The 55,636-nt window shown below is 66.0% G+C and carries 58 protein-coding genes (2 of these 58 only partly in view); 31 read left to right on the top strand and 27 right to left on the bottom strand.

Annotated features, from left to right (window positions below; genetic code table 11):
* Both han and MUH00_RS17915 read left to right on the top strand, forming a co-directional pair.
* On the top strand, positions 1-1,393 hold the 3' portion of the coding sequence (gene han / locus MUH00_RS17920; protein WP_247000923.1) for a Hef-associated nuclease. 512 nt of this gene lie to the left of the window's left edge; 1,393 of the gene's 1,905 nt are visible here — the last part of the coding sequence; its start codon lies beyond the left edge, outside the window; it ends in the stop codon at positions 1,391-1,393.
* A 123-nt stretch (positions 1,394-1,516) separates the two neighbouring features.
* Entirely contained in the window at positions 1,517-2,026 is a 510-nt protein-coding gene (locus MUH00_RS17915; protein ID WP_247000921.1) for a response regulator, read from the top strand.
* On the opposite strand, the gene MUH00_RS17910 is transcribed toward MUH00_RS17915, so the two are convergent.
* The gene (locus MUH00_RS17910) at positions 2,023-2,346 is read right to left on the bottom strand and encodes a ribbon-helix-helix protein (protein ID WP_247000919.1); all 324 of its coding nucleotides are present in this window, start codon (positions 2,344-2,346) and stop codon (positions 2,023-2,025) included. The two genes, MUH00_RS17915 and MUH00_RS17910, sit on opposite strands and share 4 nt — an antisense overlap.
* 157 nt (positions 2,347-2,503) lie before the next feature.
* Between MUH00_RS17910 and MUH00_RS17905 the strand changes: the two genes are divergently transcribed.
* The 4 genes from MUH00_RS17905 to MUH00_RS17890 all read left to right on the top strand — a co-directional run bounded on the left by MUH00_RS17905 (position 2,504) and on the right by MUH00_RS17890 (position 6,125).
* Entirely contained in the window at positions 2,504-3,478 is a 975-nt protein-coding gene (locus MUH00_RS17905) for an HhH-GPD family protein (protein ID WP_247000917.1), read from the top strand.
* A 97-nt stretch (positions 3,479-3,575) separates the two neighbouring features.
* Positions 3,576-3,815 carry a glycine zipper 2TM domain-containing protein gene (locus MUH00_RS17900; RefSeq protein WP_247000915.1) on the top strand — a complete coding sequence of 80 codons (240 nt, stop codon included), beginning with the start codon at positions 3,576-3,578 and terminating at the stop codon, positions 3,813-3,815.
* 90 nt (positions 3,816-3,905) lie between these two features.
* Entirely contained in the window at positions 3,906-4,814 is a 909-nt protein-coding gene (locus MUH00_RS17895; RefSeq protein ID WP_247000913.1) for an AEC family transporter, read from the top strand.
* Positions 4,815-4,952: 138 nt separating this feature from the next.
* A complete protein-coding gene (locus tag MUH00_RS17890; protein ID WP_247000911.1) occupies positions 4,953-6,125 on the top strand; it encodes an SPFH domain-containing protein in 1,173 nt (390 codons plus the stop codon).
* Positions 6,126-6,157: 32 nt separating this feature from the next.
* On the opposite strand, the gene MUH00_RS17885 is transcribed toward MUH00_RS17890, so the two are convergent.
* Complete coding sequence (locus MUH00_RS17885) at positions 6,158-6,487, bottom strand: cupin domain-containing protein (RefSeq protein ID WP_247000910.1); 330 nt, start codon at positions 6,485-6,487, stop codon at positions 6,158-6,160.
* Positions 6,488-6,640: 153 nt separating this feature from the next.
* Positions 6,641-7,300, bottom strand: a complete 660-nt coding sequence (locus MUH00_RS17880; protein WP_247000909.1) for a phosphate ABC transporter permease — start codon at positions 7,298-7,300, stop codon at positions 6,641-6,643.
* A 419-nt stretch (positions 7,301-7,719) separates the two neighbouring features.
* Between MUH00_RS17880 and wecB the strand changes: the two genes are divergently transcribed.
* Entirely contained in the window at positions 7,720-8,835 is a 1,116-nt protein-coding gene (wecB, locus tag MUH00_RS17875) for a non-hydrolyzing UDP-N-acetylglucosamine 2-epimerase (protein ID WP_247000908.1), read from the top strand.
* 291 nt (positions 8,836-9,126) lie between these two features.
* Positions 9,127-10,098, top strand: a complete 972-nt coding sequence (locus MUH00_RS17870) for a phosphoadenosine phosphosulfate reductase family protein (protein ID WP_247000907.1) — start codon at positions 9,127-9,129, stop codon at positions 10,096-10,098.
* Between the two features lie 157 nt (positions 10,099-10,255).
* On the opposite strand, the gene MUH00_RS17865 is transcribed toward MUH00_RS17870, so the two are convergent.
* From MUH00_RS17865 to MUH00_RS17840, 6 genes are all read right to left on the bottom strand, one after another.
* A complete protein-coding gene (locus tag MUH00_RS17865) occupies positions 10,256-11,668 on the bottom strand; it encodes an FAD-binding oxidoreductase (protein WP_247000906.1) in 1,413 nt (470 codons plus the stop codon).
* A 153-nt stretch (positions 11,669-11,821) separates the two neighbouring features.
* Positions 11,822-12,013 (bottom strand): DUF7333 family protein, encoded by a 192-nt coding sequence (locus tag MUH00_RS17860; protein WP_247000905.1) that lies wholly within the window; start codon positions 12,011-12,013, stop codon positions 11,822-11,824.
* A gap of 91 nt (positions 12,014-12,104) precedes the next feature.
* On the bottom strand, positions 12,105-12,875 hold the full coding sequence (locus MUH00_RS17855) for a hypothetical protein (protein WP_247000904.1): 771 nt from the start codon (positions 12,873-12,875) through the stop codon (positions 12,105-12,107).
* Between the two features lie 114 nt (positions 12,876-12,989).
* Positions 12,990-13,820: an aldo/keto reductase gene (locus MUH00_RS17850; protein WP_247000902.1), complete on the bottom strand. Its 831-nt coding sequence runs from the start codon at positions 13,818-13,820 to the stop codon at positions 12,990-12,992.
* A 102-nt stretch (positions 13,821-13,922) separates the two neighbouring features.
* Positions 13,923-14,405 carry a hypothetical protein gene (locus MUH00_RS17845; protein WP_247000900.1) on the bottom strand — a complete coding sequence of 161 codons (483 nt, stop codon included), beginning with the start codon at positions 14,403-14,405 and terminating at the stop codon, positions 13,923-13,925.
* Positions 14,406-14,523: 118 nt separating this feature from the next.
* Positions 14,524-15,264: a proteasome assembly chaperone family protein gene (locus tag MUH00_RS17840; protein WP_247000898.1), complete on the bottom strand. Its 741-nt coding sequence runs from the start codon at positions 15,262-15,264 to the stop codon at positions 14,524-14,526.
* Positions 15,265-15,386: 122 nt separating this feature from the next.
* Between MUH00_RS17840 and MUH00_RS17835 the strand changes: the two genes are divergently transcribed.
* From MUH00_RS17835 to MUH00_RS17825, 3 genes are all read left to right on the top strand, one after another.
* Positions 15,387-16,295: an RsmB/NOP family class I SAM-dependent RNA methyltransferase gene (locus MUH00_RS17835; protein WP_247000896.1), complete on the top strand. Its 909-nt coding sequence runs from the start codon at positions 15,387-15,389 to the stop codon at positions 16,293-16,295.
* Positions 16,295-16,858 carry a DUF7122 family protein gene (locus MUH00_RS17830; RefSeq protein WP_247000894.1) on the top strand — a complete coding sequence of 188 codons (564 nt, stop codon included), beginning with the start codon at positions 16,295-16,297 and terminating at the stop codon, positions 16,856-16,858. Before MUH00_RS17835 ends, MUH00_RS17830 begins: the two co-directional genes overlap by 1 nt.
* Before the next feature lie 77 nt (positions 16,859-16,935).
* Positions 16,936-17,862: a ketopantoate reductase family protein gene (locus MUH00_RS17825; protein WP_247000892.1), complete on the top strand. Its 927-nt coding sequence runs from the start codon at positions 16,936-16,938 to the stop codon at positions 17,860-17,862.
* 148 nt (positions 17,863-18,010) lie between these two features.
* Here MUH00_RS17825 and MUH00_RS17820 read toward each other — a convergent pair whose 3' ends face one another.
* From MUH00_RS17820 to MUH00_RS17800, 5 genes are all read right to left on the bottom strand, one after another.
* The gene (locus MUH00_RS17820; protein ID WP_247000890.1) at positions 18,011-18,625 is read right to left on the bottom strand and encodes a hypothetical protein; all 615 of its coding nucleotides are present in this window, start codon (positions 18,623-18,625) and stop codon (positions 18,011-18,013) included.
* A 154-nt stretch (positions 18,626-18,779) separates the two neighbouring features.
* Entirely contained in the window at positions 18,780-19,112 is a 333-nt protein-coding gene (locus MUH00_RS17815; RefSeq protein WP_247000888.1) for a hypothetical protein, read from the bottom strand.
* Positions 19,112-19,642, bottom strand: coding sequence for a calcium-binding protein (locus MUH00_RS17810; RefSeq protein WP_247000886.1), 531 nt, complete (start codon positions 19,640-19,642; stop codon positions 19,112-19,114). Before MUH00_RS17810 ends, MUH00_RS17815 begins: the two co-directional genes overlap by 1 nt.
* Positions 19,643-20,536: 894 nt before the next feature.
* On the bottom strand, positions 20,537-21,466 hold the full coding sequence (locus MUH00_RS17805) for a VOC family protein (RefSeq protein ID WP_247000884.1): 930 nt from the start codon (positions 21,464-21,466) through the stop codon (positions 20,537-20,539).
* An 81-nt stretch (positions 21,467-21,547) separates the two neighbouring features.
* A complete protein-coding gene (locus tag MUH00_RS17800) occupies positions 21,548-23,077 on the bottom strand; it encodes a DUF790 family protein (RefSeq protein WP_247000882.1) in 1,530 nt (509 codons plus the stop codon).
* A 151-nt stretch (positions 23,078-23,228) separates the two neighbouring features.
* Between MUH00_RS17800 and MUH00_RS17795 the strand changes: the two genes are divergently transcribed.
* Positions 23,229-23,807 (top strand): diadenylate cyclase, encoded by a 579-nt coding sequence (locus MUH00_RS17795; RefSeq protein WP_247000880.1) that lies wholly within the window; start codon positions 23,229-23,231, stop codon positions 23,805-23,807.
* Between the two features lie 62 nt (positions 23,808-23,869).
* On the opposite strand, the gene MUH00_RS17790 is transcribed toward MUH00_RS17795, so the two are convergent.
* Together MUH00_RS17790 and MUH00_RS17785 are read right to left on the bottom strand one after the other, a co-directional pair.
* Complete coding sequence (locus MUH00_RS17790) at positions 23,870-26,128, bottom strand: catalase (RefSeq protein ID WP_247000878.1); 2,259 nt, start codon at positions 26,126-26,128, stop codon at positions 23,870-23,872.
* 401 nt (positions 26,129-26,529) lie between these two features.
* The gene (locus MUH00_RS17785) at positions 26,530-27,996 is read right to left on the bottom strand and encodes a DEAD/DEAH box helicase family protein (protein WP_425603057.1); all 1,467 of its coding nucleotides are present in this window, start codon (positions 27,994-27,996) and stop codon (positions 26,530-26,532) included.
* Between the two features lie 147 nt (positions 27,997-28,143).
* Here MUH00_RS17785 and MUH00_RS17780 point away from each other — a divergent pair, with 147 nt between their 5' ends.
* The 7 genes from MUH00_RS17780 to MUH00_RS17750 all read left to right on the top strand — a co-directional run bounded on the left by MUH00_RS17780 (position 28,144) and on the right by MUH00_RS17750 (position 35,506).
* The gene (locus MUH00_RS17780; protein ID WP_247000874.1) at positions 28,144-29,262 is read left to right on the top strand and encodes a nucleotide exchange factor GrpE; all 1,119 of its coding nucleotides are present in this window, start codon (positions 28,144-28,146) and stop codon (positions 29,260-29,262) included.
* A 247-nt stretch (positions 29,263-29,509) separates the two neighbouring features.
* Positions 29,510-29,983 (top strand): Lrp/AsnC family transcriptional regulator, encoded by a 474-nt coding sequence (locus tag MUH00_RS17775; RefSeq protein WP_247000873.1) that lies wholly within the window; start codon positions 29,510-29,512, stop codon positions 29,981-29,983.
* 104 nt (positions 29,984-30,087) lie between these two features.
* A complete protein-coding gene (locus MUH00_RS17770; protein ID WP_247000871.1) occupies positions 30,088-30,384 on the top strand; it encodes a HalOD1 output domain-containing protein in 297 nt (98 codons plus the stop codon).
* A gap of 128 nt (positions 30,385-30,512) precedes the next feature.
* Entirely contained in the window at positions 30,513-30,866 is a 354-nt protein-coding gene (locus MUH00_RS17765; protein WP_247000869.1) for a DUF7344 domain-containing protein, read from the top strand.
* A 408-nt stretch (positions 30,867-31,274) separates the two neighbouring features.
* Complete coding sequence (dnaK, locus tag MUH00_RS17760; protein ID WP_247000867.1) at positions 31,275-33,191, top strand: molecular chaperone DnaK; 1,917 nt, start codon at positions 31,275-31,277, stop codon at positions 33,189-33,191.
* Between the two features lie 197 nt (positions 33,192-33,388).
* Positions 33,389-34,543, top strand: a complete 1,155-nt coding sequence (gene dnaJ / locus MUH00_RS17755; RefSeq protein WP_247000866.1) for a molecular chaperone DnaJ — start codon at positions 33,389-33,391, stop codon at positions 34,541-34,543.
* Positions 34,544-34,750: 207 nt separating this feature from the next.
* The gene (locus MUH00_RS17750) at positions 34,751-35,506 is read left to right on the top strand and encodes a hypothetical protein (RefSeq protein WP_247000865.1); all 756 of its coding nucleotides are present in this window, start codon (positions 34,751-34,753) and stop codon (positions 35,504-35,506) included.
* A gap of 43 nt (positions 35,507-35,549) precedes the next feature.
* Here the strand turns inward: MUH00_RS17750 and MUH00_RS17745 are convergent, their stop codons facing one another.
* The 4 genes from MUH00_RS17745 to pdhA all read right to left on the bottom strand — a co-directional run bounded on the left by MUH00_RS17745 (position 35,550) and on the right by pdhA (position 39,265).
* Positions 35,550-36,068, bottom strand: coding sequence for a YciE/YciF ferroxidase family protein (locus MUH00_RS17745; RefSeq protein WP_247004008.1), 519 nt, complete (start codon positions 36,066-36,068; stop codon positions 35,550-35,552).
* Between the two features lie 106 nt (positions 36,069-36,174).
* On the bottom strand, positions 36,175-37,074 hold the full coding sequence (locus MUH00_RS17740) for an SDR family oxidoreductase (protein WP_345780934.1): 900 nt from the start codon (positions 37,072-37,074) through the stop codon (positions 36,175-36,177).
* 108 nt (positions 37,075-37,182) lie between these two features.
* Entirely contained in the window at positions 37,183-38,145 is a 963-nt protein-coding gene (locus MUH00_RS17735) for an alpha-ketoacid dehydrogenase subunit beta (protein ID WP_247000863.1), read from the bottom strand.
* Positions 38,138-39,265, bottom strand: coding sequence for a pyruvate dehydrogenase (acetyl-transferring) E1 component subunit alpha (pdhA, locus tag MUH00_RS17730; RefSeq protein WP_247000862.1), 1,128 nt, complete (start codon positions 39,263-39,265; stop codon positions 38,138-38,140). The genes MUH00_RS17735 and pdhA overlap by 8 nt, the downstream gene beginning before the upstream one ends.
* A gap of 200 nt (positions 39,266-39,465) precedes the next feature.
* Between pdhA and hpt the strand changes: the two genes are divergently transcribed.
* From hpt to MUH00_RS17715, 3 genes are all read left to right on the top strand, one after another.
* Entirely contained in the window at positions 39,466-40,011 is a 546-nt protein-coding gene (hpt, locus tag MUH00_RS17725; protein WP_247000861.1) for a hypoxanthine/guanine phosphoribosyltransferase, read from the top strand.
* Positions 40,012-40,177: 166 nt separating this feature from the next.
* Complete coding sequence (locus tag MUH00_RS17720) at positions 40,178-41,599, top strand: uracil-xanthine permease family protein (protein WP_247000859.1); 1,422 nt, start codon at positions 40,178-40,180, stop codon at positions 41,597-41,599.
* A gap of 253 nt (positions 41,600-41,852) precedes the next feature.
* Positions 41,853-43,223, top strand: a complete 1,371-nt coding sequence (locus MUH00_RS17715; protein WP_247000857.1) for a sodium:calcium antiporter — start codon at positions 41,853-41,855, stop codon at positions 43,221-43,223.
* A gap of 4 nt (positions 43,224-43,227) precedes the next feature.
* On the opposite strand, the gene MUH00_RS17710 is transcribed toward MUH00_RS17715, so the two are convergent.
* Positions 43,228-44,055: a phosphosulfolactate synthase gene (locus MUH00_RS17710; RefSeq protein WP_247000855.1), complete on the bottom strand. Its 828-nt coding sequence runs from the start codon at positions 44,053-44,055 to the stop codon at positions 43,228-43,230.
* 169 nt (positions 44,056-44,224) lie between these two features.
* Between MUH00_RS17710 and MUH00_RS17705 the strand changes: the two genes are divergently transcribed.
* The 3 genes from MUH00_RS17705 to MUH00_RS17695 all read left to right on the top strand — a co-directional run bounded on the left by MUH00_RS17705 (position 44,225) and on the right by MUH00_RS17695 (position 46,306).
* Positions 44,225-44,782: an NAD(P)/FAD-dependent oxidoreductase gene (locus MUH00_RS17705; protein WP_247000852.1), complete on the top strand. Its 558-nt coding sequence runs from the start codon at positions 44,225-44,227 to the stop codon at positions 44,780-44,782.
* A 134-nt stretch (positions 44,783-44,916) separates the two neighbouring features.
* Entirely contained in the window at positions 44,917-45,426 is a 510-nt protein-coding gene (locus MUH00_RS17700; protein WP_247000850.1) for a YciE/YciF ferroxidase family protein, read from the top strand.
* A 4-nt stretch (positions 45,427-45,430) separates the two neighbouring features.
* A complete protein-coding gene (locus tag MUH00_RS17695; protein ID WP_247000848.1) occupies positions 45,431-46,306 on the top strand; it encodes an alpha/beta fold hydrolase in 876 nt (291 codons plus the stop codon).
* A gap of 38 nt (positions 46,307-46,344) precedes the next feature.
* On the opposite strand, the gene MUH00_RS17690 is transcribed toward MUH00_RS17695, so the two are convergent.
* Entirely contained in the window at positions 46,345-46,482 is a 138-nt protein-coding gene (locus tag MUH00_RS17690; RefSeq protein ID WP_247000846.1) for a hypothetical protein, read from the bottom strand.
* A gap of 111 nt (positions 46,483-46,593) precedes the next feature.
* Between MUH00_RS17690 and MUH00_RS17685 the strand changes: the two genes are divergently transcribed.
* The 3 genes from MUH00_RS17685 to MUH00_RS17675 all read left to right on the top strand — a co-directional run bounded on the left by MUH00_RS17685 (position 46,594) and on the right by MUH00_RS17675 (position 48,254).
* Entirely contained in the window at positions 46,594-46,875 is a 282-nt protein-coding gene (locus MUH00_RS17685) for a MoaD/ThiS family protein (RefSeq protein WP_247000844.1), read from the top strand.
* Positions 46,876-46,980: 105 nt separating this feature from the next.
* Positions 46,981-47,643, top strand: coding sequence for an HAD family hydrolase (locus MUH00_RS17680; protein WP_247000842.1), 663 nt, complete (start codon positions 46,981-46,983; stop codon positions 47,641-47,643).
* Between the two features lie 47 nt (positions 47,644-47,690).
* On the top strand, positions 47,691-48,254 hold the full coding sequence (locus MUH00_RS17675) for a M48 family metalloprotease (RefSeq protein WP_247000841.1): 564 nt from the start codon (positions 47,691-47,693) through the stop codon (positions 48,252-48,254).
* A 34-nt stretch (positions 48,255-48,288) separates the two neighbouring features.
* Here the strand turns inward: MUH00_RS17675 and MUH00_RS17670 are convergent, their stop codons facing one another.
* Complete coding sequence (locus tag MUH00_RS17670) at positions 48,289-49,998, bottom strand: aldehyde ferredoxin oxidoreductase C-terminal domain-containing protein (protein WP_247000840.1); 1,710 nt, start codon at positions 49,996-49,998, stop codon at positions 48,289-48,291.
* A gap of 171 nt (positions 49,999-50,169) precedes the next feature.
* Between MUH00_RS17670 and MUH00_RS17665 the strand changes: the two genes are divergently transcribed.
* Positions 50,170-50,769, top strand: a complete 600-nt coding sequence (locus MUH00_RS17665; protein ID WP_247000839.1) for a GNAT family N-acetyltransferase — start codon at positions 50,170-50,172, stop codon at positions 50,767-50,769.
* A gap of 78 nt (positions 50,770-50,847) precedes the next feature.
* On the opposite strand, the gene MUH00_RS17660 is transcribed toward MUH00_RS17665, so the two are convergent.
* Entirely contained in the window at positions 50,848-51,087 is a 240-nt protein-coding gene (locus MUH00_RS17660) for a DUF8142 family protein (protein ID WP_247000838.1), read from the bottom strand.
* 164 nt (positions 51,088-51,251) lie between these two features.
* Here MUH00_RS17660 and MUH00_RS17655 point away from each other — a divergent pair, with 164 nt between their 5' ends.
* A complete protein-coding gene (locus tag MUH00_RS17655) occupies positions 51,252-52,934 on the top strand; it encodes an acyl-CoA mutase large subunit family protein (RefSeq protein WP_247000837.1) in 1,683 nt (560 codons plus the stop codon).
* 43 nt (positions 52,935-52,977) lie between these two features.
* Here MUH00_RS17655 and MUH00_RS17650 read toward each other — a convergent pair whose 3' ends face one another.
* From MUH00_RS17650 to MUH00_RS17640, 3 genes are all read right to left on the bottom strand, one after another.
* Complete coding sequence (locus tag MUH00_RS17650) at positions 52,978-53,433, bottom strand: NUDIX hydrolase (RefSeq protein ID WP_247000836.1); 456 nt, start codon at positions 53,431-53,433, stop codon at positions 52,978-52,980.
* Between the two features lie 70 nt (positions 53,434-53,503).
* Positions 53,504-53,851 carry a hypothetical protein gene (locus MUH00_RS17645; protein ID WP_247000835.1) on the bottom strand — a complete coding sequence of 116 codons (348 nt, stop codon included), beginning with the start codon at positions 53,849-53,851 and terminating at the stop codon, positions 53,504-53,506.
* Between the two features lie 333 nt (positions 53,852-54,184).
* Complete coding sequence (locus tag MUH00_RS17640; RefSeq protein WP_247000834.1) at positions 54,185-55,138, bottom strand: NAD-dependent epimerase/dehydratase family protein; 954 nt, start codon at positions 55,136-55,138, stop codon at positions 54,185-54,187.
* Positions 55,139-55,490: 352 nt separating this feature from the next.
* On the opposite strand from MUH00_RS17640, the gene MUH00_RS17635 reads away from it, so the two are divergent.
* A protein-coding gene (locus MUH00_RS17635; RefSeq protein WP_247000833.1) for a DUF1616 domain-containing protein crosses the window boundary here: on the top strand, positions 55,491-55,636 show its start. 829 nt of this gene lie beyond the right edge of the window; the window shows 146 of its 975 coding nt (coding positions 1-146); it begins with the start codon at positions 55,491-55,493; the stop codon falls past the right edge of the window.

Genomic DNA, 55,636 nt, shown 5'->3' with positions numbered 1-55,636 from the left:
CGTCCGCGTCACCGGGGTGCCCGAACACCGCGAGAACACGCTGCAGATCGAGGTCGACGGGCTCTCGAAGTTCGAGGGTGAAGACGCGGAAGACGCCCGTGAACGACTCGAGATCGCGCTCGAAGAGCGCGCCGAACCCCACGACGTCGAGCCGCTGATCGACTGGCCGGCGTTTGAGAAGCTCCGCCCCGACCTCCGCGAGGTCGCGAAACTGCTCCGGCGGACGGTCCTCGACGGCCGTCCGATCCGCGTGCGCCACCACGCCGACGGCGACGGGATGTGCGCCGCCGTCCCGGTCCAGATCGCCCTCGAACGGTTCATCGCCGACGTCCACGAGGACGCCGACGCGGCGCGTCACCTCATCAAGCGCCTGCCCGCCAAGGCGCCGTTCTACGAGATGGAAGATGCCACGCGCGACCTGAACTTCGCGCTCGAGGACCGCGAGAAACACGGCCAGCAGCTTCCCCTCCTGCTCATGCTCGACAACGGCTCGACGGCCGAGGACGTCCCGGCCTACGAGACGCTGGCCCACTACGACATCCCGATCGCGGTCGTCGACCACCACCACCCCGACCCCGAGGCCGTCGAGGATCTGCTCGACGCTCACGTCAATCCGTACCTCCACGACGAAGACTACCGGATCACGACGGGGATGTGCTGCGTCGAGCTCGCGCGGATGATCTACCCGGAGATCACCGACGAGCTCCGGCACGTCCCGGCCGTCGCCGGGCTCTCGGACCGATCGAAGGCCGACGCGATGGACGACTACCTCGCGCTCGCCGCCGAGGAGGGGTACGACGAGGAGCGGCTCCAGGACGTCAGCGAGGCGCTCGACTACGCGGCCTTCTGGCTGCGGTACAACGCCGGCGACCAGCTGATCCGGGATCTGCTCCAGCTCGACTCGGACGACGAGGGGCACCACCGCGACCTCGTTTCTTTCTTCGCGGATCGGGCCCGCGAGGAGGTCGACGAGCAACTCGACGCCGCGATGGCCCACCTCGAACACGAGGAACTGGACAACGGCGCCCACCTCTACCGGATCGACGTCGAGAACTTCGCCCACCGCTTTACCTACCCCGCGCCGGGTAAAACGACGGGCGAGATCCACGATCGCAAGATCGAGGAGACCGGCGACCCCGTGATCACGGTCGGCTACGGACCCGACTTCGCGGTGCTTCGGTCCGACGGCGTCCGACTCGACATCCCGCGGATGGTCTCCGAACTCGAAGCGGAGGTCCCCGGCGGCGGCGTCTCCGGCGGCGGCCACCTCGTCGTCGGCTCGATCAAATTCGTCAAGGGTCGCCGCGAGGAGGTCATCGACGCCCTGGTCGAGAAGATGGCCGAGGCGGACATCGACGAGGACCTCTCGAGCGCGGCGCCGATCGACGACTGAGCTGCGACCGATCGCGAACCAGCAGCCGCGGCGGGAGACGGACGCTCGGCGGGAGAACGACGGCGGAGACGAGACTCGACGCCGACGCGTCCCGGCACCACAGATGAATCCGACCAGATGGCAATGTTCGATCGACACAGCACCTTCGAACGGACGACCGTACTGCTGATCTCGCGGTCGTCCGAGCTGGTTCGAATCACGACCGCGACCGTCGAGGCCGACGACCGCGACGTCGACCTCCACGCGGTCGAGGAACCCGCCGAGGCGCTCGCGTTCCTCGGCGATCGTGAGTCCGACGCCGGCATCCCGCAGGCGAGTCTCGTGTTGCTCGACGTCAGGGACGGTATAGGCGGCCACGAATTCCTCGAAGCGATCGCCAACGACCGGCGGCTCGCCCGCATTCCCGTCGTCGTTTTCGGCGCCCCGGTCGAGTCGCGCCGCCCGGACGGCGACGAGAACCGAACCGGATCGGCGGCGACGGCGTCCGAGGTGCGAGCCTACTACGATCGGCACGCGAACGCGTACGTTCCGGTCCCCGCCGATCGCGAGGCGTTCGACGACGTGCTCGCTCGCCTCGTCCTGTTTTGGGTGTCGACCGCCCGACTCCCGAACCGGGACGATCGCGTCCGCTAGAACTGGTAGCGCCGCTCGTCGTCCATCGTCGGATACTGATCCGCGCCGGTCATCTCATCGAAGGTCATCCCCGAGAGGTACTCGTCGTAGGTGACGTCGTAGGCCGATCGAAGCTGGAAGTCGAGCTTTCCGGTGTCGACGGTCGTCTGGAACAGCAGGTGGATCGCCCGACGAACGAGTTCGTCGGTATCCTCGGGCTCGAGCGCGGCCTCGAGCAGGGCGAGTTCGTTTCGGGTCTCCCGATCGAGCGAGACGGACAGTTCCTCCTCGATGCCGGCGTACGACTGCTCTACGTCCTCGGTGAGATCGTCGAGGCTCATACGAGAGCGGAGTTCAGCCGGGCGGATAGTCCTTTCGTGCTCCGTCCGACGTCGAATTACCGACGCCGTCGTTCCCGGCCGCACAGCGCAGCACCGATCGGTCGAGAGCGCGATCGGGACCAGTACACGTAAGCCGTCCCGTTGGCTAGCACGACCGATGAGCGACGCGGAGTCAGAGCGGGGGCCGGACGACGATGACGGCACCGGCGAGGCGAACGAGACCGGTGAGTGGACGCTCCCGGACGACCTCGACGCGGTTCGGGAGGCGCTGATCGCGTGGTACGAAGCCGACCACCGATCGTTCCCGTGGCGGGAGACCGACGATCCCTACGAGATCCTCGTCAGCGAGGTGATGAGCCAGCAGACCCAGCTCGATCGGGTCGTCGCGGCCTGGGAGGACTTTCTCGATCGGTGGCCGACGACCGCGGAGCTGGCGGCGGCCGATCGGGCGGACGTCGTCGGCTTCTGGACGGGCCACAGTCTCGGCTACAACAACCGGGCGAAGTACCTCCACGAGGCGGCCGGACAGGTGGAACGGGAGTTCGACGGCGAGTTCCCGACGACGCCCGAGGGCTTACAGGAGCTGATGGGCGTCGGTCCCTACACCGCGAACGCGGTGGCGAGTTTCGCGTTCGACAACGGCGACGCCGTCGTCGACACGAACGTCAAGCGGGTCACCTACCGCGCCTTCGATATCCCGGACGACGATCGGGCCTTCGAGGCGGCTGCGAACGAACTCATGCCCGAGGGCGAGTCCCGCGTCTGGAACAACGCGATCATGGAACTCGGCGGGGTCGCCTGCACGCAGACGCCGCGCTGCGACGAGGTCGGCTGCCCGTGGCGCGAGTGGTGTGGCGCCTACGCCAGCGGCGACTTTACGGCGCCCGACGTCCCCACGCAGCCCTCCTTCGAGGGGAGCCGTCGCCAGTTCCGGGGCCGCGTGGTCGGGACGCTCCGGGAGTACGACGAACTCGGGATCGATACGCTCGGCCACCGGATCCGGATCGATTACACCCCCGACGGCGAGTACGGACGGGAGTGGCTCCGCGGCCTGCTCTCGGATCTCGAAGACGACGGGCTAGTCGAGGTCGACGACCGGGGCGGGGAGCCCGTCGCCAGACTTCGGCGGTGACGGCGGGCCGAGCGCCCCCGTTCGACCGTCGGAGACGGCCCGCCGATCCTCGATTCGAGGTCGTACATTTATAACCGACAGTCGCGAAGTTCGATACATGCTCGACCACGTGACGCGCGTTCTGAACCGGGCGCGATACGCAGCGACCGGCGCCGCGATCGGCGCCTTCGTCGGCGGACTGGTCAGTCGAAACGCCGCGAGCACCGGGGCCGCCCTCGGCGCCCTCGTCGGAGCGACGATCGGCGAGCGACGCCAGGACGTCGACGCGATCCGCGAACACGTAGACGACCTGACCGATCGCGGGCTCCGCTCCGAATCCGAGTCCGACGCGCGGTAATCGAACCGCATCCGATCCCGGCCGTCGCACCCCCTCGCGTTTTCGGCCGGAATCCGAACCGTCAAACCCGCGAGTCGACTGGCCGGATACATGGAGGTTCTCGTTCGACTGGCTGCGCTGCTCGTCGTGTTGTTGCTCGGAACGGGGCTGCGCGCGATCGGCGTCCTCGACGCCGGGCGGACCGCGCGGCTCAACGCGACCGCCTACTACGTCGCGCTCCCGGCGCTCATCTTCGTCTCGACGTTCGACCAGGCGATCGGCGACCTCCTCTCGCCGGCGCTGTTCGCAGGCCTCTCGATCGTCCTGTTCGCCACCGCGGGCGCGGCGTGGATCGTCCACCGCGGGCGGGGTTCGCGGCCGCGACAGAGCGTCGCGATCATCCAGTCGTATCACTCGAACCTCGGCTACCTCGGGCTGCCGCTCGTCGCCGCGACGTTCGACGCCGCGGTGACGGCCGCCGCGAGCGTCATCCTCGGCATCGTTTCCCTGATGCAGGTGCCGCTGACGATCGTGGTGCTGTCGTCGTTCAACGGGTCCGACGCCGCGATCGCCGACGAACTCCGGTCGCTCCTGACGAACCCGGTGCTGTCCGTGCTGGTCCTCGGCCTCGCGGTCGGCTCGATCGGCCTCTCGATCCCCGGCCCCGTCGTCACCGGCCTGGACGCGATCGGGTCGCTCGCGCTGCCGCTCGCGTTGCTCTGCGTCGGCGCGTCGCTCCGGGTCGATCTCCCGGACGTCGACGTCGGGACGACGGCCGCCGTTGCTGCGCTCAAGATCGGGTGGATGCCGGTCCTCGCGTGGCTCGTCTTCTCGACGCTCGCGGTCGACTCCGCCACGTTCGCCGCCAGCGTCGTGATGCTCGGGACGCCGACGGCGGTCTCGACGTACGTCTTCGCGAACGAACTCGGCGGCGACGCGTCGTTCGCCTCGCTCAACGTCTTCGTCACCACCGTCGCGTCGATCGGGTCGCTGTTCGTGCTGATCGAATTGGTCGGCTGACGACGGAGGCGTAGATCGTCCACTACCCGCGCGAACGGCGGAAGGCTCGCCGTGCTCGTCTTCCGTAACGAGGCTAGACCGGACGTAATTACTAATGCCGGGTAAACTGTTTTTCGGCTGGAGACCGATGTGTAGATGATGATCCCCTCGTCCGTCTTCCCCCTGCAAGTCGGCGATCCGACGCTGCTGGTTGGCGGCCTCGTACTCGTGGTCGCGGCCGTCACCGTCGTCTCGATGATCGAGATCGTCGACGCGTACGACAGGGGTGCGCTGACGATCTTCGGCGAGTACCGCGGCCTCCTCGAACCGGGGTTGAACGTCGTGCCGCCGTTCGTTTCCCGGGTGTACACGTTCGATATGCGAACCCAGACGATCGACGTGCCGTCCCAGGAGGCGATCACGCGGGACAACTCGCCCGTCACCGCCGACGCCGTCGTCTACATCAGGGTGATGGACGCCGAACGCGCGTTCCTCGAGGTCGACGATTACCGGCGGGCGGTCTCGAACCTCGCGCAGACGACCCTCCGCGCCGTGATCGGCGACATGGAACTCGACGACACCCTGAGCAGGCGCGAGATGATCAACGAGCGCATCCGGACGGAACTCGACGAACCCACCGACGAGTGGGGGATCCGCGTCGAGAGCGTCGAGGTCCGGGAAGTGACGCCGTCGCAGGGCGTCAAAGGGGCGATGGAACAGCAAACCTCCGCCGAGCGCAGACGGCGGGCGATGATCCTCGAAGCGCAGGGTGAACGCCGCAGCGCCGTCGAGAAGGCCGAGGGCGACAAGCAGTCGAACATCATCCGCGCCCAGGGGGAGAAACAGAGCCAGATCCTCGAAGCGCAGGGTGACGCCATCTCGACCGTGCTTCGCGCGCGATCGGCGGAGTCGATGGGCGAACGCGCGGTGATCGACAAGGGGATGGACGCGCTGACCGAGATCGGCGAGAGCGAGTCGACGACGTTCGTGCTCCCGCAGGAGCTGTCCTCGATGATCGGCCGCTACGGCAGACACCTCACCGGCAGCGACGTCGCGGACGGCGACGGCCAACTCGAGAGCCTCGAGTTCGACGAGGAGACCCGCGAACTGATCGGCCTCGACGACATCGCCGAGATGATCGGCGAGATCGACGAGGAGGCGACTCTGGACGTCGAGGCGATGGAACAGGAGGCCCAGGCCATCAAGGAGGGAGACGTTTCGAGCGAACCCGACGAGATCGATAGCATTTCGGAGACGTCGACCGGTCCCCGACCCGAACCCGATCGGGGGGCAGAATCCGACTCCGAGGGCTCGAACCCCGATCGGAGCTGAAACGGCGAAGGGAGTGCGAAACGCGAACTCGCTTACGACGGGAGGGGACAGAGGCTCGCCGTAAACACGACCGTCTCGTCGGTTTCGTTCCGCGCTCCGTGGACGGCGCCCCGTTCGTGGAGTACGACACCGGGGGCCGCGACTCGTTCGCTCTCGTCGTCTCGGACGACCGTGACCGCCCCTTCGAGCACGTGGAAGACGTTCGTGCTGTCGGGGTGATCGTGAGGGTCGAGTTCCGCGTTCGGTCCGAGGGCGAACGCCTTGACGAGTACGTCGTCCGTAACGGCCAGTTCGGCCGTCTCAACTTCGCCGTCGGCCGGGTCGAGGTCGGTTCGTTCCTCGGAGTATCGATCGAGCACCATACCCGGCGTTCGTGACGAACCCTCATAAACGACCGATCGGGCTCGATCGAGACCGATCTCTCTTTCTCTTGTAGTTTTGCTAATTCTACGCGCACGCGTGTAGCCGCCGTCGAACTGAACAACACGAACGCTACGAGCGGTCCTCGAACGCGTTCAGGTCGGTTTGGAGTCGTCGCGGCGCCGACGTCCGGGGATGGCTTTCGAACCGGGAAGCAGGCGGGCGATCCGCGTCACGTAGCCGAACTTGAAGAGGCCGACCTGCGAGCAGATGCCGAGCGCGACGAGCGCGAGAAACGCCGGCGCGGTGACGTCGAACAGCAGGGGCTCGGGGTGGAACGCCTCCCGCGCGGCGACGAAGTGATCGATCGTGATCGATCGGGACGCGAACGCGGCGCCGACGAACGCCGTGAGCAGGCCCATCATCCGCTTCGTCAGGAGCGCCCCGAGGACCGCCGCGACGAGACCGAGTGCGATCGCCGCGCCGGCCTCGACGTACCACGGTCCGTCGACGAGCACCGGGGCGAGCGTCGTCAGTCCGAGGAACGTGCCGACGACGAAGCTCATCGCGGCCACGGCGGCCGAAAGGAGCACGTACCCGAGAACGCCGCCGGCCACGGCTCCGAGAACGATCGATCCGGCGACGGCGACGATCCCCTCGAACCCGATCGCGGCAGCGACAGTCGGACCGGCGAGGTAACCACCGCTGCCACCCAGGAGGGCGCCGAGGAGCACGACGCCGTACACCGAGAGCGCGGCACCGCCGAACAGGAGGACTACACCGCCCAGCACGAGCGCGATACTGCCGAGATCCATCGTGACGACGGGGTACGTATCACTATCGGATAAATAATTGGATCTGAGACTATCATGATAATGTTGTGATTACTTCGGACGAAACGAGTGATGACGATATTGTGCCGGGTACCGGGCCCGTGGTACCCGTTCGGTACGGGAGTGGGATCGCAACCTGCACCGATCTGTCAAGGGCGTGCTACTGCCGAATACCTCGCTACTAACTATACAGCGAGTGCTGGAAGAGGTCCCTACACGGTGTTTCACATGAAACGTTTCTTCTCTCCCAGGACGGAACCCGTCGCGAACGGCCGGAAACACCCCCTCGCTGCGCTCGGGACGGACGGCCGAACCGAGCCCGTCGACGGAACCGCGACACGGCTCGCCGGCGAGTCGATCGGGTCCGTACGAACCGGCGCGGTGGGAACGGAGGTGAGCTAATGCGGGTCTGCTCGATCGTCGGCGCGCGCCCGCAGTTCATCAAGGCGGCCGTCGTCTCCAGGGAACTCGAGTCGGCGGGCGAAGAGGTCCTCGTTCACACGGGTCAACACTACGACGAGGAGCTCTCGGACGTGTTCTTCGAGGAACTGGACATCCCCGAGCCGGAGCACAACCTCGGCGTCAGATCGGGGCCACACGGCGAGCAGACGGGGAAGATGATCGCGGCGATCGAACCGGTCGTCGAGGAGGTCGACCCCGACGCCCTCCTGCTGTACGGTGACACGAACTCGACGCTGGCGGGCGCGATCGTCGGCTCGAAACGCGACGTGACCGTTGCACACGTCGAGGCCGGCCTCCGCAGCGAGAACCGCGACATGCCCGAGGAGATTAACCGGATCCTGACGGATCACGCCGCAGACTGCTGTTTCGCCCCGAGCAAACGCGCCGTCGAGAACCTTGCCGAGGAGGGGATCGACGACGGCGTCCACTGGACGGGGGACGTGATGTACGACGCGATCCTCGACGCGCGCGAACGGGCGACGAATCGGTCGACGATTCTCGAGGATCTGGGGCTGGAACCGGGCGAGTACGTGCTGGCGACCGTCCACCGGGAGAGCAACACGGACGTGCGATCGAACCTCGAAGCGATTCTCGACGGCTTCGCGGACTCCCCGCTGCCGGTCGTGTTTCCGGCGCACCCGCGGACGGTCGATCGCCTCGAACGGCACGGGCTGTGGGAGCGCGCGACGGCGGTGTGCGACCTGATCGAGCCGCAGGGGTACCTCGATTTCGTCCGCCTGCTCGACGCGGCCGAGCGCGTCGCGACGGATTCCGGCGGCGTCCAGAAGGAAGCGTTCTTCCTCGAGACGCCCTGCGTGACGCTGCGAAACGAAACCGAGTGGACGGAAACCGTCGACAGTGGCTTGAACGTCCTCGTCGGCCCGAACGCCGATCGGATTCGACGGGCGCTCCGGACCGATCGGAACCCGGTGACGAACGCCCAACCGTACGGCGACGGCCTCGCCGGACAGCGGATCGTCGGACTCCTAGAGCGGCAACTCGAGAGCGGCGAACCGGAGACTGAGATCGATCCCGAACCGTCGCCGCTGTCGTGAAGCCGTGACTGGATGTCGGCGATGAAGGTTCCGAAGACGCGGAGACGATGTCCGGTTTTCGGGACGACCCCGAGAGGCGTCCGATCGCGGCCGGTAAGCGCGACCACCGCTCACGGGATCGGTTCGGGCCGTCGGTTCGACGGTGAAGCTGCGGACCGATCGACGACACCGAGCGAGGGCGGGCGCCGGTCGATCGTCGTTCGGTCCGACCGTTCGGCGGTCCCAAGTTCCGTCAGAGGTTTCCGCTCCCCCAAACGGTTTAACCGTCCTAATTATATCTAATTACACCAGATGACAGCGAACTTCCCCGACTACGTAGACGTCGATTACACCGACGGCGAAGGCGAAAATCCGGAAGACTACCCGCACATCAACGACAAGATCGAGAAGGCGGTCGAAGTCACCCGCCAGGGGCTCGAACAGTACGAGAACCCCGCGGTCATGTGGACCGGCGGGAAGGACTCGACGCTGGTGCTCTACTTCGTCAAAGAGGTCGCCGACCGGTACGATCTCGAGGTGCCGCCGGCGATCTTCATCGACCACTACCAGCACTTCGACGAGATCCACGACTTCGTCGATCGCTGGGCCGGCGAGTGGGGTCTCGAGGTCATCTACGCGCGCAACGAGGACATCGGCCAGTACGTCGAGGAGAACGACCTCGAACCCGGCGACGACATCCCCGTCGACGAACTCTCCGAGCACAACCGACACCACGTCGACAACATCCTCGAGTACGAGGAGGACACGTTCCCGTTCCTGCTCGACACCTACGCCGGCAACCACCTGCTGAAGACGGTCGCGCTCAACGACGCACTCGAGGAGTACGACGTCGACGGCATCCTCTCTGGCGTTCGCTGGGACGAACAGGAAGCCCGCGCCGACGAGACGTTCTTCTCGCCGCGCCACGACCCGGACATCTACCCGCCCCACGACCGCGTCCAGCCCATCCTCCAGTTCGACGAGGCCGCGGTCTGGGAGGCCTTCTGGAACTTCGTCGTCCCGGACACCGTCGAGGCGTTCCCGGACGAGGGCTACGTCCCCGAAGGCAAGGACGACCTGCCGAACGACCTCGCGCCCGAGGACACCCCCGTCTCGCCCAAGTACTGGGAGGGCTTCCGATCGCTCGGCAGCGAGATCAGCACGGAGAAGACCGAGGACGACCCCGCCTGGCTGCAGGACCTCGAAGGAACGACCGAGCGCGCGGGCCGCGCCCAGGACAAGGAGGACCTGATGGAGCGCCTGCGCGACCTCGGCTACATGTAACCGACCCCCGAGTTCGAACTCGCAGCCGCGGCGGCCTCGTCGATGCCTCATTTTTCGAACGCGGGTTGTAACGACGCGTTCGGGACCGACATCGTCCACCGCTGAACGCGAATCTCGCCCGCGAAATCGGAAGCGAGCCGTTCGGGTTCGCGATCGGTTACTCCGACGACGGTTCGGCGGTCGGGGATAGCCCAAAACAGCCGTCCGGGTCGTACTCGGCCGCGATCGCGGCCAGCCGATCGTAGTTGTCGCCGTACGCCATCCGAGCCCGTTCCTCACCCTCGACGAACCCGGGGAAGCCCGGATAGAATCCGTCGACGGTCGCGGAGCGCTCTCGAAGCGCGTCCCAGGCGCGGCGAGCCCAGGCGACGTTTTCCGTGTCCGCCTCGGCGTCCTCCCAGGCGGCCGAGACGCACAGCAGATAGTCGGCGTCGCGGAAGCCGAAGGCGCTCGCATCGGGTTCGACGTCGGCGATCGACCCGCCCATGTGGTAGATGGAGAGGTCGCTCTCGTCCGACGGCGACGTCGCCAGCGACTCGATCAGCGTCTCGATCACGTCGTTGCTCAACTCGTCGGCGTACAGCGAGTGCCAGGAGTAGCGCCGATCGTCGGGAAACAGGAGCCGAGCCACCTCGTGAACCTCGGCGAGTGGCTGTGCGCCGCTGGCGTCCATCAGGGACTCGCCGAGTTCCCGTAGCGGAGCCATGGCCGTCCGGCCCGCTTCGACCCGCCCGGCGTACACGCCGTAGACCATGACTACCGGGGCGCCGACGGCCTCCGGCGGGACTTCGGGGAGCGGCGGAACCCGCGTCACCGCGACCAGCGTCGTCACTTCGTCCGGCGCGTTCGCGGCGTACTCGCGGTACGCGTCGAGAACGTCGCGGGCGGCTTCGATCGGATAGACGGTCTGGGCGACGGCGACGTCGGGGCCGACCTCGACGAGTTCCAGCTCGAACCCCGTGATCGCGCCGACGGTCGAGCCGCCGCCGCGAACCGCCCAGAACAGCTCCGCATTCTCGGACTCGCTGGCAGTCAGGACGGCGCCGTCGGCGGTGACGAGTTCGACGGAGCGGAGGGCGTCGATACCGAGCCCGAACTTGCGGCGGAGCCAGCCGATGCCGCCGGCCAGCGTCGAACCGGCGACGCCGTTTTGCGCCGCCGATCCGACGATCGGCGCGAGGCCGTGCTCCTGGGCGGGGTCGAGCACGTCGGATACTCGCGACCCGGGACCGACTCTCGCCGTTCGAGTCTCCGGATCGATTACGACCTCGTTCATCGCGCCCAGGTCGATCACGAGCCCGTCCTCGACGAGGGCCGACCCCGTGACGTGGTGTCCGCCGCCCCGGACCGACAGCGGAAGGTCGTACTCGCGGGCCATCGCGATTCCCGCGGCGACGTCCTCGCTCGACGCGGCACGAACGAAGACGGCCGGACGGCGGTCGATTCGGCCGTTCCAGAGGCGTCGGGCCGCGGTATAGTTCGGATCGGCGCGGGCGATCACGTCGCCGTCGACGGCGGTTCTGAGTTCGGAAACGACGGCTTCCTCGCGGATGGATGGGTCACTGCTCATCGGAACGCACCTCCTTACAGAAGGGTGAGACGCGTACGACGGGAGAGAGGATAAAGTAGTCTCGCACCTCGTCGCGACTGTCATCCGGGTCGACTCGAGGACGGCTCTCCGTTCCTCGCTACGACTCGCCGAACGCCGTCGACGCCGATCGCGTCAGTTCGTCGTGCGATACTCGCCGTGTTTGACGCCGATCAGGAGCATGAGCAGGCCGAAGATCGCCATGGAGGGCGCCACCATCATCAGAACCGTGTCGGTCGGCATCATATCGGCGCCGATCATTCCGACGACGCCGAGGGCGATCAGCGCGATGAAGGCCGCGGCCGTGGTCGGCAGGTCGAATTCCATACGTGGCGATTCGAAGCCCGACACCAAATGGTACCGGGAATCGGCAGTCCGTTCGAAACCGTCGAATCGATATCCGACCGGCGGTGCGCTGTCACTCCGACGGCCGCACCACGTTCGCGAGCGCGACGACGATCCCGAGGAACCACCCGATCGGGACCGACAGCCCGAACCACATCGCCGCGTACGCGGCGCCTTCGAGCTGGTAGTTCGATCGCAGGTACTCGTTTACGCCGCCGACGACGAGGACGTTGTCGAGCGCCCAGGCGGCGAAGTCGTAGCTCGGCTCGAGGATGTAGGGTTCGAGCGCGGGCGTCACGAGCGCGGCGACGACCGGCGGGAGAAACAGCGCCGTCATCGCGAACGGGTATGCGAGGACGACCGTCACGCCGCGGCCGCCGACCTTCGAGAAGGTCGCGGCGAGCGCGGTCGAGACCGTCGCGACCGCACTCGCCGCCGCGACCGCGAGCACGGCGTCGGTGGGGATGTTGACCTGGTCCGTGTACGACATCGCTCCCCAGGCGAGCGTCAGCAGCCCCCAGCCGAGCAACGCGACGCCCGTGACGCCGACGATTCCGAACCTGGTCCGGGTCGAGTCGAGTTTCGCCGCGTAGAAGCGGGTCGCGAGGCCGATGACGGTGAACGGATAGAGGAGCAGGAGCCCGATCGTGCCGAGAACGCTCCAGCCGTGATAGCCGAGCTTCTGCGGGAGCGTCTCCGGTTTCCACTTCCCCATAACTGAGTGGCCGCGGCCACGCTGTCGCGGAAAGGCAAGTTCCATCCACGCACCGTGTAACCGCTCTAAGTCGGTCCGGATCGCACCGACGACGCCACCACCGCCACCGCGTCGTGAGCGGGTAGACATACGCGAGGCAAAAAGCCCGCGTACCGTAAACTTTCCTGCTTTTTCTCCGGGAACGTCAGGTCGAACGGGGCGTCACGTACCGAGCGCCGTCGGGCGGTCAGTTCCGGAACGGCGTCAGTTCCACGGCGCGAACCCGGGATCGACCTCGCGGTTCGTCTCCTCGATCGCGTCGATCGCGGCCACGTCCTCGTCGTCGAGGTCGACGAACAGCGACTCCCAGTTATCTCGGATGTGGGCCTCGCCCGTGGCCTTCGGAATCGCGGTGACGCCCTTCTCGCGCAGCCAGGCGAGGCTGACCTGCGCCTCGCTCGCATCGTGTTTCGCCGCGATGTCCTGGATCGCGGGCCGGTCGAAAACGGCGCCGCGGGCCAGCGGCGAGTACGCGACCACCTCGACGTCGCGCTCGTCGCAGGCCGCTCGCAGTTCCAATTGCGGAAGCAGCGGGTGAAGTTCGACCTGGTTCGCCAGGATCGGCGCGTCGCAACGATCGACTGCGTCGGCCACCTGCTCCGGGAGGAAGTTGCTGACACCCGCGTTCTCGATCAGCCCTTCGTCGTACAGTTCGTCGAGGGCGGCGAGCGTCTCTTCGGGGTCGTAGGTCCGCGCGGGCCAGTGGACGTACAGCAGGTCGACGTAGTCGACGCCGAGGCGATCGAGGCTCTCTCGAGCCGTCTCGAGGACGTCCTCGTAGGCGAGGTTCGAGATCCAGACCTTCGTCGCGAGGAAGACATCCTCGCGATCGACGTCGGCCCGCTCGATCCCGTCGCCGACGGCGACTTCGTTGTCGTAGACCTGCGCGGTGTCGATGTGCCGGTAGCCCGTCTCGAGCGCGGTTCGGACGCTCTTGGCGCACTGCTCCGGGTCGGCGTTTTGCCAGGTCCCCAGTCCGAGCATCGGCATTCCGTTCGCGGTCGGACACGCGTCCGCAGACGGTTCGTCTCCCATGTGCCACCGATCGGGGAACGATGCGAAAAGGGGTTGCGAAAGCGGAAGTCGAGTCGGGATCCGGTCCGCCAGCGGCGTCGGCTACGGATCAGGTACGACGATCTACCGGGATCGTCGACCGACGATATGGACGCTGTCGGTCCCTGAGTACCCGTGCTCGCGCGTCTCGTCTTTGTCCCAGCGCAACTCGCCCGTGGAGTCATCGCCGTCGAATCCGGTCTCGTCCGCCCGGAAGAACAACCAGACGGCGTTCGGTTGTTCGACGTGATCGACCGGGGTTGCGCCGCCGCCGTCGGCGACGCCGTCCGGCGACCCGAATCGGTACCGCAGATCCCGTTCCGTCGGATCGAACTCCTCGCCGTCGATCTCCGTCCGCCGGATCCGGACGGGAACGCGAGCGGGCGTATCGGGGTTGATCGCCCCCACGACGTCGACGTCGAGTTCGGACGGGAAGTGAGCGGCGGCGCCGCCGCTGAACGCCGCCACGCCGAGTCCGGCCGCAACCGCACCCGCGGTTCCGCGGAGAACGTCTCGGCGGTCGATCGGTCGAATCGGTTCGGTCTCACTCTCGTTTGGTCGTACCATATCCAGGCTGAAACGTCCACGATGCCCGGAATAGTCCTACTGGTACGGCTATCGAACGGGCCGGGGATGCGCCGTCGGACGCCGGACCGCGCTCGTCCGATCGGGCCGCGTCTCGGCGCTACTGGTACATCCGCAGCGGCTGCGCCTGAGAACTCTCGTCCTGACCGACCTGTTGCATCTGCTGGGCGAACTGCTCGCGCTTCTCCTTGATCTCTTCGGCCCGATCGAGCAGGTCCCGAACGTCGACCGAGAGGTCGGCGATCGGCGCGATGCCGTCCTCGAGCAGGACGCTCGCGGCCTCGGGGTCGGGAAACTGCGGGTTCGATTGGACGACCAGCCCGAAACTGTCGTGTCCGTCCTGTGCGGCCCGGTTGATGAGCGCGCCGGTCGGCCCGGTGACGACGCCGTCTTCCGGCGGGGCGGGGATGTCGTGGCGCTCGAGAGCCTCGCCCGCGTTCCCGGTTGCGACGCCGTAGACGTCGGGCCGGTCGTCCCGTTCGGCGGGGAGGCCACTGAGGTAGACCGGCGTCACCTGCCGAGAGACGATCCAACCCGTAACGCAGTTCGCCACCGTCTCGACCGCCTGCGAACTGATCGGCGTATCGCTCTGGAGCGCGAGCAAGTCGTCGTCTTCGCTGACGTAGATCCGCACGGGCGGGCGAACGGTCCGGTCGCCGCCGCGGTAGACGCCGACCTTTGGAAGCCCGTCACAGTCGACGCTGGCGTAGTGGCGCATCTCGAGTTCGTTCACGAGGTGGTCGGTCGCGAGCTTGCCGACGAGTCCGAGCCCCGGGAAGCCCTCGACGAGGATCGGGTCGTCGAGGTCCGCCTCGGGACCCCGTCGCTGGATACCTGCCATATCGAGACGGTCGCGAGGCAGCGTGATAAAAACACAGGCGACGGCGTCCGGAGCGATCGATCGGATCAGGAGCCGTCCCCGCTTCGAAACCCACAAGCGCCGGCCGTTCGAACTCGCGAGTAATGGAGCCACTCGAGCGGTACCGACCCGTCGTCGACGATTTCGAGGCGTTTCTCGCGGCCTGCGAGCGGGCGCTTGGCACCGCCGTTCGCGTGAACACGATCAAGGCCTCCGTCGATCGGACGCTCGCCGCGCTCGAGGAGGACGGCGTCGGCTACGAGCGGGTCGACTGGAATCCGCACGTGCTGCGCCTCGACACCGATTCGCCGGGATCGACGCGGGCCTCGTTCCACGGCTTCACCCACGGTCAGGAGGAGGTCTCCGCCGTCCCGCCGGTCGTCCTCGACCCGCAACCCGGCGAGCGCGTCTGGGACTGCTGCGCCGCCCCGGGCGGGAAGGCAACCCAGCTCGCGGCGCTGATGGACGATCGGGGAACCGTCGTCGCCAACGACAGCAACCTCGGGCGCATCTCGGCGCTGCGGTTCAACGCCGAGCGTCTCGGCGCGACGAGCGTCGCGGTGACGAACGAGGACGCGCGAAACTACTCGCTCTCCCGGTTCGACTTCGACGCGTTCGATCGAGCCCTCGTCGACGCGCCCTGTTCGTGTGAGGGGACGATCCGGAAGAACCCGGACGCGCTCGACGACTGGTCCGAGGGGCACATCTCGTCGGTGTCGGGAATTCAGAAGGGCATTCTCCGGCGGGCGATCCAGACGACCCGCGAGGGCGGCACGGTGGTCTACTCGACCTGCACGTTCGCGCCCGAGGAGAACGAGGCGGTCGTCCAGCACGCGCTCGACGAGGAGGATTGCCGCGTCGTCGACTTCGATCTCGACCTCGAGTACGCGCCCGGCCTCACCGAGTGGAACGGCGACGAGTACGACGAGAGCCTCACCAGGGCGGCCCGGATCTACCCCCACCACAACGATACGGGCGGGTTCTTCGTCGCGAAGCTGGAGGTGACCGCCTGATGGCCGACGGCGAGGACGCGATCGGCGGCGCGGATGCGACGGGCGAGGAGGGCCGCGACCTCGAGCAGAACGACGGCCAGCGGTTCGATCGTCTCCCCGAGACCCCCTCGGAGCGAACGGTCGAGGGGCGCGTCAGCCGCGCGGAGGTCGTCGACTACTTCGCCGATCGGTTCGGCATTCCACCCGAGACCTTCGACGGGCACACCTTCTGGGAGAAAGGCGCCGGCAAGATCTGGATCTACGCCGGGGACGCCCCGACGCCGCTGGAGATCGAGGCGATCGGGATGACCTGCCTCCGAACGCGCCAAGAACACTGGAAGCCGACGACGGACTTCGTCCAGCGCTTCGGCCGCCACGCCACGGAGTGCGTGATAGACCTCGATCGCGAGGCCGCGGCGCGGTTCGCCGCCGGCAAGGATCAGGAATTGGAGTGGGACGGCGACTGGGGGTATCTGATCGCCAGCCACGTCGTGGGCGGCGGGCTGGAACCGCTCGGCGTCGGCCTCTACCTGCACGGCGAACTGCGATCGGTGGTCCCAAAGGGGCGCCAGCGGGACCTGTAGCGACTCTAGAAGCGGGGTCCCGGACCGATCGGATTCGGCGCCAGCACACTGAAGTGGGCTTGCGCCCACTCTCTTGCATGAAAATCGTAGTCTACGGCGCGGGCGGCGTCGGCGCGTACTTCGGCGGTCGATTGGCGAATGCCGGCGCCGACGTACACCTGATCGCGCGAGGACCCCACCTCGACGCGCTCCGGGAGGACGGACTGAAGGTCGAGAGCATTCACGGCGATTTCGAGGTCGACCTCCCGGCGACGGACGACCCCGCCGAGGTCGGCGAGTGCGACGTCGTCCTGTTCTGCGTGAAGTCATTCGACACCGCCTCCGCAGCCCGCAGGATGGAGCCGCTGCTTGGAAAAGAGACGGCCGTGATCTCGCTCCAAAACGGAGTCGACAACGAGGAAAAACTCGCCGACGAGATCGGCCGCGAACACGTCCTGGGCGGCGTCACCTACATCTTCTCGACGATCGGCGAGCCCGGCACGATCGAACACACCGACGGGCCGGCGCGGATCGTCTACGGCGAACTCGACGGCGAACGGAGCGATCGCATCGAGCGTTTCCACGACCGTTGCGAGCGGGCCGACGGGATGGAGGGCGTCCTCTCGGCGGACATCTGGACCGACCTCTGGAACAAGTACGCGCTGATCGCCGCGGTGTCGAGCGTGACGGCGGCGATCCGCCTCCCGATCGGCAACATCCGCGAGGTCGACGAGTCGTGGGAGCTTTTCGTCGGCATTCTCGAGGAAGTACAGGAGGTGGCGGCCGCCGAGGGAGTACACGTCGCTGACGAGGTTATCGACAACTGGATCGCGTTCGCGCGCGACCTCGATCGCGACACGTACTCGTCGCTCCACTACGACATGACCAACGGCAAGCGAATGGAGGTCGACGCGCTCCAGGGAACGGTGGTCCGGAAGGCCGACGAGCACGGCGTCGACGCGCCCCGGACGCGGACGGTCTACTCGATCCTTCGCCCGTGGGCGGTGAAAAACGCCGGCGACTGAGTCGATCGAGCATCCGCGTAGCGCGTGCGGCTCAGTCGATCGAATACGCCGTCACGAAGCCGGGACGCGGTGACCGTCGCCAGTTGAGAACGGAACGCCGATCGGAAGCGTCGGCGGAACACCGGAGGAACGCCGGCGAGAGTCGCAGTTACGCTCCTCCAGAATCGTTCGTCTCTTCGGACGTGGAGTTGCCGCCGTCACCGTTCGCGCCGTCGTCCGAATCGACGCGTCGAGCGGTCGCCCGGAACAGGTTCAACTGCATGCTGAACACTTTCGCATCGGTTCCGAACCGATACCTCCCGCCAGTTTCCAGCGTCCCGCGGGTGAACACGAACGTCGTCGAGTGAACGCGCTCGTCCTCGGGCTCGGAGCGGACGACGTATCCCGTGTACTCGTCGGGTTGCGTCAAAACGGAAACCGTCTCGTCGTTCGGCAACCGGAGGAGTTGAACCGTCGTCGGCGCGGGAAGGCGATCGACGACGCGGACCGACAGCCCCGGGTTGAAATCCGGTAACGGCACGAGAACGAGCGGATCGGACTGTCGATCGACGGGTGCCGCGATCGCCGAGTCCGTCGAGTCGGCGGACGACGATCCCTCGGACGGTTCGGAGGTCCCGGTATCCAGCGCGGACGCACCGGCGGCGAGCGCGCCGGCGGCTATCACCCCCCGTTTCATCGCCCCGTTCGGGGTCCCATCCGTAGACGGTTGCGATTCGTCCTCCCTGTTCGCGTTTCGATCGGGTATCGGGTTCCGTTGGTTCATTCACATTTGCCCTCGTTGGTTGACGCCCGTATGGACAGAGAACACGGAGTAGTTGCTCTTTAACGCGTTCATCGGTCCCTCACGGTGTCCGAACCGAACTCGGCCGGGCGACGAAAAGCGGTCGAGTAAAAACAAGAATATACTGCGACTCCGACTATTCCAGCGACGTCTCGAGGAGATTCAGCGTCGTGCTGAACATCGACGCGTCGTCGCTGAGCGTTCCGCTGTCGTCCTCGCCCAAGCCACTGTCCTGGGTGAACAGGAGCGTCGTCGGGGCCAACGGTGGGTCGTCGCCGTTGTACCGGATGACGTGCCCGGTGTATTCGTCGGGTTGGGAGATCTCCGGAACGTTCTCCCCCTCGGTGGTCTGGAGAATGCTCACCGTCGTGCTCGTTTCGAGCTGCGAAACGACATTGAACTCCGCTCCGGCCTCGTAGTCGTACGCGAACACGAGCACTCGGGCATCATCATCATCATCTTGGACCATTATTGATCACCCTCGCTTTCGTTGAGGTTGCCATTGCTCTCGTTGAGGTCGCCGTTGCTCTCGTTGAGGTCGCCGTTGTCCTCATCGTCGGTTATTTCCTCATCACCGTTCGTGTCTCCGTTGTCGTCTCCGCCTCCGCCACCGTTCAGTGACGTAGTGAGGAGGTTCAGTTCGGAACTCAACACCGACGCGTCTTCGCCGGCCGTTCCGCTGTCGCCCTCGCTCAGCGTCGCACTGCGGACGAACATGAACGTCGTGATTCCCGACTGGGCTCCGATGTCGTACCGGATGATGTACCCGTTCCACTCGTCGGGCTGCGAAATCTCGTCGACGGTTTCTCCGTCGATCTGTAGTGTGTTGACCGTCGTGCTCGCTTCGAGCTGAGCGACAACGTCGAAATTCGCGCCGGGATAGTAGTTGTCCGCGAAGAACGCTGCTTCGCTGCTTTCATCCTGTGCGCCCGCCACGCCCGCGCCGATACTCGCCGTACCTAGCGTGAGCGCGCCGGTCGTAAGGGCACTCTTCGCCATAAACGACCGTCTCGATTCGCCTGTATGTTCCTGTTCGCTCATTCTCTCACGCCCCTAACGGGACGACGCAACCTTGATCGGATTCTTGAATAAACGCCCCCGACCGTTTCATCTCGTATCGGTTAATTTGTTCCGGCTGGGAGTATTAGCAAGTGATCGGTTTTGGTGTGGATTACGCGTAAGCAATTTGTCGTTCTCGCGAGTTTCCGATACTGACAGCTCCACCCGTGAAATGATCAATTCGTATTCGGTTACTCCGAAACTGTCGGGAGCGGAATGACATCAGCACCGTTCAGGCCCGAAAAACGGCGAATTGAACCGTGCAATCGGAAGCGCGTTCGCTGCGTACCGACGCGTCTCGTCCGATACGTTGGCACCCTGTGGCGACTGCTCCGTCGCTCTTGTCACGAGAAAAGCAGCTTTTCGCGGGAGTAATCGGCAGTGGGCGCGATCGATCGATCGCCGAGGGCCGCCTTCGTTACACCGGTCGAGTCGGTGACCCTACCAGTTGCGACCGGCGGGCGTCACAGCGTCGGAAATCGTCACGTTTCGAGCAAACAATCCGACCGTGACCGCGACGAGACGTGCCGCGACCTGATGGACGGATCTGGCGACAGTCACACTCCAAGAGAGAAGCGAGCGATAGGCCGAGAGATGCGGGTGGCGGTCGCGCCGTATTGTCACCGACCGATCGGTATCGCGACCGATCGGTATCGCGAACCGACGTCCGGGAGAACGCTCGAACGGACTGACCGCGTGCGGGCGATCTCGGCCGTCTCACGGGGTCAAGCGCCGTTCGAGCGAACTGGTCCAGCGAGATGGGCTCGAATCGCGCGCGCTCGATCGTCGCGTTCGACGACCGGAACCCGCGGATCGACGATCAAACGACACCGGTCACCCGGATGACAGCGGCGGTAATTCGGTTTCGATCGATTCGCGACGGTCCTCGAGCCACTCCGGTACCACCAGCCGCTCGCCGAGTTCGTCGAGATCCTCGTCGACCGTGTATCCGGGATCCTCGGTGGCGTACTCGAAGAGGACGCCCTCGTACTCGCGGGCGTAGACCGATCGGAACCACTTGCGATCGATGATCTCCGTCGGTCGAAGGCCCCGGTCGATCAGGTGCTGGCGCCACTCGGCCTGGTCGTTCGACGTCACCCGAAACGCGACGTGGTGGACGGTGCCGGCGCCGGGAATCCCCTGCAGCCCCTGTGGATCGACCTTCAGATCGACGACGAACCCGAGGTCACCGGCGGCCTCGTACCGTCGTCGCGTCCCCTCGCGATCGGTTTCTTCGTATCCCATTGTTTCCAACAGCTCGCCGGTCGGATCGGCGCTCGTCAGCGAGAGTTCGACGCCGAAGAAGCCTCGGATCGCGTGCGCGTGGGGAACGGGACTCTCGGGCAGGTTCGCTGGCGGGGCGTCCGCTCGGGCGACCAGTTCCAGCGGCAGGCCGTCCGGATCCCGGAACCGGAGGACGGCGTCGCCGAACCGTTCGAACTGGTCCTCGGGGTCGGCGCCCGCCTCGTCGAGCCGGTCGGCCCAGTAGTCGATCGACCCCTCGGGAACGAGAAACGACACCGTGCTGACCTGTCCGGTTCCAACTCGGCCCAATCGGGCATCCTCGTACGGAAAGAACGTCATGCTCGTTCCCGGCGAGCCCTCGTGATCGGCGTAGAACAGGTGGTAGACGGACACGTCGTCCTGGTTGACGCTCCGTTTCACCAGTCGGAGGCCGAGCGTCTCGGTGTAGAACGCGTGGTTCTCGCCGGGATCGCTGGCGATCGCGGTGACGTGATGGATGCCGAGGATCGGGTCTGGCATACCCGATCGTACGCCTCCGCCCCGAATAACGCTGTGGCCGCCGGCGGGGAGCACGGGTCGAACTTCTCGCCGGGCCGAACGTCACTCCCGATCGACGAGCGTTCCCCCGGCGAGGCCTTCCCACTCGACGCGGTAGCCCAGCCGGGAGAGCACCGCGCTCGCGTCGTCGAAGCCGTGGCGGTCGAGTACGTCCTCGGCGTCGGAGAGGGACATCCCGGTCTCGATCTCGTCGGCGAGCGCGTCGAGTACCGCCGGACGAACGAGGGTTCGACCGACCCGATCGTGCGCCGGAAAGGCGACGTCCGCGAGGGCGTCCTCGCTCACGCCGCGGCGAGCGGCGATCGATTCGAGCGAGACGACGTCCGCCTCGGGGCGGAGTTCGTCGGGAAGGCCGGCCGCGCTCTCGGCGACGAGTTGACGCTCGTACTCCCGGAGGACGTCGGCGACGTCTTTCACTCGGACGGTCCCCGAGTACGGGATCGCCCGGAAGTCGGTCGCGGCGATCTCCTCGCCGACGCCCAGCGACTCGTCGACGGCGACGATCAGTTCGACGTCCTCCAACCCCTCGAGTTGACCGAGTTTCTTCTCGACGTATTCGGGCGTCCAGAACCCCATGATCTCGAAGTACACCCGAAAATGCCCGTGCTTGTATTCGAACGCAAAATCGGGGATCATCACGCGCGTGCCCGTCGCGAGCGGTTCCGGCTCCCGGACGAGGCTCCAGTCGAGATCGAGCGTCGAAAATCGCCCGGCGAAGTCGGCTTCGACGCTGCTGTCGAACGACACGTCCGCGACGGGATCGGCGTCCGGCACCCGGATCGGATCTTCGGAGGAGAGGTCGAGCCTGCGCTCGGTACCCCGATCGTCGATCGTCGCCTCGAGCGTCCACGCGTCGGTCTTGGCGATCGTCCGCAGGAGTCGGGCGAATCGCGTGCCGTACCGTCGGGTCGCCCGGAAGAGTCGCGTCGGACCGGTGACGACGATCTCGCGCTCCGTGGGTCCGCTTGCGACTTCGCTCTCGTCGAGTTTCCGGATCTCGTACATCAGGCGCAGGCGTTTGATCGCCGAGACGAGCGCCTTCGGATCGCTCGACCGGACCCGGATTTCCGTCGCGTCGAACAGCGCCGTCTGCGCGAGCGAGAGGTTGTACTGGGCGACCAGGTCGTCGGGGTCCCAGCGCGGATCGACCGATTCGAGCACCTGCCGTTCGTCGAGGTCGGCGTACAGCGCCGCGGCGAGTGCGGCCGGCGTACAGCCGACCGAGTCGCTCGCTCGATCCAGCGCCGCCCCCCGTTCGGCTTCCGTGACGACGCCGACCGCTTCCCCTGCCTCGAAAGCGGCCCGTCGCGCCCGCTCGGGATCGATCGCGGCGTCCGTTTCGAACGTCGACTCCCGATCGATCAGCGCGGCGAACCCGCGGACGAGTTTGAAGTCGTCCGCGTCGCGCTCCAGATCGGTGAGCGCGTCCTCCAGATCGGCCCGGGGTTCGCCGACGTGGCCCTGGAAGGTGCCGATGACGCGGGCGGCGAGCGGCCGATGTTCGCGCCCGGCGAACTGGGGGTGGTAGCCCCCGCCGGCGCGCGAGACGCGGAGCAGGTCCTTCGTCAGCATCTACGTCGAACACGGGGCGGCGACGTCAAAAGCCCCTCGCACCGTTCGGGACTGCTCTCGGCGACGGCTCCCGACGGGATCAGCGCCGGATCGGTCGGTTGAACTCCCGGTCAAGCACGGATGTTACGGTTCGCCGACCGGTAGTCTCAGTATGGCCGACACGCTCCGTATCGATTACGAGAGTCACAATGGCGTCCGGGAGTTGATCGACTGTCTCCGCTACACGCTCGAGGGGATCAGCCTGAACTTCGATCGGTGGGGCGAGCGTTACGTTTCGGGCCCGGGGATATACGTCGCCGTCGTCACGGGCCCGTCGGTCGCCGCCTTCGCCGATCCCATGGGACGCAACAAGTGGCCGATCGATCGCTGTCGGGAGATTCCCGGCCACATCCAGAGCTTTTTCGAGACGGCACAGGAGGTCGCGCTGAGTCGCGACGGTGCCGTCGTCATCAGCATCGACGGCGTCGTACAGGAGCAGATGGTCAGGTTCAACGACATCATGCCCGGCGAGCGCGACGACATCTCGGAGCAGACCGACGACTACGAGGACTGGATGGGATCGCGCCACATGAGCGCGCTGGACACGTCGCGGCGGCCGAACGTGGTCACGACGCTGACGCTGAGCGAGGAGAGCGGCCGCGTGACGATCTTCGAGAGCGGCTCGTTTGACTCGTACGACCGATCGGAACTTGGCGGCGTGTGGAACGTGGACGGCGAATCGTACGTCTGACGCCGTCGAACCGAAGGTCGCCGCCCCGTCGCAGGAGGTCGGAATCGTCCCCAACCGAACGCTCAGGCGGGGACGTCCTTCGGATTCCGACCCCAGTGGCGGTGCTCGGCGATCGCGTCGACGAACCGCTCCGCGAACGCCTCGAGATCGTCGCCGTGACTCGTCACAACGCCGTCGCTCGAGATCGTCTCGCCGTTGGCGGCGATCTCGACGTCCGGAAGTTCTACCGCCTCGAGCAGTTCGGTTCCCTCGCCGATCGCGGCGATCGGCTTCTTGTGCTTGAACGCCTCCGCGACGAAGTGTTTTGCGTCGCCCTGGTCCAGGAGGGCGTCGACGTGGTCCTCGCCGCCGGGGACGAACACGGCGTCGAACAGCACGGACTCGGTCGTCACGTGGCTCTTGTCAGCCTCGACCGCGTCGCCGGCTTCGGACTCCTTGTCGCCGAGGGCTTTAGAGACGACCTTCACGCGCGCGCCCTCGTCCTGCAGCGTCGATCGAACCGTTTCGAGGTGGTCGCCGTCGAAGCCATCGTCGACGAGGATCGCGATCTTCCGCGTCTCGATCGTGTCGGCGTCGCGGCGTCCCTCGATGCTGAGCGCAGGGTCCTCGGCGTCGTGGGTCGACATCTCGTCGCCGGGCACCTCGGGCGGTTCGACGCCGATTCCCTCCGCGACCCGCTTTGCGAACTCGTGGTCGACGTTGTTGAACAGGTCGTAGACCATCCGCTCGCGGATCTCCATTCGGTCGACCTTTCCGAGTTCGAAGTGGGCGGCGTCGACGATGTTCTGTTCCTCGGCGTCGGTCATGCTGTTCCAGAACAGCCGCGCCTGCTCGAAGTGGTTCTGGAAGCTCTCGCTGCGGTTGCGGATCTTCTCGCCCGAGATCTTCTCGGCGTAGTGTTCGTAGCCGCCCTCCTCCTCGGGAACCTCCCGCGGATCGTCGTCGCCGATCGAGTTGGGCTTGTAGGAGGCCTTGCCCTGGTTGATCTCTTGGCGCATGAAGCCGGCGCGCTGGTTGTTGTGCCGCTCGGCGATCGGCCGGTTGATCGGGATCTCGTCCCAGTTGGCGCTCCCGAAACGGTTGAGCTGGGTGTCCTGGTAGGAGAACAGCCGGCCCTGCAGGAGCGGATCGTTCGAGAAGTCGATGCCGGGAACGACGTTTCCGGGGTGGAACGCGACCTGCTCGACCTCCGCAAAGAAGTTGTCCGGCGTCTCGTTTAAGACCATCCTGCCGATCGGTCTGACGGGGACCTCCGTCTCGGGGACGATCTTCGTCGGATCGAGCACGTCGAAGTCGAATTCCGCGGCGTCTTCCTCGTCGAAGAGCTGGACGCCGAGTTCCCACTCGGGCTCGTACCCCTCCTCGATGACGTCGTAGAGGTCCATCCTGTTGAAGTCGGGGTTCTTGCCGGCGATTTTCTGCGTCTCGTCCCAGACGAGTTGACTGGTGTCGAGCTTCGGCGTCCAGTGGAACTTGACGAACGTCGCGTCGCCGTCGTCGTTGACCAGCCGGAACGTGTGGACCCCGAACCCCTGCATCATCCGATACGCCCGGGGGAGGGCGCGTCCGGAAAGGACCCACATGATCATGTGCGTGATCTCCGGTTTCAGCGAGGCGAAGTCCCAGAACGTGTCGTGGGCCGCGGAGGCCTGGGGGGTGCCGTCGTCGGGCTCCGGTTTGATCGCGTGGACCAGGTCCGGGAACTCCATCGCGTCCTGGATGAAGAACACGGGGATGTTGTTCCCCACGAGATCCCAGTTACCCTCCTCGGTGTAGAACTTGGTCGCGAAGCCGCGGACGTCCCGGACGGTGTCGGCCGAGCCGCGCGAGCCGACGACCGTCGAGAAACGGGTGAACACGGGCGTCTTCCGACCGGGATCCTGCAGGAACGAGGCCTTCGTCAGTTCGGAAACGTCGTCGTACTCCCCGAGATCGGGGTCCTCGTAGGGCTGGAAGTAGCCGTGAGCACCCGTCCCCCGGGCGTGGACGACCCGTTCCGGGATCGACTCGTGGTCGAACTGGGTCATCTTCTCCCGGAAGTGGAAGTCCTCCATGATCGTCGGGCCGCGCTCGCCCGCCGTCAGGGAGTTGTCGGTATCGTCGATCTTGACCCCGTGGTCCGTCGTCAACGCCTCTTCCTCCGAACTCTCCCGCACGGTATCGAGTTGCTCCCGTTTGCTGTTCTCGTCGACGTCGTCTCCGTCGCCGCTGGTGCCGGTTCGACTCGATTCGGAACTCGGCTGCGAGTCATCCGCGGTACCGCCGTCGGTTGCGTCCGGTCGATTCTCTCCGTCGTCCGCGTCGTGAGTGTCCTCTGGCATCGTTCGAAACTCGTAGTTGGTCGAATCGTCCAGCGCAGGCCCAGCGAGCCGGGAAATCGCCGCGCGTTCGATCGGTCGACGATCGCCCGAAACGCTTCGATCGGACGGCCTTGCCGGTCGGAATCGGCCGGCACGATCTCTGCCCTGCATTCCGAACGGAATCGTCGTCCGGAGTGAACGTGACCGGTGTGATCTATCCTCCAGAATGAGCGGCCTAAACGTCACCCCGTTCGTCGCAAGGGCAGCAGATCGGAGTCGGCGATCATCGACCGGTTCTCAGCGCTCGGTCCCCGTATTCACCCCGGCATCGACGACCGTTCCGCCGGAATAGATGCGGCTCAGATCCCGGAGGACGACGATCCGGCCGCCGGACGCCTCGCGGACGGTCCCGATCGAGAACGCTACCCCCGACGGCGCTCGGCGACGCGTTCCTCGCTGGTATCTGTGGCGACGACCTCGTAGAGGGTCGCGTGAGTGCCGTCGTCGGTTGGCCGGAGGATCCGGCCGAGCCGCTGGCGGTACTCGCGACCGCTGCCGCTGCCCGAGAGGATGACGCCGACGCTGGCTTCGGGGACGTCAACGCCCTCGTCGAGGACGTTCGAGGTCGCGATCCGGGTGTAGGTCCCCTCCCGGAACCGCGACAGAACCTCGCGTCGTTCCGCCGCACCGGTCTGGTGGGTGATCGTCGGGATCAAGAACCGCTCGCTGACGTCGTAGGCGAGGTCGTTGTGCGCCGTGAAGACGATCGTCCGATCGTCGCGGTGGTCGTCGAGGATCCCTTCGAGGGCCTCGATCTTCGCGTCGCTGCCGTACACGATCTCGCGGGCGCGCTGGCGGGCCAGCAGTGCCTCGCGAGCCTTCGGATCGGAGCCCGATCGCTTCACGAGTTCCTGGTAGTCCGACCCGCTGCGCATGTCGATGTTCGATCGCGCCAGGTAGTTCGTGAACACCTCCTGATTGTACCGGTAGGCCTCGCGCTCCTCGGGCGTGAGCGACACCTCGAGTCGCTTGATCTCGTACGGCGCCAGGTGCTCGCCCGCCAACTCGTCGGGTTCGATCCGGGAGACCACGGGGCCGACGATCTCCTCGACGACCTCGTGGGCACCGTCGGGCCGTTCGAACGTCGCCGTCAGGCCCAGACGGGTGGGCGCGGCGAGCAGTCGGGCGATCTCTCGGAACCCCTCGCCGCCGAGGTGGTGCACTTCGTCGAAGATCACCAGGCTGAACCGATCGCCGACCGCATCGGCCTTCAGGTACGCCGAGTCGTACGTCGAGACGGTGATCGGCTCGACGCGCTGCTCGCCGCCGCCGAACCGACCGATCGGCCGGTCGAACTCCGTTTCGAGTTCCCGCTGCCACTGGTCGAGCAGGTCGATTGTCGGGACGACGACGAGCGTCGGGACGCCGAAGCGCTCGATCGCCTTCACCCCGATGACCGTCTTGCCGCTCCCGGTGGGTAGTTCGAGGATGCCCGCTGGCGCCCGATCGATCGAGCCCGCGGGTTCCGCGGCGGAAACGTCGGCCCACCGATCGGTTTCCAGCCACGCGTTCAACGCCGTCCGCTGGTACTCGCGGAGTTCGTAGTCCGAATGGAGCGACGGCAGGCCGTCGCCGACGTCGACTCGATCGTTGATCGTTGCGTTCGACTGGGTCAGGGCGGATCGAAGGACCGCGTAGCGAAACGCGGGCGCCCGCCAGCCGCCGGTCCGCGGATCAGGTTCGAGTTCGGGGACGCGCTCCCGGAGCGTCGTTGTGAGCCCGTCGTCCGAACCGTCGTCGAAGCCGTCGAGTCCGTCGATGCGGATCGTCCCCTCCTCGTAGCGGAGTTCGATCGTCCGCGAGCCGAGATCGCGTTCCGAAGCCACGATCGATAGTCGGGCCAGGACGCACAAATACTGTCGGGTCCGCTATTCTCGGCGGTCACGGTAGTTCGCAACGGTCACGATTACGGACAGACGATCGACCCGACAGGGCGTACCTCAACCCTTTTATTATCGCTGTTCGTTGACTGCCACATGAGCGAAGACGAGGGCACGAACGCGTCCGCCCAGGGTGTCCCGTCCGAGGAGCAATCCGACGACGGCGATGCGGCCGACGTCGCGACGGAGGGGACGGCGGCGGACGGATCGGAATCGGAGACGGACGCCGACGCCGCCGACGAATCGGCCGGAGAGGAGTCGGACGCCGAGCGAGCGGCCGACGACGAGGAATCCGAACTTCCCGATCCCCCGGAGACGAGCGAGGACATCCAGGAGATCCTGGATCGCGTGACCGAGTTCGACGACGAACTCGCCCACCGGGTCAACGCTATCGTTGAGGAGGCGCGAAACCTGAACGGCACCGTCGCCCACCAGCGCGAGGAACTCGAGGACCTCACCGAGCGCGTCGAAGCGCAGGCCGAGACGATCGAGGAACTCCACGACGAACTCGAGGCTCACCGGGAGGCGCTCGGCGAGCGCGACGAGCGACTCGAGGAGTACGAGGAGGAGGTCGCGGACCTGAAAAGCCGCCTCAAGCGCAAACAGGCGGACTTCCAGAACTACAAGAAACGGGCCAAAAAGCGCCAGCAACAGATCAAAGACCGGGCCACCGAGGATCTCGTCGAGCGGCTCATCGGCGTCCGCGACAACTTAAAGCGCGCCCTCGGCGAGGACAGCGAGGACGTCGACAGCCTCCGGGAGGGGATCGAGATGACGCTCCGGGAGTTCGATCGCATCCTCGAAGACGAGAACGTCTCCGAGATCGATCCCGGTCCCGGCACCGAGACGGACCCGCAGCGCCACGAGGTCATGATGCGCGTCGACAGCGATCAGCCCGAGGGGACGATCGCCGACGTCTACACCCCCGGCTACGAGATGGGCGAGAAGGTCATCCAGAACGCGCAGGTGACGGTTTCGAACGGGGAACTCGCCGACGGGGAGGGAGACGCCTCGGACGAGGAGGGCGAGTCAGGCGATGACGCGGGCGACGAATCCTCGGACGAGACGACCGAGTCCGAATCGGACGACGCCGAATCCGACGCGGACGGCGACGGAGACGAAGTCGGCGAGAACGCTTCCGCCGAGAACGACGAGGAAGCGGAAGCGATCGAACTCGGCGGCGAAATTGCGAGCGACGACGCCGACGACGAGTGAGCGATCGGGCGATCGGCCGGTCCGGCGTCGCCCGCTGAACTACCGTTTAGCGCCCGATCAGTGCACGGTACTCGTGTTTCTCCAGTCGAGGACCCATGTGATTTTTCTGTTACGTGCAGATGAATGGTATAACACATTAGATCGAGAACCATCTATATTTTGTTAATGTCTGTTAAGTGGGAATTCAAACTCCTCGAATACCATAACACGACAGTAGCTTTTTTGCCAGCAGCCCTTTAGCGACAGCATGGTTCATAACCTCGATGACGTTGACCGAGGTATTCTCCATGCACTCCAGGCGGACGCACGAGAAGCGACTGCCGCAGATATGGCCGACATGGTTGAAACCTCGGCCAGCACAGTCCGAAATCGCATCGACTACCTTGAAGAGGGCGTGATTCGCGGTTACCATCCTGAGCTCGATTACGAGGAGGCAGGGTTTGAGCTCCACCTGTTCATCGTGTGTCGAGCGCCGACTGCAAAACGAACCGAATTGGCGAAGAAGGCGTTAGAACTTCCCGGCGTAGTCAGCGTCCGTGAACTGACAACCGGCGCCCACAACATCCACATCGAGGTGGTGGCTGTCGATTCCGATGCAGCCGATGAGGCCCGCGTTGGAATCGAGAATGTCACTGATCTCGAAATCGAGTCCACACAGATTATCAATAATCTTCACGTTCAACCGTTCAACCACTTCGGCAAGGATGTCATCAAGGATTGACTGTTTGGAGTGAATATTTTTATATATCCTGTGGAATAAACAGACATGGTCGATAAAGCACAGTAATCCACAGGATTAATCCTCTTCAACGAAAAAGGAGGGTAGTGAAATCACCACTGGTCGGAGCTGAGATTGTCGAGCAAATCGCCGAACGCGAAGGCGTTGATCCGATCGATCTCGACGTCCTACTGTATGATGTGATCGATCCGGATGCGCTCGAAGCCCTCACAAACGGTACCGGCGATCGACAGACGCAGGCAATCCTCCGTGTGGAGTTTACGTACTACGGGTACGCAGTCACCGTAGACGGGAACGGGAAGGTTAGCATCGACGAGCAGCCAACGGAAGCGAAAACAGACGAGTCATCGAGGAAAGAGTCAGAAACGACTGATCAAGCGTAACTGCGGATTCATTCGCTTTTCGACTGGATGCTGTGTAATCCCGAGCGTATTGAGGTTCGGCTTCCACAGTGTCCTTCCGTGCAGGGGCCCTTATAGCATATGTGACTGGGCATTCCCCAAAAGCGGATGTGGCGGAGCACATTGGCCCGGACGAGCAATCGCTCGATGCAGTTTGCGACCTCCTCGCCAATCAGCGCCGCCAGTACGTCCTCGCGTGCCTGATAGACCACACACAGGCAATAGCGCTGACCAATCTGGCCGAGAATGTTGCTGTCCGCGAGAACGAGAGACCGCGTACAGAGATTCCAAAAGAGACAGTCCGGACGATCTCTACGTCGCTCTATCATGCTCATATTCCAAAACTGGTGGATGCAGGAGTCGTTGAATACGATCAGGACCGTGATCTGGTACGGATATCGGAAACAACACACCTGGTCGAACGCGTTCTCTCCCTCGCCGCAACTGACAGAGGAGAAGAATAATCTCCTGCCCCGTGTCCATCGATTCGTTCCTGTTTCTAGACAGTATTTAATAGGTACGCTATGTATTCAGCACGGCTCTGCCAAAATAACATCTATATGATAGGAATGCCGGTGTTAGGTTCGCATCTCCACGTACCGAATTCACCACAGATTCCATTCCGAAACTTGAGTGATAAACCGCACCGCCAGCCGCTGTTAGCGTTCGAATTTCACCGCCAATGGATGGGACTAACGAGCAGCAGTACTCTGGAGTCATCGATCGCGCTTCGGGACCACCCAACCGTCCTCTCTTGAGCTGTTTCACGCCGATCGCCGGAACCCGATCGAACGCGCGACCGAGCTATAAAACCAAGTGCAGTGAAATTCTGTGGTAAGCTTTAAACCAAAGTGCGCGCAACAGATTTCCTGATGGCGAGCAACAAGATTCTCGGAATCGACCTCGGGACGACGAACAGCGCGTTCGCCGTGATGGAAGGCGGTGATCCGGAGATCATCGTCAACGCCGAGGGAGAACGGACGACGCCCTCCGTCGTCGCGTTCACCGACGACGACGAGCGACTCGTCGGGAAACCGGCGAAGAATCAGGCGGTTCAGAACCCCGAAAAGACGATCCAGTCTATCAAGCGCCACATCGGCGAGGAGGACTACACCGTCGAGGTGGACGACGAGGAGTACACGCCCGAACAGATCTCGGCGATGATCCTCCAGAAGATCAAGCGCGACGCCGAAGACTACCTCGGTGACGAGGTCGAGAAGGCCGTCATTACGGTCCCCGCGTACTTCTCCGATCGACAGCGCCAGGCGACCAAGGACGCCGGCGAGATCGCTGGCTTCGAGGTCGAGCGCATCATCAACGAGCCGACCGCGGCGTCGATGGCCTACGGCCTCGACGACGACGAGGACCAGACCGTCCTCGTCTACGACTTAGGCGGCGGAACGTTCGACGTTTCGATCCTCGATCTCGGCGGCGGCGTCTACGAGGTCGTCGCGACCAACGGCGACAACGACCTCGGCGGCGACGACTGGGACCACGCGATCATCGACTGGCTCGCCGACGAGTTCGAGGCCGAACACGGCATCGACCTCCGCGACGATCGCCAGGCGCTCCAGCGGCTCAAAGACGCCGCCGAGGAAGCCAAGATCGAACTCTCCTCGCGCAAGGAGACGGAGATCAACCTCCCCTTCATCACGGCGACCGACGACGGCCCGATCCACCTCGAAGAGAGTCTGACCCGCGCGAAGTTCGAGTCGCTCACCTCGGACCTCATCGATCGCACCGTCGAGCCGACCGAACAGGCCCTCGAAGACGCCGGCTACGACAAGGACGACATCGACGAGGTTCTCCTCGTCGGCGGTTCCACCCGGATGCCCCAGGTCTCCGAGAAGGTCGAGGAGCTGACGGGCAAGGAGCCCCAGAAGAACGTCAACCCCGACGAGGCCGTCGCGCTCGGCGCGGCGATCCAAGGCGGCGTCCTCGGCGGTGAGGTCGACGACATCGTCCTACTTGACGTCACGCCCCTCTCGCTCGGAATCGAGGTCAAGGGTGGCCTCTTTGAGCGCCTCATCGAGAAGAACACGACGATCCCGACCGAGGAGTCGAAGATCTTCACCACCGCCGCGGACAACCAGACCTCCGTGCAGGTGCGGGTCTTCCAGGGCGAGCGCGAACTGGCCGAGAAGAACGAACTACTCGGCGAGTTCCACCTGACCGGCATCCCGCCGGCGCCCGCCGGGACGCCCCAGATCGAGGTCACCTTCTCGATCGACGAAAACGGCATCGTGAACGTTTCCGCGGAGGACAAGGGCACCGGCGAGAGCGAGGAGATCACGATCGAGGGCGGCGCCGGTCTCTCCGACTCGGAGATCGACCGTATGCAGCGTGAGGCCGAGCAGCACGCCGAAGAGGACAAGAAGAAGCGCGAGCGGATCGAGGCCCGCAACACGGCCGAGGCGACGATCCAGCGCGCCGAGACGCTCTTGGAGGAGAACGACCAGGTCGACGACGACCTCCGCGACGACATCGAGGCCGCGATCGAGGACGTCGAGGAGACGATCGACGACTCGGACGCCGACGCCGAGGACATCGAGGCGTCGACCGAGAACCTGAGCAAGGAGCTCCAGGAAATCGGCAAGCAGGTCTACCAGCAGGCCGGCGCTGCGGACGCCGGCGGCGCGGCCGGTGCTGGTCCCGGCGGCATGGGCGGCGCCGGTCCGAACCCCGGCCCGGGCGGCGCGACCGGCGGTGCCGCTGACGAGGGCGAAGAGTTCGTCGACGCGGACTTCGAGGACGTCGACTTCGGCGACGAGGACGACGTCGACGAATAACGGGTCTTCGGCTCGTCGGACGTAGCCCGACGACGTCGACGGAAACGTGGACTGAACAGGCGAGTCCGATACCCGCTCGCCTTGTGGTTTGACATATTCGTATATCCGAGTGAGCGACGCGAGCGAACCCGAGCGGAAAAAGGTGCGTGCGAGAACGTTCGTTTCAAGTGGCTCAACCGAGTACCAGCCCACAACGAATGAGCGAGGATTTCTACGACGCTCTTGGCGTGAGTCGTGACGCCTCCGCCGACGAGATCAAACAGGCCTATCGAAAGAAGGCTACGGAGTACCATCCGGACGTCAGCGACGACCCGAACGCCGAGGAGAAGTTCAAGAAGATCCAGAAGGCAAAGCAGGTCCTTACCGACGAGGAGAAACGCCAAGCATATGATCGGATGGGGCACGATCGGTACGAGCAGGCCGAGAAGCACGGCTTCGACGCCGGCGGAGGCGGCGCCGGCGGCATGGGCGGCGACCCGTTCGGCGGAATGGGCGGTGGCATGGGCGGCGGCCTCGGAGACATCTTCGAGCAGGTCTTCGGCGGTGGCGGCGGCCGCGGGCGAAGTCGCCCGCGAAAGGGACGAGACCTCCGGACCGAACTCGAGATTGACCTCGAGCAGGCCTACGAGGGCGTCGAGAAGCAGTTCACCGTCGAGCGGCCTGAAGCCTGCGACGTCTGCGGCGGCGAGGGCCATCCGCCGGACGCGGACGCCCGGACCTGCCCCGAGTGTCAGGGTCGCGGCCAGGTGACGCAGGTTCAACAGACGCCGCTCGGACGCGTCCAGCAGACGACCACCTGCCGCCGCTGCGAGGGCGACGGAACCCTCTACTCGGAGACCTGCGGCGAGTGTCGCGGCCAGGGCTACGTCCGCAACGAGGCGACGCTGACCGTCGACGTCCCCGCCGGAATCCAGGACGGCCAGACGCTCCGGATGGAGGGCGAAGGCGCGCCGAGCCCCGAGGGCGGTCCCCACGGCGACCTCCTTATCGACGTGACGATCGCCGAGCACGAGGAGTTCGAGCGCGAGGGCGACGACCTCCGGTACCGGCTCCCGATCTCGTTCCCGCAAGCGACCTTCGGCGACGCGGTCGAAGTGCCGACCCTCGACGGGGCCGTCGAGTTCGACGTTCCGAAGGGAACCCAAAGCGGCGAGACCTTCCGCCTGTCGGGGAAGGGGATGCCGCGTCTCCGCGGCCGCGGCCGCGGCGACCTCTACGTCCAGGTGCAGGTCGTCACCCCCGAATCCTTAAACGAGGAACAGCGCGAAGCCCTCGAGGCGTTCGCCGAAGCCGGCGGCGACGAGATCGAGGTCAAGGACGGGTTCTTCGAGAAGATCAAGCGCGCCTTCTGAGCGCGATCGGAGGCGCTCCTCGCTCCGGTTTCGTTTGGTCCGCGGTTCGTCGCTCGATCCGCCGATCGTCCCTCGGTCGACGGATCGACGTTCGGCGCGTCGTTGTGCCGCCTCGAGACGCTAGTTCCGGAAATACGACCGTGACGGCCGTTCGGCGATCGGCCGCGAGTCGGCGGGCTTTTTTCGGCCGGTTCCCGATGACGTCGTATGAACGCGGCGACAGTCGACGACCTGCTCGCGCGGGAGCGGCGCGACGATCGGACGGCGCTCGTCGACGCGACCGGACGGGAGTACGACCGTCACTGGCTGTGTACGACCTCGTGGAAGGCGGGCAACTTCCTGCGACACGCGGGCGTTCGCGAGGGCGTCACCGTCGGCGTCGCAGGCGAGGGGCCGCTGGCGCTGCTCGCCTGCTTCGGCACGACACTGCTGGAGGGGACGACGTGGTTCGATCCGCCGACCGCGCTCTCGGACGTCGACGACGTTCGGGCGATCGTCGCCCCCGTCGACGACCTCGACGGCTACGACCTCCCCCGCGGGGCCCAGCGGGTCGGCTACGGGGACGCGCCCGACGACCCGGGCGTCCACCACTTCGATGCCGGCCTCTGGAGCGAGAATCCGTCGTTTCCGCCGCTCTCGATCGATCCCGAGACGGATTTGCTGGCCGACGGCGATCGAACGCTCACTCACGAGACGGCCCTCGACTCGGCCGGGACGATCGTCGACGAGTACGGGCTCGAACGGGGCGATCGGGTCGTCGTCCGTGCGCCGCTGTCGGATCCCCGGACCGTCGTCGCGGGTGTAATCGCCCCGCTGCTCGCCGAGGGTCCGATCGTGCTCGCCGCGGACGTGGACGAACGGGACGAACGGGACGATCGGGGCGAGTTCGCCGTCGTGGGTGATGCGGATCGGTCGGTCCCCGAAGCGACGCGAATCGATCTCGAGAAGATTCGAACGAAGTAGGGCCGGATGCTAGCCGCGGTCGGCCGCGACTTCGAAGACGGGATTAGCGCCCGAGGATCGTCTTCCAGCCGCGCTTTCGTCCGGTGCCGGCCGCGAGCCCCTCGAGCTTTCGCAGGGTCTTTTCCTCCTGCTCGAGGTTGGCTTCGAGCGGTGCCGTCGCGTCGTCGCCGAGGCCGGCGCGGTCGGCCGTCAGCAGCAGCCCCTCGTAGCTGGTGATCTCGATCCGCTCCGTCATCGTGGCCGCGGTCAGGTAGTGGAGGTTCCGGGGGCCGGCGCTTCTCGCCCGATCGTCGAACTCCTCGGTGTCCGCCAGCAGGCCGTCGACGATCGGATTTGCCCGCCGTTCGGGCTCCCGATCCAGCGCCGCGAACGCCTCCTCGACGCGTCGGACCTGGGTTTTCGTCTCGGTTTGGTGGATCGCGAACCCCTTACTGAGGTTGTCGTTCGCGGCTCGTCGCGACAGGTCGTCGAGCGCGTCGACCAGTTTCAGCTCCATATCGTAGACGGCGGCGAGGTCGTGGACGAACTGGTCGCTGAAGTTTCGGATCTCCGGCGAAGGCATACTCACGGTTTCGCGGGATGTTTCGACGAGCGCTCACAAAGCCCTTTTTCGGTCGTGAGAGACGGTCGCGGGAGGCGAAACGATCGTCCGGGGCGTTCGTCGGCGGTCACCGGCTGCCTCGCCGATCGTCGACGGCGTCCGCGCGGTGGTTCCTCGCGAACCACCACCGGAGCAGTCGCTTCCCCGGCTCTGAGGTGGCGGCGCGGACGCCCGTGTAGAGGAGCGGGGTCCGCCACGAGTCGGGGACCGCAGCGGCGACGGCGGCGCCGACTTTCGCCGTCCAGCCGACCGAGTACCGCCGCTTCGGGCGCTCGCTGGTCGCCGCTTCGAGGATCGTCTCGGCGACGGTCTCGGGCGAGGCGATTCCCGGCCCGCCGCTCTTGATCGTGTGCAACAGTTCGTGCAGCTCGTAGAGGTCGGTGTACGCCGCGCCGTGGTCGACGTCGACGAGTTCCTCGCGCGTCCGATCGTAGTGGCGCGTCGCGACGACCGTCGGTTCGACCACGACGACGTCGATCCCCGAGTCGCGAACCTCCTGTCGAAGGGCCTGACTGGTGGCCGCGAGCGCGGCCTTGGAGCCGCTGTAGACGCCGGTTCCGGCGATCGGGAACCGATCGGTGATGCTCGTGACGTTGACGATCCGCCCCGACCCGCGCTCGCGCATGTGCGGTAGGGCGGCCCGGATCAGCCGGTGCGGGCCGAAGACGTTCACCTCGTACTGCTCGCGGACGTCGGCGATCGGCACGTCCTCGATCGGCCCCATCTGGCTGAAGCCGGCGTTGTTGACGAGGCAGTCGAGTCGGCCGCGCTCGGCGACGATCCGCTCGACCACCCGATCGGCGTCCTCGGTCGAGGTGACGTCGAGCCGATCGATCGCGGCGCCCGCCGCCTCCAGGTCGCGCAGGTCGTTCGGGTCGCGGGCGGTCGCGTAGACGATCCAACCCTCGTCGAGGAAGGCGCGGGCCGTCGCGCGTCCGATCCCCGACGAGCAGCCGGTGACGAGGATCGTGGGTGCCGGTCGTTCGGCGGGGTTCCGCCGGAAAGAGCGGTCGCTCCGGGCGGATCGACGCTCGGAAACCTCGGTCGCCGGTGCAGGAGTCACGGTTCGCTCACCCTACTCGAGCGCCCGGCGGAGTCCGGTCTCGATCCGGTCCGCGTCGGGCAGGTAGGCGTCCTCGCGAGCGAACAGCGGCACGGGCACGTCGTAGCCGGTGACTCGCTCGATCGGAGCTTCGAGGTAGTAGAACGCCTCCTCGTTGATTCGGGCGGTGATCTCGCCGGCCATCCCGGCCGTCCGTGGCGCCTCGTGGACGACGCAGCAGCGGCCGGTCTTCCGCACGGAGTCGACGATCGTCGCCGTGTCCAGCGGGTAGAGGGTTCGGGGATCGATCACCTCGACGCTCGCATCGACTTCGTCGGCCGCGTCGAGGGTCTCGCGGAGCATCGACCCCCACGCGATCGCGGTGATGTCCTCGCCCGACTCGACCACGCGGGCCTCGCCGAGCGGGATCTCGTGTTCGTCCGGGACCTCCTCCCGGAACGATCGATACAGCCGCGTCGGCTCCATGAAGACAACCGGATCCGGACTGCGGATCGCGGCGGTGAGCAACCCCTTCGTCTCGGCCGGAGAAGACGGGAAGACCACCTGCAGGCCGGGTACGTGAGCGAATCCGGCCTCGAAGCTCTCGGAGTGGAGTTCCAGGGCGTGGATGCCCCCGCCGTACGGCGTCCGGATCGTCATCGGACAGGTGATCGTGCCGCGGGTTCGACTTCGGATGCGCGCGACGTGCTGGGCCAGCTGGTGAAACCCCTGGTAGAGGAAGCTCTGGAACTGGATCTCCGGGACGGGCGTCATTCCGGTGGCCGCGAGCCCGACGCCCATGCCGACGATTCCCGCCTCCGCGACCGGCGCGTCGAAGACTCGATCCGGATGCTCGTCCATCAGGCCCTGCGTGGCGCGAAAGACCCCGCCCGCGCGGCCGACGTCCTCGCCGTAGACGACGACGCCATCGTCGCGTTCGAGCTCCGCGCGGAGCGTCTCGCGGACGGCCTCGACCATCCGGAGGCGCTCAGCCATCGAGACCACCCCCGGAATCGCGGTCGACGCCACCGTCGGGGACGCGTTCGGCTTCCTCGCTCCGCTCGAACGCCTCGAACTGGCGCTCGAGTTCGGGCGGCATGTCCGCGTAGACGTACCTGAACATGTCCGCCGGATCGATCTCCGCTTTAGCCTCCCGCGCTCGATCGATCGCGCCGGCGACCTCGGACTCGATCCGGTCTTCGATCTCGGCTTTCGTCTCCTCGTCCAGAACCCCTCGGTCTTCCAGGTACATCTGGAAGCGGACGATCGGATCGCGGGCCTCCCACTCGGCTTCCTCGTCGGCCTCGCGGTATACCGAGGGATCGTCGGAGGTCGTGTGCATCGATCGTCGGTACGTGAGCGCCTCGATCATGACTGGGTCGCCGTTGCGGGCCTTCTCGACGGCCTCGTTCGCGACGCGGTACACGCCCAGGACGTCGTTGCCGTCGACCTGGATCCCCTCGATCCCCGCCGCAATCGCCTTCTGGGCGAGCGTCTCCGCCTCGGTCTGCTTCTCGATCCCGGTGGAAATGGCGTACCGGTTGTTCTGACAGACGAAGACCGTCTGGGCGTCGTAGACCCCGGCGAGGTTGAGCGCCTCGTAGACGTCGCCTTCGCTGGTCGCGCCGTCGCCGAAGTACGTGACCGCGACCGTGTCCCGCCCCTGGAGCGACTCCCCCCAGCCGACGCCGGTCGCGTGCAGCGGCTGCGAGCCGACCGGGATCGCCGGCGGCAGCGCGCCCTCGCCGCCCGGAATCTCGGCGCCCTCCTCCATGCCCATCGCGTACTGGAGCACCTTCTCGGGCGGCGTCCCGTGGACCATGAGGGCGGGCTGTTCGCGGAACGACGGAACGAGCCAGTCGTCGTCGGCCGCGGCGAAGGCGGTCCCGATCTGGGCCGCTTCTTGCCCGATCGCGGGCGCGTACGTGCCGAGTTCACCCCGGCGCTGCAGCGCGATCGCACGCTCGTCGAGCCGGCGCGATCGTTTCATCCACTCGTACAGGTCGAGCAACTGGTCGTCGGTCAGATCGGGAACCAGTTCTTCGTCGACCGTCTCGTCCGGCGAGAGGACCTGTACCGATCTGATATCGAACCGCGCGACCGTCTCCTCGGTCATAGCGATCGTACGCTCCCCGGGGAGTTAATTCGGAACCCGGTGCACGACGGGCGTTCACGGACCGCCGGGACGATCGGCCGCGACGCCTCGAACGGACGGCGAAGGCGCGAGACCGGTGCCCGCCGGGCGTTCGTGCGCCGACGGCCGCGCGATCGACCGGAGAACGATCGGCTTTTGCCCCGATTGCCCGAACCGGCGGTATGGAGAAGCTCATCACGTCCCTCGACGAGGCACCGATCATCGACAAGGACGGCTACGAGTACCTCGTCCACCCCATCAGCAACGGCGTCCCGATGCTCGACCCCGACCTGTTGCGGGAGGTGGTCGTCGAGGTCATGCAGACGGCCGATCTGGACGTCGACAAGATCGTCGCCCCGGAGGCGATGGGGATCCACCTCGCCACCGCGCTCTCGCTCCAGACCGACATCCCGCTCGTCGTGATCCGGAAACGAGCCTACGGCCTCGACGGCGAGGTCTCGTTGCACCAGCAGACGGGTTACTCGGAGTCGGAGATGTACATCAACGACGTCGAGGCGGGCGATCGCGTCGTCGTCGTCGACGACATGCTCTCGACCGGCGGGACGCTGGCCGCGATCTGCGAGGCGCTGTCCGACATCGGGGCCAAGATCGTCGACATCGTTGTCGTGATGCGGAAGGCCGGCCCCTCCGCGCTCGACGACACCGAGTTCGAGGCGACCAGCCTCATCGACATCACGGTCGAGGACGGCGACGTAACGGTTCACTGATATCTAAAACATCCTATGTTTTGTGGCGATCGATAGCCGGTAGTCCGCCGTCCACATATCCAGACGACCTATACACGTATGTGCACATTTCTATCCGATAACAGGGTTGTCCTGAGCGCATATACGAAACTTTTTGGTGCGGGCTTCGAAAGGGGATGACCAGAGCATGTCAACCGAACCGGACGAGGGCATTCAGCTAGAATACGGGCTCGATGATCGGCCGCCATTGCCGCGGTCGATCCTGCTCGGGTTACAGCACGTCGCGGTCATGATTGTGCCCGCGACGGCGGTCGCGTACGTCGTCGCCGGCGACATCGGTCTCGATCCCGCCGATACGGCGTACATCGTCCAGATGGTCCTTCTGTTTTCGGGCCTGGCGACGGTCATCCAGGCGTACACCGTCGGCCCGATCGGCGCGCGCCTCCCGATCGTGATGGGATCGAGCTTCACGTTCGTCGGCGCGTCGATCGCGATCGGGGCGGACTACGGGTTGGCCGCCGTCTTCGGTGCGATCCTCGTCACCGGATTCGCCGTCGAAGGACTCATCGGCTGGCAGTTCTCTCGCATCAGACCATTCTTCCCGCCGCTCGTCACCGGCCTCGTCGTCGTCATCATCGGCCTCTACCTGATTCCCATCGGGATGGACTACGCCGCCGGCGGCGCCGGCGCGGACGATTACGGCGCGCTGCACAACATCGGACTGGCCGCGCTCGTCCTGGCGATCGCCGTCGGCCTCAACATGTTCACGCGCGGCGTCACGCGGCTACTGAGCGTCCTCGTCGCGATCGGCGTGAGTTACGCGGTCGCGTTCGGGTCCACGCTCGCCGCCTCCCTCGGGCTCGGCTTCGGGCTCGAACTGATCGACTTCTCGCCCGTCGGCAACGCGGCCTGGATCGCGCTGCCCTCGCCCACCCGGTTCGGCTTCGAGTTCGAGCCGATCGCGATCGTCACGTTCGCCTTCCTCTTTCTCGTCTCCGCGATGGAGACCGTCGGCGACATGTCGGGCGTGACGGCCGCCGAGGGTCGGAACCCGACGAACGAGGAGTTCCGCGGCGGCCTGTTCAACGACGGCCTCCTGAGTTCGATCGGCGCCGTCTTCGCCGCGTTCCCGATCACGTCGTTCTCCCAGAACGTCGGCATCGTCAACTTCACCGGCGTGATGAGCCGGCACGTCGTCGGCATCGGCGGCGTCTTTCTCGCGATCCTCGGACTGAGCCCCACAGTCGGCGCCGCCGTCGCGACCATCCCGAGCGCGGTCTTCGGCGGCGCGGTCCTGCTCATGGCCGGCATGGTCGCGGCGAGTGGGGTCCGACTGGTCGTCACGCACGCGGACCTCGATCGCCGGAACACCGTCATCGTCGCGGTCGCGCTGGGACTCGGACTCGGCGTCGCCACGACGCCCGAAGCGCTCAAGGGACTCCCGAACGCCGCCGAGACGTTCTTCGGACAGCCGGTCATCGTCACCGCGCTGTCGGCGCTGCTGCTCAACACGTTCGTCCCGGGCGAAGAGAGCCCGCTGTTCGATGCGGTAGCGCCGGACGGGACCGCGGACGCCGACCCCGCGTCGATCGGCCCCAGCGACGACTAGCGCTCCGGTTCGCGGTTTCCGGGTCGGCGGCGGTGCAGTTCTCGGCGCCGAGAGCGCTCGAGACGCGGAAAAAAGTCCGTTCGCGTGAGTACGAAAACGCAAACGGCAGATTTTACTCGTTCGTGCGAATACGTGGATTCGTGTACGAGACGAGACTGTTCGGTCCGCACGGGGTCGTTCGCCCCGAGCCGAGACGTGGCAGTCCGTCCGCGTCCCCACGGGGAGGCCGGACGGCGAATCGAGGAGGAGAACCGTGAGCAGACGATCACTGCAAACGATCGCGTTCGCCGTCGCACTGACGGTTCCGTGGATAGCCATCTGGCTGGCGACCGACGCCCTTCCAGCCGTCGGACTTGAAGGCGCGGCCCCGTCGGTCGTCGCGAACCTCTCGACGCTCGGGACCGTAGCCATCAGCGGCGTCTCGATCCTCGGCGCCGCGTTCCTGCTTGCGTGGGCCGCCGAGACCGCGGAGAAGGACGTCCCGCGAGCGTTCGCGATCGCGGTCCTCGCCGTGCTGGCGGTCGCCCCCGAGTACGCGGTCGACGCGCTCTACGCCTGGAACGCGGGCCAGTTCGCGGGAACCGAACGCGGGATCGAGGCGGGCAACCTCGCCGTCGCCAACATGACCGGGGCCAACCGCATTCTGATCGGGCTCGGCTGGTCCGGAATCGCCCTCTTCACCGTGTTTCGGTCAAAAGCGTCGGTCGACCCCACCGTCGTGAACCGGGACGGATTCCTGAGCGACGCGGTGACGGTCGATCGGGACATCGGCCTCGAGATCATCTTCCTCCTGGTCGCCACACTGTGGGCGTTTCTGGTCCCGCTGAACGGCGGCATCGACGCGCTCGACATGGCGGTTCTAGTCGGGCTGTACGTCGCGTACATCGGCATCGTCCTCCGCGGTGACGTCGATCCCAGCGAGGCGCACACTGGCGTCCCGGCGTACCTCCAGTCGTTTCCCAAGCCGCTCCGGATCGCTACCGTCGTGTCGCTGTTCGCCTTCTCCGGGTTAGTGATCTTCGTCGCCGTCGAACCGTTCGCACACGGCCTCGAGGAGCTCGGGACGGACGTCGGCATCCCTGCGTTCTTCATGATCCAGTGGATCGCCCCGCTTGCCTCCGAATCGCCGGAGCTCATCGTCGTCGCCTACCTCGTGAACAAGGCGCGGTCGACCGCCGGCTTCAACGCGCTGATCTCGTCGAAGCTCAACCAGTGGACCCTGCTCATCGGGACCCTCGTCGTCGTCTACTCCCTCGCGCTCGGGCAGTACGGGACCCTGGCGTTCGATCAGAAACAGGCGGCTGAAATCTGGCTCACGGCGGCCCAGTCCTTCTTCGCCGTCGCCCTCCTGATCAACTTCGAGATCACGGCCCGGGAAGCGATCGCGTTGCTGGTGCTGTTCACCTCGCAGGTGTTGATCGAGTTCGCCATCATCCGCGAGTTCGTCGCGCTTCCGATCTCGAGTTACGAGACGTTGCTCGTCTACAGCGGCGTCTACATCCTGCTCGGTCTGGCGCTGTTCGTCCACCGTCGACGGGAGTTCCAGCGACTCGTCAGGCGGACCGCCGGGACGATCAGCAGCGCCGTCTCGAAGCGGGACACACCGCACCACGCCGACGATTGATCGGTTACCCGTCGGGCTCGTAACTCGCGATCCGACCCCAGGACGACTTCTTGCCCCACAGCCCCGACCGCATACACTCGAGTTCGACGATCTGAGAGTTGTCGACGAAGAGGTTCACCTTCGGGCCGAACTGCTTGATGTACCACTCGAACACCTCGGGATCGGCGGCCTCGAAGACGCAGTTCTCCACGCCGAGGCCGTCGGCGATCTTGAACGCCACGTCGGTCCGCCAGTCGCGCACCTGCTCGGTGATTCCCTCCGACTCGACCATGATCTTGTACGCGCCGGCCTCCAGGTGGCGCCGTCCCTCCTCGATCGCGCTCGTCGGGTCGATCGTCGTCTCCGATTCGAGTTCCTCGACGCTCGAGGCCCCGCCGGCTCCGAACTGGACGTTGATCTCCGGTTTCGCCTTCAGGCCGTGATCCTGGACGAGTTCCGTCAGCGCAACCATGTCGTCGACGTCGATCGCGAGGAAGCCGCTCGACACTTCGACGACGTCGAAGCCGAGGTCGGCCGCCTCCTCGACGTAGCGATCGACCTGATCGTAGTCCCGAATCAGGACGTGTTCGACGAAGCCGCCGGTCGACACTTGAACGTCGTGTTCGTGACAGACGTCGATCAGTTCTCGGACGACGTCTTCCGGCATCAGCGCGAACGAGCCGCCGGAGAACTTGTAGATGTCGACGTACTCGCCCATCGTTTCGAGGATGTCCCGCAGCTCCCGGGGCCCCATCGGATCGTAGTACGGCCCGCGGATCTCGGTGATCCCCTTCTCGCGGGGTTTGGATTCTCGGTCGTTGACGTGCAGGAAGTCGAATGCGCGATCGGACATACGGTGATCGGACCACGAGCAGCACCAAAACGGTAACACGCTCTTCGGGAACGGAACCGGAATTCCGACCCGGTGCGAGGAGTCCGATCGGGAATCGCGGTCGTGACGAAAACCGGCGATTCGTGCACGTTGGAAGAACGTTATCCCGCCGGTCGTGTAACTTTGATACATGGCTGACGTAATCGTCGTCGGCGGCGGCCCCGCCGGCCTGAGCGCAGCACTGTTCACCGCGAAAAACGAGCTCGAAACGATCGTCTTCGACACCGACAAGACGTGGATGCACAAGGCGCACCTGTTCAACTATCCGGGGATTCGGAGCATCGACGGGAGCGAATTCGTGTCGGAGACTCGCGACCAGGTCCGGAATCACGGCGCCGATCTGCACCTGGAGGAACCGGTGACGGACCTCGAGCGGACGGACGACGGATTCCGGGTCGAGACGGAGGACGACGAGTACGACGCGGAGTACGTCGTCCTCGCGACCGGCGCCGATCGGTCCATCGCCGAAGAGATCGGCTGCGAGTTCGACGACGAGGGCACCGTCGACGTGAACCTGAGCATGGAGACCAGCGTTGACGGACTGTACGCGACCGGCGCGATGGTTCGGGCCGAGGAGTGGCAGGCCGTGATCGCCGCTGGCGACGGCGGCGCGGCGGCCCTCGATATCCTCAGCACGGAGAAGGGAGAACACTACCACGACTTCGACGTCCCGGCCGACGCCGAGTGACGGTCCGCGATCGCAACTTCGCCCCGCCCGCGCCGGGTTCGGCGCACGCACCGATTCGCTCCTTTTCGAGGATTCCGACGGTGCCTGCGTGTTCGGGGATGGCGACTATCCAACGGGACGGCGACGGTTCGCACATGGCGATAGACGACCTTCACCAGCTATTCGTCCACAAACTCGCACAGCAGTACTACGTCGAACAGGAACTCGTCGACGCGCTCGACGAGATGGCGCTCAACGCGAGCAACGATCGGCTGAGCACCGGGTTCGCCGACCACCGCGACGAGACGCGAACGCAGGTCGACCGCATCGAAGACGCGTTCGACGCGCTCGGCGAGCGGCCCGAAGCGCGGGAGGATCCGGTGCTCGACGCCCTCGAAACGGAGCGTCGGAACCTCGAGGATCAGATCACGGACGACGACATGCTCGACATGGTCTACCTCAACGCGGGGATGATGACCGAACGGGTCGAGATGACGGCCTACGAGGGACTGTCGATGCTGGCGACCGAACTCGAACTCGGCGACGACGTGCAAACGCCGCTGGAGGCGAACTACGACGAGGAGAAGTCGGCCTACCGCGAACTCGACACGCTGTCGACGGCGTCCGAGATGAAATCGCTGTGGGACCGACTGACGCCGTCGTAAGCTGATGCAGCGGACGACGCCGTTTCCGCAGTCGAGTCCGTTCTCGCAGGACACCGGAACGCTCCCGGGCGGGCACCCGTACGCCGTCGTCGGAAGCGGCTCGCGAGCGCTCGCCGTGCTCCCCGGCTTCGGCGACGCGATGTTCCCGGGCGCGTACCCGCCGGGAGCCGGACTGGCGCTCGCTCCGTACTTCGCCCGGTACCTCGACGAGTACACGGTGTACCTGGTCAGCCGCCCGCGCGGGCTTCCGCCGGAATACGACGCCGATCGCGCGGCCGAAACTCACGCCCGACCGCTCGAATCGATCGCCGACTCGCACGAGGGCGTCGACCTGCTCGGCATCTCGATGGGCGGACTGATCGGCCAAGCCCTCGCGCGACGCCGTCCCGACCTCGTCGACCGACTCGTCCTCGCGAACTCGGCCTGCCGGCTCGACGCGGACGCCCGATCGGACGTCCGCGAGTTCGAACGCTATGCCCGTGCTCGCGACTGGCAGTCGATCCGATCGAAACTCGCCAGGGACATGTTCTCGGACGGTCGCGCGATCACCTACCCGCCGATAGTCCAGACGATCGGCCGATTCCTGCTGCCCCGGCCCGCGGAACCCGCCGACGTGCGGCGATCGCTCGAGTTCATCCTCGCGTTCGATGGCTGCGATCGACTCGACGAGCTCCGCCAGCCGACGCTCGTCTTCGGCGGCGAGCGGGACCCCTACTTCACCGCGGCGCTCGCCGGACGGACGGCCGACGAACTCCCGAACGGAACGCTCGAACTCGTTCCGGGGGCGAAACACGGCGCCTTCCACGAGCGAAAACTCACCTTCGACGCGACGGTTCGATCGTTCCTCGATCGGACGGCCGCGAGCGGGGACGACTCCTGACGCGACCCCCGGTTCTGCCGTCCGCCTGCGAACCGGCGCTACGCCGTCGCTCGTTTTGACGACGGTTCGCGTCGGGCCGCGAGCCACTCCCGGACGCGGGGCCACCCCTCGTGGGCCTCGGGCGCGGTCGAGAGGCCGACGTGGCCGACCGGGAGGTCGACGTCGCGGCCGTTCAACCGCCACTCGCCCTCGCGCAGCCGATTTTCGAGGATCAGTTCCTCGACGTACTCCCGGTAGGCCGCGCCGGACCCGTCGGCTACAAGGCGTTTCGCACAAAACGTCGATCCGTGCGGGTAACGTGCGTCTTCTTCGGTCCGTTTCGTGACGACGTCGGCGAGAAGACGGTCCACTTCGAGACCGAGGTCGAGACGATCGGCGGCCTCCTCCGCGAACTCGAGGCCGAGTTTCCGGCGCTCGAGGGACGACTCGCGGCGGCCGACGGGAGCGGGCTCGCGGGGGACACTGTCGTGACGAAAGACGAGCGGAACGTCGTCCACCTCGACGGGCTCGAAACGCGTCTCGACCCGGACGCGATCGTTCGGCTGGTCCCGTCGGTGTACGGCGGCTGAACGGCCTCGATAGCAGCTGTTGGCGCCCGATCCGCTTTTGTCCTCTCGTCGCGACTGTCACCACCTACTACTGTTAAGACGTTCGGGCGAATACCATCGCGCAGCATGCAGTACGATGCGGTCCTGTTCGACTTCGACGGCGTCCTCGTCGAGGGGCCGTCGATGGATCGGTTCTCCGACGCCGTGCGCCGCGCGTACGACGCCCAACCGGTCGAATTCGGCAGGTCGGGACCGGTAGCCGAGACGCTCGGCGCGCTCCTCGAGGGCGACTTCGAGTCGATCACGCGGCGGTGTCGAAGCCTCGGAATCGAGACGGAAGCGTTCTGCGCGCGCGCCGCGCGAGAACTCGTCCGGACCCAGTTAGAGGCGGTCGAGCGCGGCCTGCGATCGGCCTACGACGACGTCGTCGCCGTGCGATCGATCGGGCGGCCACTCGGGATCGTCAGCGACAACCACCCGTCCGTCGTCTCGACGCTGCTCGACCGGTTCGGCTTCGAGTCGCTGTTCGAGACCGTCCACGGCTGTCCCCTCACGCCGGACGGGCTGGCCCGGCGCAAGCCCGACCCGCGGAACATCCGCGCCGCGATGGCGGCGCTCGACGCCGAGTCGGCGCTGTACGTCGGCGATCGATCGGTCGACGTGCGGGCGGCGCGAAACGCCGGCATCGACGCGGCGCACCTACAGCGGGACGGAACCGCGCCGGAGACGGACGTCGAAGCGACGTATCGGCTGACGTCGCTCGCGGAGTTGCCCGCGGTCGTCGAGTAACGCCCCGCGAGCGCAACTCGTTTGCTCGCGCCGATCGTAGCTCGGCCATGCGGAGACACCGAGCGGGGACGAGGATCCTGATGGCGCTCGTCGGCTGTTCGGTGCTTCTGTTGTACCTCTGGCTGGCGACGATCGCCTCCCTCGGTCTCTCCGCGCTCTGGGCCGTCGCGCTGGATCTCGAGGCGACCGTCGCGATCGTCGTCTGCACCGCGTTCGGGGTCGGCTACCTGAGCTATCGGCTCGGAACGGCGCGACTCCGCTCGCGAATCGACGCCGTCGAACTGCCGCGATCGACCGTTCCCGAATTCTACCGCCGCCTCGATCGAACGGCAGGGCGGATGGCGGTCGACGACCCGACGATACTCGTGGCGCGATTGCCGACGCCAAACGCCTTCGCGCTCGGAAGTGCCCGAAACGGCGCCGTCGTGCTCGACCGATCGCTCTTTCACCTCCTGACCGCCGACGAACTCGAGGCGCTGTACGTGCACACGACCGAGGACGATCGCTGGCGACGGATCTTCTCGACGCACCCGTCCACGGACGAGCGGATCGATCGCCTCGTCGAACTGGCGCGCGAACCCCGAGCCGAGACGCGGTTGCACCGGCCGTAAGCTCGGCGGTCGTCCGATCGAGTCCCCGGGCTCCTCAGTTCGCCTCGGGGGCGATCGCGTCGACCTGCTCGTCGGGTACGATCCCGTCCTCCCAGCCGCGGACCGCGTAGTACTCGTCGATCGCGGCCTCCAGATCGGGGATCTCGTACGGCAACTCGTCCGCCGATCGGTCGAATCCGCGCCGGTTGTTGAAGTGTCGTTCGAGGCGAACGGTGGCGGCGCCGACGGCCAGCAGCTCCTCGTAGTCGGCGTCGAACAGGGTTTCGAGCCGCTCTTCGGTGACGTAGTCGCTCCCGAAGGCGCAGACGATGCCGGTATCTCGGAACGCCGCGGCGTTCTCCGCCTCGACCAGCGTCTCGGCCTTTCCGAGGGTGCCCTGCGGGTCGAGTTCGCCGCTGTACTCGAGGTTCATCAGCCCGGCGTACATGTGGTCCGCGCCGCGGTTCGCGACCGCGTAGGAGAGGCCCTGCCCGTGGAGGACGCGCCCGTCGTGGGCGGCGAACTCCATTCCCTTGACGGTGTAGTTGTCGACGCCGAGTTCCTCGTGACAGCGATCGACGCCCTCCGCGAGCAGGTCGCCGATCCCCTCGCGGGACGCGATTTTCTCCGTCACTTCCTGGGCGAGGTCCGCGTTGCCGAACTCGTCCTCGCTTTTGAGGTACGCCGCGACGGTGACGCCGGCGGAGACGGCGTCCATCCCGAGTGAATCGCACAGCTCGTTCGCCGTCATGACGTCGACGACGTCCCCCACGCCCTGGCACGACCCGAAGGAGAAGACCGTCTCGAACTCCGGCCCCTCGGTCTCGACGCCCGCCGTCTCGTCCCGCGTCGGCAGTTTACAGGCGTAGGCGCAGGCCGAGCACGCGCCCTTCTCGTACTTCTTCTCCGCGACGGCGTCGCCGCCGATCGCCGCGGCGTCTTCGAACTCGTCCTCCTCGAAGTAGCGGGTGGGAAGCGCGAAGTTCTCGTTGATGAACTCCGTGCTTCCCGTCGTCCCCTGTCGTCGCATCAGGTCGTCGGACCGGGCCGCCTCGCGGTGAACGTCCGTCTCGGGTGGATCAGGAATCTCGACCGGCGGCGCCGAGTTCCCGTCGAAAGTGACGCACTTGACGTTCTTCGACCCGAGCACCGCGCCGAGTCCGCCACGGCCGAACGCCCGCGAGTCGAAGGTCATCACCGACGCGAAGCGGACCAGGTTCTCGCCCGCCGGACCGATCGCGATGCAGTGTTCGGGTCCGAGGTCCTGGTTCTCGACCACGTACTCGGAGGTTTCGGGAACCGTGGCGCCTGCGAGTTCGGGGATCTCCTCGAACTCGACCCGCGGGCGAGACGTCGCCTCCCCGTCCGCCGATCGCGACGCGTCGACACTATCGCGAACGTGGATCGCCAGCAGCTCGTCGCTCTCGCCGACCAGCTCGAGGACGCCGATCCCGGTTCCGACGACGTTCCGCGAGAGGTAGCCCCCGGCGTTGGCCGAGAGGAGGCCGTCGGTCAGCGGCGACAGCCCCGTCATGTTCGTCCGTCCGGTGAAGGACATCGTCGACTGCTGGAGCGGCCCCGTCGACAGGTAGACTCGGTTTTCCGGTCCGAACGGGTCCGCGTCGAACGGGATTCGCTCGTGGGCCAGCGCCGTCGCGGCCGCACGCCCCCCGACGTACGTTTCGAACACCTCGTCGATCGCCGTGTCGGTCGCCGTTCGCTCACCGACGTCGACGGTGAGCAGCGGCCCCTTCGCGTGGCGCATATCCGGTACTACCAGGGCAGAACCTATAGGAGTGTTCGCCGGGGGGACCGACCGGTGCGTCACGAACCCGGCCGCCGCCGGGACGATCCGCGGTCGGATCTCGTCCCGAAATCCCGAGACCGAGCGGACGCCCCGCAAACGCTTTTGGCCGCACGCCACCTACGTCGAATCATGTACGTGCGGGACGCGAAAAACAGGGAAGAGGTCTGGCTTCTCGATCACATCGAGGCGATGGGGCTCGACGATACGGCGTTCCGCTCGCGCGATTACGTCGTCGCCATCGACGAGACCTCCGGTGAAAAAGCCGGTTTCGGTCGGGTTCGTATCCACAAGATCGGCGAGGACGACGACGAGTGGCCCGCCGAGGTCTGCGAGTTGACCAGCATCGGCGTCCTCGAGAGCTGGCGAAACCAGGGCGTCGGGGCGCACGTGATCGAGCGACTGCTCGAGTACGCGGGCGACGACGGGTTCGATATCGTCTACGCGCTGACCGGCGAGAGCGCCTACCTCGCCCAGTTCGGCTTCCGCCGGATCGACGAGGCGCAACTGCCGCCGCCGCTGCGCGATCGACTGGCCGCCAAACGGGACGGCGTCGACCCCGACGCGGTGCCGCTCTCGATCGAGATCGAGCGGTTCCGGATGCCCGATCGACTCCGGGAGGCGTTCAAGCGCGCCTCCGAGCGGGACGAGGAGCCCTCGAACGAGGAGACCCCCGAGGACTTCGGCATCGATCCGGACACGGCGACCTACAAGTACGATACGGGCCGGTAAGGGGAGCGCAAGACGGATCGAAACGCGAGAGAGGGCGGCTGGCGAGACGACGGGAGCGAGTTGAGTCGCGGAACGGACTCACCGCACGCGTCCGTCCGGTCCGGGCGCCCCCTCGTGGAACCCGTGGCGAAACGCCACCCAGCCGATCGCCGCGAGCGCCAGGATCGGCGGCAGGATTAGAAACGCCCAGAGCGGGTCCAGCCCCCACTGGAGCAACAGCAGCAGGTTCCCCAGGCCGATCGCGAGAAACGGAAGGGTGTACAGCGCCGCACGACGCCGGTTGCCGGCGTCCTCATCCGCTGGCATCGACGGCTCCATAGCCGACGGTCGACGCCGCGGCACATAAACGCCAGCATCAGCGATCGCGACGGTCAGTCGTCGACGACCGTCGGCGAGCATCGCTCGTGGAACCGATGAGCGTCCGCCGCCCACGCCGGAGCGTTCATCAAGGTTGAAGCCCTCCCCGACCGACGATATCTATAATGTTCGATCCAGACGAACTCGAGGAAATCCGTGCCGGTGCGGAGGAGTGGCACGAGGAGGAGGTCGAGCCCGTGCTCGATCGGTTCGGTGAGCGAACGGAGGCGTTCACGACGGACACCGGGGGCCAGAAGGTCGATCGACTCTACACACCGGCCGACGTCGCGGATCTGGACTACCGGGAGGATCTCGGCTATCCGGGCGAGCCGCCGTACACCCGCGGCGTCTACTCGACCGGCTACCGCGGCCGGCTCTGGACGATGCGCCAGTACGCCGGCTTCTCGACGCCCGAGGACACGAACGAGCGCTATCACTACCTGCTCGATCAGGGTCAGACCGGGCTCTCGATGGCGTTCGACCTGCCGACCCAGATGGGGTACGATTCTGACGCCGACATGGCCGCCGGCGAGATCGGAAAAGCCGGCGTGGCGATCGACTCGCTGTCCGACATGGAGACCGTCTTCGACGGCATTCCGCTGGACGAGGTCTCGACGTCGATGACGATCAACGCGCCGGCCTCCGTCCTGCTGGCGATGTACATCGCCGTGGGCGACCAGCAGGGGGTCGACCGCGCCGAACTACGGGGGACGATCCAGAACGACCTCCTCAAGGAGTACATCGCGCGCAACACCTACATCTACCCGCCGGGGCCGTCGATGCGGATCATCACGGACATCTTCGAATTCTGCGCCGCGGAGACGCCGAAGTTCAACACCATCTCGATCTCGGGCTACCACATCCGCGAGGCCGGGTCGACCGCCGCCCAGGAACTCGCCTTCACGCTGGGCAACGGCATCGAGTACGTCGAGGCGGCGATCGACGCCGGCCTGGACGTCGACGAGTTCGCCCCGCAACTCTCCTTTTTCTTCAACGGACACAACAACATCTTCGAGGAGGTTGCGAAGTTCCGCGCCGCCCGGCGGATGTGGCACGACATCATGGAGGGCCGGTTCGACGCGCGGGATCCCACGTCCAAGCAGCTCAAGTTTCACACCCAGACCGCGGGCTCGATGCTCACCGCCCAGCAGATCGAGAACAACGTCGTTCGGGTCGCCTACCAAGCCCTCGCGGCGGTGCTGGGCGGCACGCAGAGTCTCCACACGAACGGCAAGGATGAGGCGCTGGCGCTCCCGACCGAAGAGTCCGTCCGAACCGCGCTGCGGACCCAGCAGATTCTGGCGCACGAATCGGGGGCGGCCGACACGATCGATCCCCTCGCCGGCAGCTACTACGTCGAGTCGCTCACCGACGAGGTCGAGGCGGAGGCGTACGAGATTCTGGACGAGGTCGACGAGCGCGGCGGCATGCTCGAGGCCGTCGAACGGCAGTGGGTCCAGCGCCAGATCCAGGACACCGCCTTCGATCGCCAGCGCGAGATCGAGGAGAAAGAGCGCATCATCGTCGGCGTTAACGAGTTCGAGGTCGACGAAGAGCCCGAGATGGACGTCCAGGAGATCACCGAGGAGGACCAGCAGCGCCAGATCGACAGCCTCCGATCGATTCGCGCCGAGCGCGATGAGGAAGCGGTCGATGCCAAACTCGAAGCGCTCCGGGAGACGGCCCGCGGCGGCGAGAACCTCATGCCGCCGATCATCGAGGCGGTCAAGGCGTACGCGACGGTCGGCGAGATCTGTAACGTGATGCGCGACGAGTTCGGCGAGTACCAGCCCGGGAGCGCGGTCTGACTCGCGATCGGTCGCGTCGTACGGAGCCGCCGAAACCGACGGCTCACCGAACGTCCGGCGTCTGCACCAGCAGATCGACGTAGTCGTCCAGCGACAGCGCGAACCGTTTCGAGGTGGGCAGTTCGAGCCAGTAGAACTCGAACTCGAGACCCGTCTCCGAACCGGATCCGGTGACCTCGTGCGTCCACGCGTCGCGATCCTCCTCGACGTTCGCGTGGAAGAAGTGCCGTCGGTACCGCCTCGGCGGCGAGCGGCGACGGGTCCACACGTCGGTCGTCAGGTGTCGAACGGCATCGAGCGTCGGAATCCCGGCCTCCTCCTCCACCTCCCGCCGGAGCGCCTCCCGGGGCGTCTCGCCGGGTTCTATCGTCCCCTTCGGTACCTGTAGCCCGCCGTGCTCCGGGCTCTCGAACACGAGCAGTTCCGGTCCGCGATCCGCTCCCGAGAGTCGAGTGACGTAGGCGCAGACTTTCGGGACGTAGACGACGTCGCTCTCCATTCGTCGTGGTACGCTTCGGACGGTCATAAAACCGCAGCGTGAAGTGTATCGACGAACGGTCGAGAACCGCTCACTCGGTGCCGAGGCGCTCGTGAATTGATTCCGGGGCTCGATAGGCGCGGCGTTCGAGGAGCGATGTAACGACGATGAAGATCGCCAACGCGGCGCTCGCGACGGCGACGGAATCGGTCTCGTCGAGTCGATCGAGCGTCCGGTGGAACCAGAAGACGTCGGCGATCGGGTGCTCGTGAAGCGCGGCCAGCGCGGGATGCTGTACGAGTTTGACCGCGTCGGGAACGGTCGCCCAGCCGCCGCCCACGAGAACGAGGGTCCGCGGATACGGTAGATCGGGAACGAGCGCGGCCAGGATTGCGGTTACGGCACCGCCGACGGCGAAGTGCGTAATTCCCTGGGACATGGGTTCGAGGGACGTCACGAGGGAGGCGGGTAACTGTTGTGAGCGTCCCGTCCGATCAATCTGCGGTTACCACGGACGATCGACGAGGCGGCGCGGTAGCACCGTCTTATTGGTCGATCGAACGCTGGGAGCCGACGATAGACTGCGGCTCGCGATCACAGGGAGGGTTCGCAGACGCGACGACCCCTCGTCGAAGCTGACCCTTAATCGGTCCATTGGATGGGACCAACGCCCCTGGATCTTGCAGGCCCGGCCGGACCGCGCCCCCTCTCGCCGAGACGCCATCGAATTCGCCATCGAGGTCGACCTGATCCGTTTCGACCTCGAAGACGATCACCGGGACTCCCCGAGCCGGTTCGACGCCGCCGCCCACTCGACGGTCCGCTCGAGTCCCTCGCGGAGCGAGACTTCGGGCGCGTAGCCGAGGTCGGCTCGCGCCGCACCGATATCGGCCTGACTGTGGCGGATGTCGCCGACCCGTTCGTCCGTGTGAACGATCTCGGAGTCGGAGTCGGTCACGTCGACGATCAGCTCCGCGAGTTCGCGAATCGAGATGGCGCGTCCCGTCCCGACGTTGTACGCGCCGCCGACGCGATCCGTCGTGGCAGCCAGGAGGTTCGCCCGAACCACGTCCTCGACAAAGACGAAGTCCCGCGTCTGGCCGCCGTCTCCGTGGACCGAGATCAGCTCTCCGGCCAGCGCTCGATCGATGAAGGCGGTGATGACACCGCTGTAGTCACTGTTGAACTGTCCCGGTCCGTAGACGTTGAAGTAGCGAAGCGCCACCGTCTCGAGCCCGTAGAGGTCGTGGTACTGACGCGCGTAGTGGTCGACCGCGAGCTTCTCGAGCCCGTACGGCGAACTCGGCAGCTTCCGACCGGACTCCGAGACGATCGCCCGCTCCGGCTGCCCGTAAATCGCCGCGCTGGAGGCGAGAACGATCCGCGCGTCGAGCGCTCGAGCCCGTTCCAACAGCGCGAGGGTCGCGTCGACGTTCACCGAGTGGCTCTCCAGCGGGTTCTCGACGGAGCGCTCGACGCTGACGAGGGCGGCCTCGTGAAAGATCAGGTCGACGCCCGTGGTCGCTCGAGCGAGCGCGTCCTCGTCCCGAACGTCGCCCTCGACGACCGTCGCGCCGTCGGGGACTTGTTCCCGCCGCCCCGTCGTGAACGAATCGAGAATCCTGAGGTCGGTTTCGCCGGCGAGCGCGTTCGCGAGATGGCTGCCGATGAATCCGGCGCCGCCCGTGACGAGAACCGTGCAATCCCCGAGTTCGTGTGTCCGCATACTGAATGGACGACGAAGAAGTGTATGGACCTTTGCCCTCCACGGCGGTCCGATCGCCCTCGAGAGTCGTTCGGTTCCGCGGTCGAACGTTGTTCGACCGCGAAGAAACCGAGTCGGGCGGGCAGTCGACCGAGAGGACGTGTGTCGAATCCCGTTTCGAGGGCCTGTAGTCCACCGTACCCGCAGCTCCTGTGAGCGAATCGCACGAAAGAGCGGTCCTCATCCCGTTTTCGAATTGCACCGAAACGAGCCGGTTCGAGTGACAGTTCAGCGGTCGCCACGTGTTCGGGCCGACGAAAGTCAGCTCGACTGTAATTCAACTTTTTATGACCCACGGTGGTGCCTACGAGCAATGGCTGCCGACGAGTCGCAGGGATCACCTCGTCAGCGCGACGGGCACCCTCCTCTCGCCACACTCGTCGCGGTAGTTGCAATACCGATTTTCGGTATCGCCGTCGTTCTCGCGCCGGTTTCCCACGACGTACCGATCTCCGTTCC

Origin of the sequence: Halosolutus gelatinilyticus (genome assembly GCF_023028105.1) — an archaeon.
Classification (GTDB): domain Archaea; phylum Halobacteriota; class Halobacteria; order Halobacteriales; family Natrialbaceae; genus Halosolutus; species Halosolutus gelatinilyticus.
The sequence above is the reverse complement of the archived record's forward strand: the minus strand, read 5'-3'. Positions and strand labels throughout refer to the sequence as shown.

Bases quoted from the DNA above. Each gene is read 5' to 3' on its own strand.
- MUH00_RS17915 (WP_247000921.1), top strand. From the start codon at position 1,517: ATGTTCGATCGACACAGCACCTTCGAACGGACGACCGTACTGCTGATC.
- MUH00_RS17910 (WP_247000919.1), bottom strand. From the start codon at position 2,346: ATGAGCCTCGACGATCTCACCGAGGACGTAGAGCAGTCGTACGCCGGC.
- MUH00_RS17905 (WP_247000917.1), top strand. From the start codon at position 2,504: ATGAGCGACGCGGAGTCAGAGCGGGGGCCGGACGACGATGACGGCACC.
- MUH00_RS17900 (WP_247000915.1), top strand. From the start codon at position 3,576: ATGCTCGACCACGTGACGCGCGTTCTGAACCGGGCGCGATACGCAGCG.
- MUH00_RS17895 (WP_247000913.1), top strand. From the start codon at position 3,906: ATGGAGGTTCTCGTTCGACTGGCTGCGCTGCTCGTCGTGTTGTTGCTC.
- MUH00_RS17890 (WP_247000911.1), top strand. From the start codon at position 4,953: ATGATCCCCTCGTCCGTCTTCCCCCTGCAAGTCGGCGATCCGACGCTG.
- MUH00_RS17885 (WP_247000910.1), bottom strand. From the start codon at position 6,487: ATGGTGCTCGATCGATACTCCGAGGAACGAACCGACCTCGACCCGGCC.
- MUH00_RS17880 (WP_247000909.1), bottom strand. From the start codon at position 7,300: ATGGATCTCGGCAGTATCGCGCTCGTGCTGGGCGGTGTAGTCCTCCTG.
- wecB (WP_247000908.1), top strand. From the start codon at position 7,720: ATGCGGGTCTGCTCGATCGTCGGCGCGCGCCCGCAGTTCATCAAGGCG.
- MUH00_RS17870 (WP_247000907.1), top strand. From the start codon at position 9,127: ATGACAGCGAACTTCCCCGACTACGTAGACGTCGATTACACCGACGGC.
- MUH00_RS17865 (WP_247000906.1), bottom strand. From the start codon at position 11,668: ATGAGCAGTGACCCATCCATCCGCGAGGAAGCCGTCGTTTCCGAACTC.
- MUH00_RS17860 (WP_247000905.1), bottom strand. From the start codon at position 12,013: ATGGAATTCGACCTGCCGACCACGGCCGCGGCCTTCATCGCGCTGATC.
- MUH00_RS17855 (WP_247000904.1), bottom strand. From the start codon at position 12,875: ATGTCTACCCGCTCACGACGCGGTGGCGGTGGTGGCGTCGTCGGTGCG.
- MUH00_RS17850 (WP_247000902.1), bottom strand. From the start codon at position 13,820: ATGGGAGACGAACCGTCTGCGGACGCGTGTCCGACCGCGAACGGAATG.
- MUH00_RS17845 (WP_247000900.1), bottom strand. From the start codon at position 14,405: ATGGTACGACCAAACGAGAGTGAGACCGAACCGATTCGACCGATCGAC.
- MUH00_RS17840 (WP_247000898.1), bottom strand. From the start codon at position 15,264: ATGGCAGGTATCCAGCGACGGGGTCCCGAGGCGGACCTCGACGACCCG.
- MUH00_RS17835 (WP_247000896.1), top strand. From the start codon at position 15,387: ATGGAGCCACTCGAGCGGTACCGACCCGTCGTCGACGATTTCGAGGCG.
- MUH00_RS17830 (WP_247000894.1), top strand. From the start codon at position 16,295: ATGGCCGACGGCGAGGACGCGATCGGCGGCGCGGATGCGACGGGCGAG.
- MUH00_RS17825 (WP_247000892.1), top strand. From the start codon at position 16,936: ATGAAAATCGTAGTCTACGGCGCGGGCGGCGTCGGCGCGTACTTCGGC.
- MUH00_RS17820 (WP_247000890.1), bottom strand. From the start codon at position 18,625: ATGAACCAACGGAACCCGATACCCGATCGAAACGCGAACAGGGAGGAC.
- MUH00_RS17815 (WP_247000888.1), bottom strand. From the start codon at position 19,112: ATGGTCCAAGATGATGATGATGATGCCCGAGTGCTCGTGTTCGCGTAC.
- MUH00_RS17810 (WP_247000886.1), bottom strand. From the start codon at position 19,642: ATGGCGAAGAGTGCCCTTACGACCGGCGCGCTCACGCTAGGTACGGCG.
- MUH00_RS17805 (WP_247000884.1), bottom strand. From the start codon at position 21,466: ATGCCAGACCCGATCCTCGGCATCCATCACGTCACCGCGATCGCCAGC.
- MUH00_RS17800 (WP_247000882.1), bottom strand. From the start codon at position 23,077: ATGCTGACGAAGGACCTGCTCCGCGTCTCGCGCGCCGGCGGGGGCTAC.
- MUH00_RS17795 (WP_247000880.1), top strand. From the start codon at position 23,229: ATGGCCGACACGCTCCGTATCGATTACGAGAGTCACAATGGCGTCCGG.
- MUH00_RS17790 (WP_247000878.1), bottom strand. From the start codon at position 26,128: ATGCCAGAGGACACTCACGACGCGGACGACGGAGAGAATCGACCGGAC.
- MUH00_RS17780 (WP_247000874.1), top strand. From the start codon at position 28,144: ATGAGCGAAGACGAGGGCACGAACGCGTCCGCCCAGGGTGTCCCGTCC.
- MUH00_RS17775 (WP_247000873.1), top strand. From the start codon at position 29,510: ATGGTTCATAACCTCGATGACGTTGACCGAGGTATTCTCCATGCACTC.
- dnaK (WP_247000867.1), top strand. From the start codon at position 31,275: ATGGCGAGCAACAAGATTCTCGGAATCGACCTCGGGACGACGAACAGC.
- dnaJ (WP_247000866.1), top strand. From the start codon at position 33,389: ATGAGCGAGGATTTCTACGACGCTCTTGGCGTGAGTCGTGACGCCTCC.
- MUH00_RS17750 (WP_247000865.1), top strand. From the start codon at position 34,751: ATGAACGCGGCGACAGTCGACGACCTGCTCGCGCGGGAGCGGCGCGAC.
- MUH00_RS17745 (WP_247004008.1), bottom strand. From the start codon at position 36,068: ATGCCTTCGCCGGAGATCCGAAACTTCAGCGACCAGTTCGTCCACGAC.
- MUH00_RS17735 (WP_247000863.1), bottom strand. From the start codon at position 38,145: ATGGCTGAGCGCCTCCGGATGGTCGAGGCCGTCCGCGAGACGCTCCGC.
- pdhA (WP_247000862.1), bottom strand. From the start codon at position 39,265: ATGACCGAGGAGACGGTCGCGCGGTTCGATATCAGATCGGTACAGGTC.
- hpt (WP_247000861.1), top strand. From the start codon at position 39,466: ATGGAGAAGCTCATCACGTCCCTCGACGAGGCACCGATCATCGACAAG.
- MUH00_RS17720 (WP_247000859.1), top strand. From the start codon at position 40,178: ATGTCAACCGAACCGGACGAGGGCATTCAGCTAGAATACGGGCTCGAT.
- MUH00_RS17710 (WP_247000855.1), bottom strand. From the start codon at position 44,055: ATGTCCGATCGCGCATTCGACTTCCTGCACGTCAACGACCGAGAATCC.
- MUH00_RS17705 (WP_247000852.1), top strand. From the start codon at position 44,225: ATGGCTGACGTAATCGTCGTCGGCGGCGGCCCCGCCGGCCTGAGCGCA.
- MUH00_RS17700 (WP_247000850.1), top strand. From the start codon at position 44,917: ATGGCGATAGACGACCTTCACCAGCTATTCGTCCACAAACTCGCACAG.
- MUH00_RS17695 (WP_247000848.1), top strand. From the start codon at position 45,431: ATGCAGCGGACGACGCCGTTTCCGCAGTCGAGTCCGTTCTCGCAGGAC.
- MUH00_RS17680 (WP_247000842.1), top strand. From the start codon at position 46,981: ATGCAGTACGATGCGGTCCTGTTCGACTTCGACGGCGTCCTCGTCGAG.
- MUH00_RS17675 (WP_247000841.1), top strand. From the start codon at position 47,691: ATGCGGAGACACCGAGCGGGGACGAGGATCCTGATGGCGCTCGTCGGC.
- MUH00_RS17670 (WP_247000840.1), bottom strand. From the start codon at position 49,998: ATGCGCCACGCGAAGGGGCCGCTGCTCACCGTCGACGTCGGTGAGCGA.
- MUH00_RS17665 (WP_247000839.1), top strand. From the start codon at position 50,170: ATGTACGTGCGGGACGCGAAAAACAGGGAAGAGGTCTGGCTTCTCGAT.
- MUH00_RS17660 (WP_247000838.1), bottom strand. From the start codon at position 51,087: ATGGAGCCGTCGATGCCAGCGGATGAGGACGCCGGCAACCGGCGTCGT.
- MUH00_RS17655 (WP_247000837.1), top strand. From the start codon at position 51,252: ATGTTCGATCCAGACGAACTCGAGGAAATCCGTGCCGGTGCGGAGGAG.
- MUH00_RS17650 (WP_247000836.1), bottom strand. From the start codon at position 53,433: ATGGAGAGCGACGTCGTCTACGTCCCGAAAGTCTGCGCCTACGTCACT.
- MUH00_RS17645 (WP_247000835.1), bottom strand. From the start codon at position 53,851: ATGTCCCAGGGAATTACGCACTTCGCCGTCGGCGGTGCCGTAACCGCA.
- MUH00_RS17640 (WP_247000834.1), bottom strand. From the start codon at position 55,138: ATGCGGACACACGAACTCGGGGATTGCACGGTTCTCGTCACGGGCGGC.